The following is a 57,029-nucleotide window of genomic DNA, read 5'->3' on the forward strand; positions in this document are numbered from 1 at the left end:
GTATTTGAACGTCTTTCCGTCATGTTCCCGGACGGACGGCTGTCAGGGCGCCCCATCGCAGCCCTGCTTGAAGCGTCAGGTCTTAAAGAGGCGGCCGAGTCTTATGAACAGGAAGAAGCGTCCCCCGTCTCCATCCGGGAGCACATTCAGAAAAACATCATCGTAAACGCGCTTGAATCGGCGAAGGGGAATGTCACGCTGGCCGCCAAAATGGCTGGAATCCCGCGGAGCACGTTTTACAAACGTCTCAAAAAATTCAAACTCACCGCCGGACAATTGTAAGAAACAAGCATACTTCTCTTGGCTGCCGGACACGTTATGTGTGAGGCCTAAAGGAGGTTTGAGACGTGAATACACAGCGTGCGAAAGACATTTCGGAATCCGCCGCCATGGCGTATGTGACGTATGAAGGAGTTCCGATTTATATTCAGCATGTCAACGAAGACAAGGAAACAGCCAGAATTTTTCCGATCGGAAATCCTCAATTTGAGCAGGAAGTGCTGCTTTCTGATTTACAAGAGCATTTTTGAGAATGGGTCTGCTGATGACAGCAGGCCTCTTTCGTACCTGTGGGAACTTTCCCGCTTTTTGAGAAAAATAACTAAAAATGATTAAATGATCTAACTCCTCCAAACCCGGTACAGATCGGACCTTCTCATGATATAAATAAAATGTAAACGTTATCAGAGGAGGGCTTCACATGACAGACAAATCATTCTCAATCGTTATTGCAGGCGGCGGCAGCACATTTACCCCCGGAATTGTATTAATGCTTTTGAATCACCTGGAAGAGTTTCCGATCAGAAAGCTGAAACTTTATGACAATGATAAAGAAAGGCAGGAGCGGATTGCGGGTGCGTGTGAGGTATTCATAAAAGAAAAAGCGCCGGACATTGAATTTTTGGCGACTGATGACCCAGAGACGGCTTTTACGGATGTTGACTTCGTCATGGCGCATATCCGCGTCGGAAAATATGCGATGCGCGCGCTTGATGAACAAATCCCGCTGAAGTACGGCGTGGTCGGCCAGGAAACATGCGGGCCGGGCGGAATCGCATATGGCATGCGCTCTATCGGCGGTGTTCTGGAGATTCTTGATTATATGGAAACGTACTCGCCTGACGCATGGATGCTGAATTACTCCAATCCGGCGGCGATTGTGGCCGAAGCTACACGGCGCCTCAGACCGAATTCAAAAATATTGAACATCTGCGACATGCCGGTCGGAATTGAGGATCGCATGGCGAACATCCTCGGATTATCTTCACGAAAAGAAATGAACGTCCGTTACTACGGCTTAAACCACTTTGGCTGGTGGACGTCCATCACAGACCGGCATGGCAATGATTTAATGCCGAAGCTGAAAGAGCATGTCCGTGAATACGGCTACGTTCCGAAGACGGAGGCCGAACAGACTGAAGCAAGCTGGAATGACACATTCAAAAAAGCGCGCGACGTACAGGCGGCTGATCCGGATACGCTCCCGAACACATATCTGCAATATTACTTATTCCCGGATGATATGGTGAAAAAATCAAACCCGAACCATACGAGAGCCAATGAAGTTATGGAAGGGCGCGAAGCTTTCATTTTCAGCCAATGCGATATGATTACGCGCGAACAATCATCGGAGAACAGTGAAATTAAAATTGATGATCATGCTTCATATATCGTCGACCTTGCCCGGGCCATCGCTTACAACACCGGGGAGAGAATGCTGTTAATCGTTGAAAATAACGGCGCGATCGCAAACTTTGATCCATCAGCCATGGTTGAGATTCCTTGTCTCGTAGGCTCAAACGGACCGGAACCCCTCTCAGTCGGGAAAATACCGCAATTTCAAAAAGGCCTGATGGAACAGCAGGTGTCTGTCGAAAAACTGACGGCTGAAGCGTGGGAAGAGCGGTCATTTCAAAAGCTGTGGCAGGCGCTGATCCTATCAAAAACAGTGCCGAATGCCCGTGTGGCAAGACTGATTCTTGAAGATCTGATGGAGGCTAATAAGGACTACTGGCCTGAGCTTGATGTGAGTCCGTCTCCTATTTCCTGATGAAAATCTTCCCCGTTTTCTTTATCTGTTATTCTATATAATAGAAAGAAAACGGGGGGATTTTTGGGATGAGTCTTGAAGAACTGGTTAACCAGCATTACGCGAAATTAAATGACAACGATTTTTATATTTTAAAATATATATTGAATCATAAACATACGTGCTACCATCTCGGGATCAATGACATGGCGAAAGCCTGCAATGTCTCTCGGTCTTCCATCCTGCGGCTCGCCCAAAAACTGGGCTTCAGCGGCTACAGTGAATTCCGGGTTTTTCTGAAATGGGAGGATCAGCCTGAAGAGGGCGAGAATATGACGTTTGAAAAGCTGCTGGATGATATTGAAGCCAATGTAAAATACGTGAAGTCAAAAGATATGACGGAGATGTGCCGGCTGATAGATGAAGCAAAACGGATTTTCGTTTACGGATCGGGGACGGCTCAGAGGGTGTGCGCCCGTGAGCTGCAGCGGATGTTTGTATCCCGGCGGAAGTATCTGATTTTAATTCAGGACATCACAGAGTTTGATATCATGTGTGATGATTTTAAGGTTGATGACGTATTCATCATTATTTCTTTATCAGGCGAAACACCCGAATTAATTCCGCAGGTAAGGACCCTGTCCGCAAAGGGAGTTCCGTTTATTTCAATCACCAATCTGAAAAACAACGTACTGGCGCAAACGACGCCGTATAATCTTTATGCGACCAGCAAGCCGGTGACGTTAAGCGATAAAACGGAAATCGTCGCATTTGCCCCGTTTTTTCTGGTGGGCGAAGCGTTATTCCGTGCATATGTTGATTATAAAGAGCTCGAACATTTTGATAAATAGCGGGAGGTCACGTGAAATGATGCAAAAAGTCCAGCGCTTCGGCAGCGCGATGTTTGTGCCTGTTTTATTATTTGCATTTTCCGGTATAATTGTCGGTCTGAGTACGCTGTTTAAAAATAAAACGCTGATGGGGCCGCTGGCTGATCCTGACGGGCTTTGGTATCAATGCTGGTACGTCATTGAACAGGGCGGCTGGACCGTCTTTAATCAAATGCCGCTCCTGTTTGCGATCGGCATACCTGTCGCCTTAGCAAAAAAAGCGCAGGCACGAGCCTGTTTGGAAGCGCTTACAGTTTATCTGACATTCAATTACTTTATCAATGCGATTCTGACGGTTTGGGGCGGGGCTTTTCACGTCGATATGACTCAGGAAGCCGGCGGAACGAGCGGGCTGACGATGATTGCCGGCATCAAAACGCTTGATACGAATATTATCGGCGCCATCTTTATTTCATCTATTGTCGTGTATTTGCACAATCGTTATTTTGATAAAAAACTGCCGGATTTCCTGGGGATTTTTCAAGGATCTTCATACATCGTTATCATTTCTTTCTTCATTATGATACCGATTTCACTTGCGGTGGCATACGTATGGCCGATGGTTCAGTCCGGAATCGGCTCGCTGCAAAGTTTTCTCGTTTCTTCCGGGGCGATCGGCGTGTGGATTTACACATTCCTGGAGCGGATTTTAATTCCGACCGGCCTGCATCATTTTATTTACTCGCCGTTTATTTACGGTCCGGCTGTGGCTGAAGGCGGTATCGTCACCTATTGGGCCCAGCATCTCGGGGAATACTCTCAAAGCGTCAAACCGCTGAAAGAATTGTTCCCGCAGGGGGGCTTCGCGCTTCACGGCAACTCGAAAATCTTCGGCATTCCGGGAATCGCGCTCGCTTTTTACGCCACGGCTTCAAAGGAAAAGAAAAAAATCGTCGCCGGCCTATTGATCCCGGTCACCTTGACGTCCATTGTCGCAGGAATTACAGAGCCGATTGAATTTACATTCCTTTTTATCTCGCCGTTTTTATTTGCGGTTCATGCTTTGCTTGCCGCTTCCATGGCAACCGTCATGTATATGGCCGGCGTCGTCGGAAATATGGGAGGCGGTTTGATCGAAGCTGCGACCTTGAACTGGATCCCGCTGGCGTCAAGCCACGGCTTGACGTATGTATACCAGATCATCATCGGGTTGTGTTTTACCGCTGTTTACTTTTTCGTCTTCCGTTTCCTCATTCTCAAATTCAACATCGCCACACCGGGCAGAGAAAAAGAGGAAGGGCAGGAAACAAAGCTCTATTCGAAAAAGGAGTACAGAGAACGGAAGCAGGCTTCAAAAGAAACAGCGGCGGCAGACGAAACACGGCGGGATACAGCCGCTTTGTATATTGAAGCGCTGGGCGGAAAGGACAATATTACGGAGGTCACCAACTGCGCCACCCGTCTCCGCGTCACTGTCGCTGATGAATCAAAGGTCAAAAGTGACGCCGATTTCAGAGAGCTGGGAGCCCACGGGGTTGTCAGAAAAGGCAGGGCGCTTCAGGTCATTGTCGGATTAGGCGTTCCGCAAATGCGGGAGCGTGTCGAGAAAATATTGAACGGTTAAAATACTGCAGCAGCAGACTATGTACAGAGCGCTTGTTAATCCGGCGCTCTTTTTATGTTTTGAAGAAATGTATGAATTTGTCATACCTTTGCCACCTGTACATGCAGGAGTGAAAACGAAAGACTTCTGTGGTGTTCGGTGTTTTAAACAGCAATTCAAAAATAGGAGGCAAGGCAATGACAAACTATACGACTTTCTTAGGACTTTACAAACCCGATAAAACGGAGGGGATTGAGGTTGAAAGCATTGCTCAAAACTTTGAAGCGATTGACAGCAAAATCGGTGCTGCGCTTAGCAACGGCACGTCAACTTATGAAAATTTAAATGAAAGACTTAACATGTATGAAAACAGATTTGAACATGTGACAGAGCGGAACGTTATGGATTTTGGAGCTAAAGGTGACGGCGTAACGGATGATACGCAGGCATTTCATGATGCCATGGCCGACGGAGGTTATGTCGTAACAGTTCCCGCGGGTGTATTCAGAACATCGGGATTGTTTGTTCCGTCAAATACAATGCTTGTCGGAGCAGGCAAGAAAAGAACGGTCATTAAATTATTAGACGAAACACCGGTCGGCCATTCTGTTCTGACCAACAGTGATTATACGAACGGTAATGAAAATATTTATGTCGGCCATCTCACTTTGGATTGGAACAAGGATACGCGTCCTGCCGGCTGGAAGATTCCGAAAGGTCCCACTTCAAGCTGTTTGCTTTTTGCGAATGTTGACTATTCTTTTGTTGAGCATGTGTTTGCGAAGAACGCCGGCCTGCACGGCTTTGATTCTACAAGCCCGAACTATAACCGACATGGAGAAAAAGATGATCCAACTTATTATCAGCCCAACGGCTGTAACTTTGTAACGTTTTCACATTGTGAAGCAACAGGGTCCGGCGATGATAACTTTACTTGTCACTTTGGGAAACACACGACTTTCAGTCATTGCCTCTCTTATCATCCTATGGGGCTAAACGATGGAACTTCTAACACAAACTGTTTTGAAATTGATGACGGCTCTCAAGACGTAATGATTGATAGTTGTATCTCAATTGGAGGAGTCCGAGGCTTTGAGATTAAGGCACACGGTTATGCACCGGCTGCGAGAGAGTGCAGCTTGTTAACTGTCGCGCATACGAAAATGCCATTGGATATAGCATTCGCCATATCGGTCACCACACAGCAAGCGATCCTCAGTCAGCGACAGCCCACGATGTGCAGCTTGCGAATTGTATCGCATATAACCCTAAGCCGAATGATCTTTACAAAGGGGCGGGTCCAAACGCGTTGCAAATCTCCGGATATGATGGGGTGAGTGTTGTGAATTTCCATGCTGTTTGTGATGATAGTTCAATTGATTATAAGGGTAATTCGGTAGTCAGCGTATTTTATAAAGGACGCTTAATTAGCTTAAAGAATATAACCATTCGCGGATTTAAGACTGCAGACAATGACTTATATATTGTCGGCGGGGATAACTCAGTAGGGAAAGTAATGGTGGATGGTGTCACCTTGATTGACTCCGGAAAAAAAGGAGTTGCATTTGGCAGCGGAATGTACGAGTCTGTTGTTAGTAATGTTTGGGGACAGAGATCTCCAAAAAATAATAGCGGGACAGTTGGAATTTATTCCTCAGATCCAGATCTTAATGTATCCAATTGTGATTTTTCAGGTTATGAAACTGACTTTAACATTGGAGGAGCAGTCACTCCTTATTTCTTATTCAAACATAAAGGAAGCGGAGTCATTGGCTCCCGTGAATCTCACGCTACAGGCAATAATAATTTTGTGGCTGGTTCTGTTCGGGGAAGAGCAACCGGAGCGGCTCAATCTTCAGTGCTTTCTTCGTACAATACAATTAATCCGAATTCAGATTCTGTAGCACTTGGCTGGGGTGCCGGCAGCACTCCGTCATCAGCCAACAGAAAGATTGAGCTTCACGCAAAAGAAGGAACAATTAAGGCTGCGGGAGGCGTAACAGGTTCCTCGACATTCTCTGACTACGCCGAGTATTTTGAAAGCCTGAGAGGGGAAAAGATTCCGACGGGAACACTTGTCACACTTGAAGGTGATAAGATCAGACCGGCTGAAAAAGGTGACCTCATGCTTGGGGTCATTTCCGAGACCGCCGGAGTGATTCTTGGCGAGTCGAGTTTTCACTGGTCGGGACGATACGTAAAGAATGAATTTGGCGGCTATGTTTATGAAGAACAGAAAGATGCGAACGGCCATACGGTCATGGCGCCAAAGGAAAATCCGGACTTTCGGCCTGAAGAAGACTACGCTTCAAGAGAAGAGAGAGACGAATGGAACATTGTCGGGCTCATCGGCCAGGTATATGTCAGATGCGATGAGACTGTGAAACCGGGAGATTTTATTCACGCTCATAACGGGATTGCAACAAAATCTGATGCTTCAAACCAGCGCTGGCAGGTCATGAAAGTGATCAATGAGTTTGATGCTGGTAAAGGATTCGGGGTCGCTCTCGTTTTCATTCGTTAAATGAAATGACAAAGCATAATTGACCATCCTGAATAGCGGACGCCTTTTTAAAGGCTCCGCTAATTCATTTTAAAATCAAGGCTCCGATTCAAAAGCTGGTAATAAGAAAAGATAAGACAGCCTCCATATATCTGCACGCCTCATCCCTTCATTTTTATCTTCAATCATTTTACACAAAGTACATAATAAAAGTGCGAGTTCAAGGGTTAATCCTTTATTCATTTAAGACAAACAAATAAAATAAATATACATACATATTGAACAAAGGATTTGGAGGCTTACACATGTCAAAGGCTTTATCATATGTAAAACCGTATTCTCTTTTGGCGGGAATCGCTCTGTTTTTCATGCTCATCGAGCTTGCGGTAGAGCTGATACAGCCCCTGCTGATCGGGAAAATCATTGACGAAGGAATTTTAAAGCAGGATCTCGGTACGGTTTGGCTGTGGGGCGGCGTGATGATCGGACTGACCGCTGTTTCATTCGCATCGGGAATTATAAATTCATTCTACTCCGCCCACATCAGCCAGAGCTATGCGTATGATACGCGAAAGGGGATTTTTCAAAAAATTCAATCCTTCTCTTATTCGACGTTTGCGCAATTCTCATCCACATCGTTTATCACCCGGCTGACAAACGATGTGACACAGGTCCAAAATATGCTTTTCATGAGTCTCCGGTTTATGCTTCGTGCGCCGTTAATGATCGCAGGCGGCATTATTCTCTCGCTGACCGTCAATGCGAAACTCGGTTTTTTTCTGCTGATCACGGTCCCGATTTTGCTTTTGTTTTTGCTGTGGGTGCTGAAAAGAGGCGGCGCGCTGTTTCGGTCTGTGCAAAAGCGGCTTGATCAGGTCAACACGATCATGCAGGAAAACCTGACGGCGATCAAACTGATTAAAGCGCTCCTCCGTGCAAACCACGAAGTGAAACGTTTTTTGAAATCGAATACGAAGCTGATGGAAAAAACGGTCTCCGCTTTTCGTCTCGTGGAAGCGGCGATGCCGATTTTAATGCTGCTGATGAACATTTGCATTTTGTTTATCTTATGGTTCGGCGCCAAAAGCATTGCTCAGGGCGGAGCGCAGGTCGGCGATGTCGTTTCCGTCATTAACTATGCGACGCGGATTACAGGCGCGCTGTCCGTCCTTCCTTTTCTCATCATGGTATTTTCCCGGGCGAAGGCTTCCGGGGAAAGAATCGGCGAGGTGCTGGAAACAGAAGGCGGCGAGGGAACGGGGCAGGACCCGGCACGGGCGCTTGCAGGCGGGATTGAGTTTCGCGAAGTGTCCTTCCGCTATCCGGGCATGGAAAAAGACGCGCTGCATCACGTGTCCTTTTCTGCCAGCCCAAAAGAGACGGTTGCCATTATGGGCGCGACAGGCTCAGGAAAATCAACGCTTTTTCAGCTGATTCCGCGCCTGTACACGGCTGATTCGGGCAGTATTTTCATAGACGGCAAACCGATCGGTGAATTCTCCGCTTGCGGGCTGCGCAGGGAAATCGGCTATGTTCCGCAGGAAGTGCTTCTGTTTTCGGGAACAATCCGTGAAAATATCGCCTGGGGGCGGGAGGATGCTTCACTAGATGAAGTAATGGAAGCGGCCAAAGACGCGCAAATCCATGACACAATTATGAAGCTGTCAAACGGATACGACACCGTGCTGGGACAGCGGGGCGTCAATTTGTCAGGCGGGCAGAAACAGCGGATTTCCATCGCACGCGCTTTTATCAGAAAGCCGTCCCTCCTGCTGTTAGATGACAGTACGAGCGCGCTCGATCTTCAGACGGAAGCGAAGCTTTTACAAGCGATCAGATCCTATGAATGCACGACACTGATTATTACGCAGAAAATAACGACTGCAATGAAGGCTGACACCATCTTATTGCTTGAAGACGGCGAACTGCTGGCCAAAGGCACGCACAAAGAGCTGATGGCACAGTCTCATCTGTACCGGCAGATTTATGAATCACAATTCGGAAAGGAGGGAGCTGACAATGCAAAAAGACATTCGTAAACCTTTCCGATATCCGAAAATACCGCTCAAATCAAATGAAGGCGGCAGAAAACGCGCGAAAGCAAAAGATACAAAAGGCACGCTGCGCAGAATCTGGTCTTATGTAGCCGAGAAAAAAGGGCTTTTAACCCTTGTGATCATCATGGTAGTCATAAGCGCCATATTCGGCCTGCTCGGACCGTTCGTCATCGGGAAAGCGATTGATCATTTTATCGTCGGACAGACGACAGACGGATTGGCGGGGGTGCTGTTCATCCTGTTTGGGATTTACCTCGTGCAATCATTGTCCTTATGGTTTCAAAACTATTGGATGATCAATATCTCGCAAAGCACCGTGTTTAAAATGCGGAGCGAGCTGTTTACCCATCTCCATGAGCTGCCGATTCCGTTTTTTGATAAACAGCGGCTCGGGGACTTAATGAGCCGGGTCACCAATGATATCGAAAATGTCAGCTCCACTTTAAATACATCCGTCATTCAAGTGCTGTCGAGCGTCATTACATTCATCGGCACAATCTCCGTCATGCTGTACATGAGTCCGCTTTTAACATTGATCACGCTTTTGATTATTCCGATCATGCTTTTGAGCATTAAATGGATCACCAACCGGACGGGACTGCTGTTTAAACAGCAGCAGAAAAACCTCGGCGAGCTGAACGGTTTTATTGAAGAGTCGATATCAGGGGCGAAGGTCATTAAAGCCTATTCGAGGGAAGACCGCGTCATGGAACAATTTTTAGAAAAAAACGCGGCGTTACAATCATCGGGGTTTTGGGCGCAGACAATTTCGGGATTCATTCCGAAAGTCATGAACTCTTTAAACAATTTAAGCTTTACGATTATAGCGGCGGTCGGCGGGCTGTTTGCGCTGAAGGGATGGATCTCAATCGGATCTATCGTCGTATTCGCCGAATACTCGCGGCAGTTCACGCGCCCTTTAAATGATTTAGCCAATCAGTTCAATACGATGTTATCGGCCATCGCCGGGGCTGAGCGGGTGTTTGACGTGCTGGATGAAAAAGAGGAGCGGGAAGATGAAGAGCATGCGCTGTACCAGCCGATCAAAACGGGAGAGATTGAATTCCGAGATGTCTCCTTCGGCTATCAGGAAGACAGCCCGATCTTAAAACACCTGTCCTTCAGCGTTCCGAAAGGACAATCAATCGCCTTCGTCGGACCGACCGGAGCGGGTAAAACAACCGTTACGAGCCTGATCGCCCGTTTTTACGAGCCGAATAACGGAAAAATCCTCATTGACGGAACGGACATCAAAAAACTGACGAGATCCAGTTTGAGAAAAAACATGGGGTTTGTCCTGCAGGATTCCTTTCTCTTTCAGGGCACCATCAGGGAAAATATCCGTTACGGCCGTCTGGACGCATCTGATCAAGAGGTGGAGGCAGCCGCAAAAGCCGCCAATGCCCACGGATTCATCGAACGGCTCCCGAAAGGCTACGATACCGTCCTTACCCAAAACGGCGCGGGCATCAGCCAAGGACAAAAACAGCTTATTTCCATCGCGAGAGCTGTGCTGGCGGACCCGGTGCTGCTCATTTTGGATGAAGCGACGAGCAACATTGATACGGTGACGGAAGTGAAAATACAAGAAGCGCTCGGCCGTTTAATGGCGGGCAGAACAAGCGTCATCATCGCTCACAGGCTGAACACGATTCAAAAAGCCGATCAGATTCTTGTGCTGAAGGACGGCGAAATGGCTGAAAAAGGAACCCATGCCGAACTTCTCAGGCAGAACGGGTTTTACCGGGAATTATATGAAAGCCAGTTCCGGGAATCATAGATAGGGAAAAAGACCTCCGACAGAGTGCGGAGGTCTTTTTTTGCGAAGGCAAATAGTACTTTTAAGTTATTTTCGTTAAATGTAACAAAATTACTTGACGTAAATAAGTTATGTATATATACTAGCTTACATAAAGTAAGTGATAATAATTTTCAAGGAGGATTTTATGAATAAATCATTCGAAACAGGAACACTGCTTTTAAGGGTTGTAACAGGTATTATCTTTTTTGTTCACGGTTTATCCAAGTTTCAAGGGTTGGAAGGAACTACGCAATTTTTCCAGAGCATCGGGATTCCGGCATTTATGGTCTATGTCATCGCTACGATTGAGCTTGTCGGCGGGGTTCTGATCTTTTTCGGTTTGGCAACGCGCATTATCGGCGTTCTGTTTGCCGTCACATTAGTCGGCGCCATCTTCACGGCGAAGCTTTCCTCACCATTTATGGGCGGATCGGAATTTGATTTCATCTTACTGGTTGCGTCAATTCACTTAGCGCTTTCAGGAAGCCGTCTGCTTTCATTGGATCAGCTCCTTTTCAAATCAAAAAAGGGAGAAACTTTTTCAGCATAAGAAAGAAGGCGTTCAAATGACCGGTATTCATCAAGATACGGCAATCGGCTATGTCAAAATGACCATTAAAAATATGGAACGCTCGCTCGGCTTTTACCGGAATGTAATCGGCCTTCAAGTCATCTCGCAGACAGATCGTTCAGCAAGACTGTCAGCAGACGGAAAACGCGTACTGCTGGTGCTTGAAGAAAATCCAGGCGCCGTCGTTCTGCCGGAGCGGTCTGTCACCGGCCTTTACCATTTCGCGATACTTCTGCCTGACCGGAAAGAACTCGGTATCGCATTGGCCAGGCTGATTGAAAACGGCATCGCGCTCGGTCAGGGGGATCACGCGGTCAGTGAGGCTCTTTACCTGTCTGATCCGGACGGCAACGGCATTGAAATATACGCCGATCGTCCCCGCAGCACGTGGCGCCGGGATGCAGAGGGCAATTATGTTATGCAAACGGCGCCCGTCGATGTGGACGGGCTTTTGGAAGAAGCCGGAGCTGAACGGAAAAGCCGTCTCCCAGAAGGAACTGTTATCGGCCACATCCATCTTCATGTGACGGACTTACAGGAAGCCAAAGCGTTTTACACCGATATTCTTGGTTTTGACATTGTCGGCAATTACGCGGGCATGTCTGCTCTGTTTGTTTCGGCGGGAGGGTATCACCATCACATCGGTCTGAATATATGGGCCGGAGAACATGCGTCGCCGAAACCGGGAAATGCAAGCGGGCTGGATTATTACACCATCGCGCTGCCGCATCAAAAAGAGCTGTCACGTGTGACAAAAGCGCTGACCGATGCCGGCTTTGAGATCGAAGAAAAAGAAGAGGGCGTATTCGTCAAAGACCCTGTATCAGGGGCGGATATCGCATTTACACTGTAAGAAACAACCCTTGCCGTCTAACCGGCAAGGGTTTTTATTTTTCTGAAGTTTTTCTTGAAAAGGCTCGGGAAAGAACGTCTGTGACTGAAGAGAGCGAACATCTCAGTGAGGCGCAAAAATGACGCATGGAGCCCGCCATCGCCGGCCGGAGCTCAGGGCATCCGCTGGATTGAAAACTGTGTCCGTTCGGCGGATCAGGGTGTTGTATGGGCAGAATTTGAATAGAAAAAGGCAAAAGCCGCATCCGGTCACAAGATGCGGCTTTTCATATACAATTTACAATTGTGTGAAAAATGTCCAAAATAAATTGTTCTTCCTGATTCTTCCTGATATGATAAGCCGAAAAAGGAGAACCTGAACAAATGAATTCAAATGCAGCACAGACGGAACAGCCGATGAAGCATAACGGAAACCGGGTGACGGTTAAGGACTTTATCATTCTAGCCAAGCCGGGGATTATCATCTCAAATTCACTTGCCGCATTGGGCGGATTTTGGATTGCATGGCTTCAGTCGGAAAGGACGGGCGGAGGGCCCGGTATATTTGCCGCCATGGCGGTTGCTATGATCGGAACGGCGTTGGTCATGGCATCAAGCACTGTTTTTAATAACTTCTTTGACCGCGGCATGGACGCAAAGATGGCTCGAACCCGCACCCGCGCAAGCGTCACGGGGAGAATACCGCCGCCGGTCATGATCCTGTACGGCACATGTCTCGGCGCATGCGGATTCATCATGCTTGCTTCGCTTAATGTACTGACCGCCGTTCTTGGCCTGCTTGCATTTTTGCTGTATGCCGTCGTTTATACGCTTTGGTTTAAAAGACAATCCGTCTGGAGCACATTTGTCGGCAGCTTTCCGGGGGCGGCTCCGCCTTTAATCGGTTATTGCGCGCTGACTGGGTACATTGATATGCCCGCGATTTTGTTATACGCAATTATGTTTTTGTGGCAGCCGCCGCATTTCTGGGCGATCGGAATCAGGCGAAAGGAAGAGTATCGTGCCGCCGGCATTCCGCTTTTGCCGATTATAAAAGGCAATCGCGTCACAAAAATAAAAATGCTGCGCTATATTGCCGTTCTGACTGCGGTTTCGCTGCTCGTTCCTCTTTATATAGACGTCAGCCCGTTTTATACCGCGTCCGCTCTCCTGCTCGGAGCCATCTGGCTGTACCGGAGCGTCAAAGGCTTTCAGGCGGCGGATGACACGCAATGGTCGAAGGGGATGTTTTTTTATTCGATTGTGTATTTCAGTCTGCTTTTCCTTATTTTAATGGCTGATTCGTTTATCAATGCGGTTCTCAGAACGTAAACAGGCGGCTTGCAGATACAGAGCCGCCCCGTTTTGTTTATGCTTTTTTGATGAGAGCCAAAATATCTTCAAGCCAGGAAATATAATTCCGTTCCCGCTCAAGCGCTTTTGTCAGCACGAGATAATGGCCGAAATCAGGAGAAGAAAATGAATCCGCCTCCGCGGACGATGTCATCAGTTCTTGATAACTGTTTTCCAGATCGGACAATTTCTCCTTCCGCTTTACGAGCTGATCGGTGAATAGCTCATCCGCTTCTTCCTGCGTCAAAGCTGAGATGAAATAAGCCTTCAGCATAAATTCATCCTTCACCGTTTCCGGAATCGGGTCTTTTTTCGTCAGCCAGGCAGCAAGCTCCAGCTCTCCCTTGTCAGTCAGCGTGTACATTTTTTTCTCAAGCTTTGTTCCTTGAATCGCAGTGCGAAACGTAATAAATCCCTCAGCCGTCAGTTTTTTTAATTCCGGATAAATCTGGCTGTGCTTTGCGCTCCAAAACTGGCCGAGCTCTTCCTTAAAATAGCTCGATATATCATATCCGCTCAATTCGCCTTTTCGCAAAAGCCCTAAAATCGCGTACTTTAAAATTCTCATGTTGTCCTCCAAGCCCATTCATTTGACAGCTAGTATACCATACGGCCGCTCAAAAACGGAGAAGTGCCGGATGCTTGTAATTGAATCTGCGGCGGCAAAATCAGCGAAAATATGCAGAAAGGGGTTATCAAAAAGCCTTTCTCATGTCTTTGCCTCATTCATATGACATCATGATATAATCATTGTAAAAATTAAGAAATACTGGGAGGGACATATGAAGACGGTGATTGTGTATGCAAACCCGGATGAGAACAGTTTCAATGCGGCTCTCGTAAAATACGTCGTCATGGCTTTAAAGGACAGCGGCCGAAGCTATACGGTCATTGACTTATACGCCGACCAATTTGATCCCGTGCTGAAGTACGGCGGCGAAAAAAAGCGCTCTGACATGAACCGGGACGCTGAAACGAAGAAATACCGGAAACTGATGAAAGAAGCGGATCATCTCATTTTCATCTACCCGCTGTGGTGGGGAGGCGTTCCGGCGATTATGAAAGGCTTTTTTGACAGAGTGCTTGTCGCCGGAGAAGCCTACACATATGAAAACGGCCGCGTAAAAGGACTGCTCCGGGCAGAGACGGCACAAGTCTTTTATACGGCGGATTCCCCGGGCTGGTACTTAAAGTGGTTCCGGAAAAACTCGGACTGGATTACGCTGAAAAAAGGCATTCTGCAATTTTGCGGCATTCAAAAAGCCGAGCGGAACCTTTTTTCTGTCGTCAAAACGAGCACACCCGAGCTGCGGGAAAAATGGCTGCGCCAAGCATACGCTAAAGTCCGGCGCGCTTGTGAAAAAGGAGCGGCCGCATGCAGATAAAAGAAATTTTCGTGATTCGCTGCCTGTCCTGTTTAAGTGTGGTTCTGCTTCATGCAGTTTCAATGGTGCTGATGATTCAGGAAGAGTCCTTAGCCAGTGCCGCCCATACGGTTGATGCTTTTCGGACCCTGTTGATGTTCAGCACGCCGGCGTTTATCTTTATTTCGGAATTTCTGCTTGCCAGGTCATACCCGGGAGGCGTTCCCGCGGGTTTTTTAAAGAAAAGGGGCAAAGTCATTTTCGTGCCGTTTCTGTTTATTGCCGCGGTGGATGCCATTTTAATGAAAAGCGTGGCGGAAGAAGGAGCCGGATTCGTTTCAGTGATCGGTAAATTTTTAGAAAATGTGTTTTTAGGAAACTTCATCGGCTACTTCATTCTTGTGATCTTTCAATTTTACATTCTCCATATGCTGCTGCACCGCTGGCTGAACAACACATCTCCCGTGTGGGTGCTGTCTGTTTCGTTTATCATCAACGCCGTCTATCTGGCTTACTTTTCCATCGTTCATCCGCCCGTATCATCGGGGCTTGATTCTATTTTTCCGTTCTTTTGGGTTCCGTTTCCGGGCTGGGTATTTTATTTCTGTCTGGCATTTTATTGCGGAAAGGAATATCCGCGTTTTTTATCGCTCATCAATCAGTACCGTTATGCGGTTTACTTCAGTGCAGCCGTATCGGCAATATTGATTGTGGCCGTTTCATATATCAGCGGCGGCTCCATTTCCTCTAAGCGTCCGGATATTATGATTTACGCGGTCAGTATGATCTTTCTGTGTTTTCATCTGTTTTCAAAGCTCAAAAAAGTGCCCGCGATTGTGATGATGATCAGCAACTATTCGTTTTCAATCTATCTGCTGCACTCCTACTTTTTAATCAGCGGATATCTTCTGGAAGGCTATTTGCGGTCAATGCCTTTGCCGGCTGCCATCCTTCTTTTATTTTTGATCTGCACGCTCGGTCCCATTTTCGTATCTTGGGTGTGCAACCATTTCAGATACGGATACCTGTTTGTCGGGAAAGTGTATCAGCCGAAGCAGACCAAAAGAAATACGGCGGCGCATCAAGGCCGCACAGTCTGAAAAAAAGGCGGCGTTTCGGCCGCCTTTTTGATATGGGTCCGCCTTATCCGGCACGAGGACGGATAGTTGTACATCCTGCAAACAAAGCCCCCGCCTGCGGCCGTTTTGACGGATGCATTTATGACAACATAACGCCATCGATTTTCTCCCTTGTGAAGACCGATATATTGTATACTTATAGGAAATACTTTCAAAAAAAGTGAAAAAGAGAAAAACTGTGAGCTTGGATGAACGACTAAAAAGGAGCGGGGACATTATGAATGACTGTGTCAAAACATTCGGAGAACTTCCGGCCGAACTTTATTCCTTTGCGGGAGGAAAAGGAAGCATTCTCTCTAAAATGTATCAAAGCGGGTATCCTGTGCCTGAAGGGTTTGTGATTTTGCCGTCTGCCTTTCAGGACGGACAGCTCCGCCATCAGGCGAGAGAGGCTGTTGATCAATATGTGAATTCCATCCGCAGCCGCCATGCATCTGCGTTGTTTGCCGTACGCTCATCCGCGCTGAGCGAGGATTCCGCTCAGGCTTCCTTTGCCGGAGAATTCGATACGGTGTTGAATGTCAAAACAGATCAAGACATGTTCAGGGCGATTGATGAAGTCCGCCGATCGACACAGTCAGAAAGAGTAAAAGCGTACAGCGCCGTTCAGGGAATGGAAGATGAGCATGAAATCGCAATCGTCATCCAGCTGATGATACCGTCTGACATATCCGGAGTGCTGTTTACCGCAGATCCGATTACGGGGAGCAGGCGGGAGATGACAGGCAATTACGTTTACGGTCTCGGGGAGCAGCTTGTTTCCGGGGAAGCCGATGCCTATTCTTTTAAACTGGCACGGCCCAAGAAAAAATATGACGGCCCCGGGGAATTTCGCAAATATGCGTCAAAGCTCTATAAACTGGCGAAAAAGCTGGAAAAAGATCTTGGAGGGCCGCAGGATATTGAATGGGCTGCCGCGGGCGGGACATTGTATATTCTTCAATCCCGCCCGATTACGACCTTACAAGCCGGAAATCTGGAAACCTATGAATGGAATGATTCTTTCAGCGGTGATTTTTTATGGACAAACACCAATATAGGAGAAGCGATTCCCGATGTGATGACGCCGCTGACATGGTCGCTCCTCCGGAATCTGGATGAAGAGTCGGGCATTATTCCGGGCTATTATGTCTGGTCCGGCAATATTTGCGGCAGAGCCTATAACAATATGAGCCAGCCTCTTTCCGTTCTTGCCGCTTTCGGTCTGAATCCGAAAGGCGGAAAAATAGGAAAAATGATGAGCGATACATTGGGTGAAATCCCGGCGGAAATGAAGATTCCTTTATATCCGTTCTCAAAGTATGAACTTTTGAAGATCATCCCGAAAAAACTGAAACCGTATCTGTCGAAAATGAAGCAAGCGAAAAAAAACATGTCCTCCTACTTGGACGAATCGCCGGAGTGGTGCCGGAATATTGAGGAAAAGCTGAAACGTGCCGAAACGGAGCGGGCATTATTAGCGATATGGAACAATGAGATCTATCCGTATTTATGCAACGCGTGGTTTGCGTTAATATCCGGCGGGCGTGATTCTGCGCAATCCTCTTCGTCGTTAACCTCTCAATTAACAAAACTCGCAGGGATAGAAGATGCGAATCTCCTGCTGTCCAATCTGAGGGGAAAAGGCGGACTGGCCAGCCTGGAGCCGATTATCGGCATTGATCAAGTCATGAAAGGCCGTATGAGCGAGGAAGAATATCTCAGGAACCAAGGCCACCGTGGCCCGCATGAATACGAACTTTCCATACCGCATCCGGGAGAAAACCGGGATTGGCTGACGAAGCAGATCAAAGAACACAAGGAGTCGGGTATTGATGCCGAACAACTGCTTTTGAAACAGCAGCGGGCGCATGAACAGGCCTTCCGAAGATTTGAAGAAAAGTATCCTCATAAGGTCAAATGGCTCAAAGCCAAAATGGAAAAAGCGTCAGAATACGCGAATATTAGAGAAACAACCAGATCCGAATTTGTCAGGGTGTACCGGACAGCCAGAGCATTCGCGCTCAGAGCGACGGAAATGACCGGCATGAAGGACGATATTTTCTTCCTGTATCTGCATGAAATAACCGATCTGCTCGCGGGGAAAGAGCCGGCGGTTGCGTCGATTCAAGCGAGAAAGCAAAACTATGAAACCTATAAAAAACTGCCGCCGTTCCCATCCGTTATTAACGGAAGGTTCAATCCGTTTAAATGGGCTGAGGATCCTGACAGAAGAGCGGATTATTACGATGCTTTTATGCCTGCGGAAACTGATGATGCGCATACTTTAAAAGGTTTCGCGGGAGCGGCCGGGAGAGTGGAGGGCATTGTCCGTGTCCTTGATGCTCCGGAAGACGGGGATTCTTTTGCGGCGGGGGAAATTTTAGTGACGTCGACAACCAATGTAGGCTGGACCCCGCTTTTTCCAAGAGCGGCTGCTATCATAACGGATGTCGGCGCCCCTTTGTCCCACGCGGCGATCGTTGCCCGGGAACTGGGGATTCCTGCCGTTGTCGGATGCGGAAATGCAACGTCAAAACTGAAAACGGGGGACAGGGTGGCCGTTGACGGCGGGCAAGGCATCGTCCAGCTGGAACCGCGGCAGACTCCGGCCACTTCTGAAGAGGAAAATGGTAAACTGATAGAATAAAAACATGGGAAAGGAGCAGCGCATGAATAAAGCAGTTATTAACGGGGAGCAAATCAGAAGTATGAGCGACCTGCACCAGACATTGAAAAAGGAACTTGCCCTTCCTGAATACTACGGTGAAAACCTTGACGCTTTATGGGATTGTCTGACCGGCTGGGTGGAATACCCCCTCGTTTTAGAATGGAGCCAGTTTGAACAAAGCAAGCAGCTTACAGAAAATGGCGCCGAGAGTGTGCTTCAGGTCTTTCGTGAAGCGAAAGCGGAAGGCTGCGACATCACCATCATACTTTCATAATACGATCAGCGGGAGAGAGACAAAAATGGAAAAACAAACCCTCAGCTATCCGATTGGAGAATATCAGCCGGCTGAATCGATTTCGGCCGGACAGAAACAAGAATGGATCAATGCGCTGGAACACGCTCCGGCCAAACTGAAACAAGCTGTCAGAGCGATGTCGGACAGTCAGCTTGATACGCCTTACCGCGAAGGGGGATGGACTGTCCGCCAAGTGGTTCACCATCTGGCGGACAGCCACATGAACGGCTATACCCGGTTTAAATTGAGCTTAACGGAGAATGAACCGGAAATCCGTCCTTATGATGAAAAAGGCTGGGCCGATCTTCATGATTCCAAAACCGCCGCTTGCGGGGATGCGCTTGAGCTGTTAACGATCCTGCACAGAAGATGGGCCGCTCTTTTGCGCTCCATGACGGAAGCCCAATTCAAACGGACATACTTCCATCCTGTATCTAAAGAGACGGTTACGCTGGAACAAGCGCTCGGGCTATATGTCTGGCACTCTGAACATCACATCGCCCATATTACTGAGCTTTCCCGGCGGATGGGCTGGCATCTGTCTTAGAGGATGCCGGCTTCCGGAAATACGCCAAAACAGCCGCAGACACAATCGTGCATAATGAAATGACGGCGGCTGCCGTATAAAGATGGTGGTAGCCGCTGGAAATGCCCGCTTCAATTGCATCAGAAACCGCTTTTTTGACGGCGGGAACAGGGATTCGGCTCACTTGCTCCTGCAACGAAGAAAGTCCGCCGCCGATATCGGGCATTTGCGCCTGATCAGCGGGAATGCCGCTTTTCGCTAAACGGTTTTTGATGTCATCTCCGATCCGGTCAAAGCCCGCTGTAATGAAGCCGGCATATAAAGCCGGAGCGAGCGTCAGCCCGACCTGCCTTACGAGTGACAGCGTGCCGAGCGCTGTTCCTTTGTTTTGGCCCGAAGTTTCTGATACAAGCACATTCAGCGGAGCCCCGAGCAGAAATCCGAAACCGACCCCCGCAATGACACTCGCTGTGACAAATTCCCATTTATCCGTCACCCATAACGGAAACAGGCTGAAGCCTGCAAATGCGATGGCGCCTGATACAACCGCGGAGAAGACCGGCCCTTTTTTATCCGTGATCGCCCCGCCGAGCCACGCTCCGATTCCTGACGCCAACGCGAGCGGCGTCATCCAATAACCCGCTTTCTCCGCCGATACGTGCAAATATTGCTCCGCATAAGAAGGAATAAAAATGACCGCAGCGAGCAGCCCTCCCGATAAAAATCCGATGACGAGCGTCCATTGAAACACTTTATTTTGCAGCAGCGAGTAGGCGAGAATCGGATCGCCCCCTCGGTTTTCAACCCGCTTTTCGACTTTAAGCAGCACCAGAAAGAGAAGTGCCGCTCCCAAAAGATACCCGTACACCTTTACGTTCATTATGCTTTCTGACAGCTTCGCCCCATCGAGATTCGTGATACCGATCATGCAAGATAAGATCGCAAGAGACAGCAGCATTGTGCCGGCGAGGTCAAGCCGTTTCGCCTCAGGCTCTTTCGTTTCAGCGATAAACAAACCGCCGCACACAACCAAAGCGGCGGCAATCGGCAGATTAATCAAGAACAGCCAATGCCACGACCCGGTTACATCAAGCAAAAAGCTCCCGATATTCGGTCCGAGGACGGCCGCCATACCGTTCATCGCCCCTAAAAGCCCGAGAGCTTTCCCCTGTTTCTCCTTCGGAAGCACGGCCAGTACATGCGAACTCCCGATAATAAAAATTCCGCCGCCGCCAAGGGCCTGAATGAGCCGTGCCGCCAAAAACATCGGGAAGCTCTGACTGAGTGCGACAAGCAAAGAGCCGAGTCCGAACAACCCGACTTCAATCATAAACAGCTTTTTCCGCCCGTATCGGTCCGACAGCTTGCCGACAATCGGCACACTGACACTGAGTCCCAATGTGTAAAGGGTCACTCCCCACGATCCCCATGAAGGAGAAACATCAAAAGAGCTGTTAATCGTCGTCAGAGCAGCGGAAATAATTCCGTTGTCCAGCGCCGCCATGAACACACCGATCGTAAAGAGAGTGATGGCCCAGCTCTGGTTTTTTTCTGTTTGCAATGGCTCCGGCATACTGATCAATCCTTCCGTTTTTAATTCACTTCGAATATATTATTCACTTCAAATGAATTAAATGTCAAACAAAAAAAGGCCGCCGATACCGGCAGGCCTTTTTCATCTCTATCCCTGTTTGGAAGAATCAAGCGCTCTTGCCAAAATGGAAAGCCCTTGATTGACCGTTTGTTTTTCTTCAGCGGTCAGCGTTTCCAATGAACGCTTCAATTTTACATGTCCTTTTTGATAAAGGCTGCGGAAAATATCTTTCGCGTTTTCCGTTAATTGAACGACGACTGAACGGCGGTCTTCTTCTGACGGAGCGCGTGTAATGAAACATGATTTTTCTAAACGGTCAAGGAGCCCCGTCGTATTTGAAAGAGAAGCGCCCATTTTCTCCGCTATGTCACTCACCTTAAGCGTCCCGTGGTTGTTCAGAAGCATCAGCACCTTCATTTGCGGCATGCTCATATCAAGCTTCATCCACTCCGACACATCGCCGAGCCCCGCCGATGTCATCACTTTCATGTACAGCACCCAAATATCCCGTTCCTCAGGAGAAAAAATATCGCCGCCTAATACTGTTGTATCATGCAGATTATAATCCATCGTCTCACTTCCTCATTCATACTCCTGCATACCATATTACTGATTTTAATCAGAGAAAGAAAGTTGCAGACGAGTTTTGTTTGAATGTGAGGTGGTAGTGTATAATATGTTGGAGATTATTGGGGGAATTATGATAAATAAGCTATTTTATGATGATTGGAGAGAACATTGCTGACTAAAAAGAATGCCTTATCGATATTAAAAGTATTATTTCCTATTGCAGTTTTGCTTTTAGTCATTTATCAGTCCAAAAAGGAATTGACAGACCTTTCTTTTAAAAGAACGCTGTACATTATTAACGGGATTGAGCGTTACGATTTATTTATTCTCGTTCTGCTCGGCCTTCTTGCCGTCAGCGCGATGTCCTTTTATGACTTTGTGCTGAAACGGACGCTTCGCCTCAACATTCCGAATTGGAAAGTATTCAGGGTCTCCTTTATCGCCAATTCCTTTAACAATGTCCTTGGATTCGGCGGTCTGGCGGGCATCGGGCTGCGGACGATGCTTTACAAAGAACATACGAATGACGTAAAACGCCTCGTCGCAGGCATCGCCTGGCTTACGTCCTCAGCGCTGCTCGGGCTGTCCGTCTTCAGTATCCTGACCATCGCCCGGGTTCTGCCGGTTGGAGAGATTACAGGTGAGAAACCGTGGCTGTGGGCTGTTATCGCCGGAGTGGCGCTTATTGTGCCGGCAGCCTTAATCGCCGCTGGGATCAACAATAAAAAAGCTGGCGCAGAAGACGGTGAAGCAAAACCGAGGCATCCGGTTTTTTCTTACATCGGGGCATCGTTTGCCGAATGGTTTGCGGCGGCCGTCGTCATGTATTATTCCCTGTATGTCATGGGGATTCAAGCGGATGTCCGCCATGTATTCGGTGTATTTGCCATTGCCGCTATCGGGGGAATCATCAGCCTTGTGCCGGGAGGATTCGGTTCGTTTGACCTTCTGTTTCTGCTCGGCATGCAGAATATGGGCTTTCCCCAGGAGGCGGTTGTGACATCCATCGTCATCTATCGGATTGTGTATTCATTTATTCCGTTTGTGTTCGGGCTGTTCTTTGCGGCCGGCGACTTAACGGAAAATACGCTTAAACGGCTGGAATCAAATCCGAAGATGGCGCCTGCCGTGGAAACGACGAACGTGCTTCTCGTATTCCAGCGCGCTATCTTAATCAGGGTGCTTTACGGTTCGCTGTCGCTTTTGGTTTTCATGGCGGGAGTCGTCGTGCTTGCGTCCGTCGCCCTGCCGATCGACAGGGAGACGGTCATCCCGCACATTCCGCGCCCGGCGCTCCTTGCGTTTAACGCGTTATCGCTAAGCGCGGCTTTGATTCTATTAATTTTGCCGATTGAATTATACAAACGGACGAAACGTTCTTATTCAATGGCGGTTGCCGCGCTGGTCGGCGGTTTTGTGTTCAGTTTCTTAAAAGGAATGAACATCAGCGCGATCTTTATTCTGCCTGTCGTCATCGTATTGCTTGTGCTGTTAAAGCGGCAGTTTATCAGAGAGCAGGCATCGTATACGCTCGGCCAGATGATTTTTGCGGCCGCTCTGTTTATTATCGCCTTGTTTAACTACAATCTCATTGCCGGCTTTATTTGGGATAAAATGAATCGGCTCCTGCGCCACGACTATTTCGTCCATAACAATTCGCACATTACATATGCCACGATGACGGCCATTATTGTTGTGCCGCTGTTTTTCCTTTTGTTTACGTTCTTTTATCATAAAAGATCGAAGCCGATCGGAGAAGAGGCCGATCCTGAACGGCTGAAGTCCTTTTTGGCGGAAGAAGGAGGAAACGCGCTCAGCCATCTCGGCTTTCTCGGGGATAAGCGGTTTTATTTCTCAAGCGACGGCAAAGCGCTTTTATTGTTCAGCCAGATTTCCAGAAGGCTTGTCGTGCTCGGTGATCCGTCAGGACAGAGAGACTCTTTTCCGCTTGTGATTGAGGAATTTCTGAATGAAGCGCATAAGCAGGGGCTGAGTGTCATGTTTTATCAGATCGAACGTGAAGATCTGGCGCTGTACCATGACTTCGGCTATAACTTCTTCAAGCTTGGAGAAGAAGCATTCGTGGATATGGAGGCCTTTACGCTCTCAGGTAAGAAAAAAGCGGGGCTGCGGGCGATTAACAACAAATTTGACCGCGAAGGCTACACATTTCATGTCGGGGAACCGCCGTTTTCCTCCGAGTTTATCGCCAAGCTGAAAGACATTTCGGACGAATGGCTCGGACCGAAAAAAGAGAAAGGTTTTTCCCTCGGTTTCTTCGACCGGGATTATCTGGAACAGGCGCCGATTGCTTACGTGAAAGACGCGGAAGGGGAGATCATCGCTTTTGCCAACCTGATGCCGATGTATCAGGAAGGCGAGATATCCGTCGACTTGATGCGTTATCGGAAAAGCGCGCCGAACGGTATTATGGACGCGCTTTTCATCCGTCTGTTTCTCTGGGCGCAGGAAAAAGGCTATACCACCTTCAATATGGGCATGGCGCCTTTGTCAAACGTAGGAACGGCTTTTACATCTTTCTGGTCGGAAAGAATCGCGGCCGTCATCTTCAACAACGTCCGGTATATGTACAGCTTCAGCGGGCTGCGGGCCTTTAAAGAAAAATACAAACCGGAGTGGCGCGGGAAATACTTGGCGTACCGCAAAAACAGATCGCTGTCCGTCACGATGATCCTCGTCACCCGCCTGATCGGAAAAACCAAAAAAAGACGCCGTTAAAAGGCGTCTTTTTTTAAAAATAATTGACTAAAAATTCTAATTTCACTCTGTTATACTGAATAACATGATCATAAGGTGAAAGGAAGGCTGATGAATGAAACAGGCAACCGTGTTTAAATATGAAGCGTTTTCCGATATTCCGGATTTGGGAAATCCCGCGGGAATCGTCTTTAACGGAGATGATTATTCAGATGAAGAGATGCAGATGATCGCCGAAATGGCAGGGTACAATGAAACCTCATTTCTCTGTAAAAGCGGAGAAGCCGATCTGCGCATCCGCTATTTTACACCCGGCCACGAAATGAATTTATGCGGACATGCTACCGTCGCCTCTCTTTACGCATTAATTGAAAAGGGAAGGCTTCAGGCTGATCAGACATATCAAATTGAAACAAAAGCCGGCATTCTTCCCGCAAAAGCCGCTGAACGAAACGGCCGGGTATACATCACACTCGAACAGGCTCCCCCGCAATTTCTGCCGTTTACGGGCGACAAAGAAAAGCTTGCGGCCTCGCTCGGAATTACGGCTGAGGATTTTCACAGCGAGCTGCCGATTGTTTACGGATCAACGGGGATCTGGACACTGATTGTTCCGCTGAGATCACTTAAAGCATCACGGAATATGGTGCCGGACAACGCACAATTCCCCGCTATTTTGCGCGATCTTCCGAAAGCGAGCGTTCATCCGTTTTCTCTTGAAACCGTTCATCCGGAAAGTGATCTGCACGGACGCCATTTTTCTTCCCCTTTCTCCGGTACGACCGAAGATCCCGTCACGGGAACCGCTTCAGGCGTCATGGCGGCCTATATGCGGCAATACGGAGGCTCCGAAGCCGAATGCCTCACGATTGAACAAGGCCAGGAAATCGGGAAAGACGGAAAAGTGGAAATCAGGATTACAGAAGATAACGAAAAGATGAACATCAAGATGACGGGAACGGCCGTGTATGCCGAAACAATCAATTTTCAGCTTCCGTAACGGTTTACAAAAGCCGGTCGTATCCGTTATATTATAAATGATAATCATTTTCATTTGGATAGGAAGGTGAATCGGCATGCCGAAAACCGAACAATTACAGCAAAACGAAAGTCTTGCACATACAATCAGAAACAGAAGATCCATCCGGTCGTTTAAACCGGAAACCGTACCTTCTGAAGTCATATTAGAGATGCTTGAAACGGCCGTTTACGCACCGAACCACAGACTGACGGAGCCATGGCGTTTTATCTACGCAGCAAGCGAAGCGGGAAAAGCAAAGCTTGCGGACAGCTACGTCTCATTTTTCAAAAAGATAAAAGATGATTTCAACGAGGAAAAAGAGCGGAACATGAGAAAAAACCTCAGCGCCGTTCCGGGATTTTTACTGGTCGTCTTAAAAGAAGATGAAAATGAATTTACGAGAAACGATGATTTCGCGGCGCTGAGCGGCATGATTCAAAACCTTCAGCTTCTCGCACATTCAAACGGCATCGGCATGGTCTGGAAAAGCGGCCGCATCATGTATGACAAACAGGTGCACCAAGACTTCGGTCTTGCTGATAATGAGCGCTTTGCCGCCATCATTCAAACGGGCTATCCGGACGAACAGCCTAAGGCGAAAGAACGGACGCCGGCAAAAAGCCTGTTTACCGAACTGTAAAAAAAATCCCCGTCTCTATACAGAGGCGGGGATTTCGTATTAGCGGGTTTTGCTTTTAGCTCTGTTGTCAGCGGCTTTCATCCGCGCCTGCGCTTCGCGGTCAGCGGAATCAGCAAGCTCGCTTGAATATTCCTCGTACGTGCCGTCTGTTTCGCGTTTCAAAGCATCCGGAACTTGAGGAAGTTTTTGTTTGTTTTTATCACGGTTTTTGTGAGTATGATTTCTGCCCATATCAATCGCCCCCTGAAAAAAGTGATATCAAACAAACATAGTATCTGCCCGGTCCTGATCTTTATTCAGTTTATTTCCGTTTGGCTGCTCTTTCCGCTTTTTTGAATTCACCGGAATAAAGGACTTCCTGCATTTTTTTCAGATTGGCTCCCTGCTGATGTTTTTCGCGCTTCTTTTCCATAAAAGAAGACCCTCCTTCAAAACAGAATACCAATAGGATTGGCTTTTATTTCCGTTTTTATGCAGATAAGAGATCCTTTAAAGCCAAATCAAGTTCTTCATATGTAAATTGAAAACCGGATGTCAGCGCCTGCTTAGGCAGGGCGCGCTGGCCTTTTACGATCAGCAGGCTCATTTCTCCCAAGGTCTTCTCCAGAAAAAGTTCCGGTACGGGAATCCAATGGGGGCGGTGCAGGACGCTTGCGATCGTCTTTCCGAATTGCTTCATTTCTACGGGGTTCGGCGATGTCACATTCATGGGACCGGACAAGTCATCATGCTCCGCCGCATAAGCGATGAGTCCCGCGGCGTCATCCACATGAACCCATGACAGCCATTGCCGTCCAGAGCCGATGGTGCCGCCGGCTAACAGCTTATAAGGGAGAACCATGAGCGGCAGGGCGCCTTTTTCACCGAGCATCACCCCGAATCTGGCATATACCGTCCGGATGCCGAGCGCTTCAATTTTCTGGCCTTCACGCTCCCACATACGAGCCGTATGACTGAGAAAGTCTTCATTTGACGTATCGGACTGTTCGGTGAACGTTTTTTCTGTGCTTGTGCCGTAAATGCCGACGGCGCTGGCCTGAATCAAAGCCCGGGGTTTTTTCGGCTGCTGCTTCATAATCCGTCTGACTTCTCTCGTCGCTTCTATTCTGCTTGAGATGATTTGTTCCTTCGTTGTGTCCGTCCAGCGGTCAAAGATGGATTTGCCGGCGAGGTTCACCCATACATCAATAGGGGGAAGCTCGCGCTCAGGCGCCGCATTTTCGGCCAGCCATTGAACATATGTCACATTTTTTTGTTCGGTTTCTCTCTGTTTTCTTGATAAAATATAGACATGATGTCCCCGGCGGGTAAACACACCTGTCAGATGCCGGCCCAGAAAACCAGTGCCGCCTGTCATCGCGATATTCATATCCATCTCTCCTTACACGTTGATATATATACTGTACCTCATTTGCCAAAAAGAAAAACGCCTGAACATCGGGGCGGGGAAGGAGACCGGGATGCCGTTTATTACAAAAATATCGACCCAAAAGAAAAATACCGAGCGCTTCAACATCTTTCTTGATGAGAAATATGCATTCAGCGTCGACGCCGACGTGCTTGTGCGTTATGACCTGAAAAAAGGGAAAGAACTGGACGAGCTTGACATTCTTGAAATCCAGTACGGCGATGACGTGAAAAAAGCCTTTAACCGCGCCGTAGAATTTTTATCATACCGGATGCGCTCTGAAAAAGAAGTCCGCGATCATCTGAAGAAAAAAGAAACACCGGACATGGTCATTTCTGAAGTCATCCATAAACTGTACGATTACCGCTACTTAAATGACAAAGAATTTGCCGAAGCCTATGCGAGCACCCACAAAAAAACAAACGGCAAAGGCCCTGACGTCCTGTTCCGCGAGCTGAAAGCGAAAGGAATAGACGACGATACCATCAAGGAGACGCTCAGTGCGTTTACATTTGATGAGCAGATACAAGAAGCGCTGAAACATATCAGCAAAATCCTGAAAAAGGACAAAAAGCTGTCCACAAAAGAGATCAGACAGCGGGCGCAGATGCAGCTTCAGCGAAAAGGTTTCCCTTTCGACGTCATCAATGCCGCTCTGGAGCAGACGGAGTATGAAAATGATGATGAAGCCGAGATGGAAGCTCTGAAGGCTCATGCGGAAAAAGCGATCAGGAAATACCGCTATGACGGCAGCTATGAAAGCGGAATGAAGGTTAAACAGTACTTATTCAGAAAAGGATTCTCGATTGACGATATTGATCAATTCTTGCAGGAAGAGGAGTAAACTGAAATGGACAAACGATACAGTCAAATGACGCCTCATGAACTTCAGACAGAAATTGCGGGACTGACGGAAAAAGCGCGAAAAGCGGAACAGATGGGCATTGTAAATGAACTGGCCGTGCTTGAACGGAAAATTACGATGGCCAAAGCTTACATGCTGAACCCGGAAGACTTTCGGCCCGGCGGGGTGTATCAGATAGAAGGTTCTGATGACACTTTCCGCATTGATTACATCAACGGCGTATTCGCCTGGGGACACAGATCTTCCCCGTCAGACGGGGAAGAAGCACTGCCGATTTCCGTTTTAAAAGAAAAAAAATAACAAAAGAGGCCGGTTCCGGCCTCTTTTTCTTTTCGGGCACATTCGTTTCAACCTTTCAGTAAAAAATGATTGAATTCATTTTTGATATCTTTTAAGATGGAATTCGTTGTTTTTTAAATAAAAAGGAGGCGATTTGCGTTGAATATCAAAATGAAACAGCCATCTGTGAAATTAATGATTTTTGTTTTAATGATCTGCACATTTTCCATCGGGTATACGGAATATGCTGTCATGGGTATTCTGACGTCGATTGCCGATGACTTTCATATACATGTATCTTCAGCGGGCATGCTTGTTACGGCGTACGCGGCAAGCGTCTGCCTGACGGGCCCGATCGTAACCATTATCGCGGTTAAGCTGCCGAGAAAGCCGGTGCTGCTGGGGTTGATGGGCATCTTCGTCCTTGCCAACCTGATGAGCGTCTTTGCGCCGAACTTCGCCGTGCTGGCGATTTCCAGAATTTTATCCGCATCCATCCACGGAGCTTTTTTTGCGATCGCCATGGTATTTGCGAGTGAAATGGTGCCGCCTGAAAAACGTTCCGCCGCCGCGGCTTCCATGAACGGCGGATTAACCGTGGCGCTGATGCTCGGCGTCCCGTTCGGCTCATATTTAGGAGATGCCCTTAACTGGCGGGCCGTCTTTTTCATTATTTCCGTTTTAGGCATGATCGGGCTGATCGGACTGATGCTGGTCGTACCGAACCGGAAACCGAAAGTGATTCCGATGCTGATGAATGAATGGAGTGTCTTTAAGCATAAACAAGTGATTTTTTCCTTTGCGATCACCATTCTCGGCTACTCAGGCGTATTTATCGCTTACACGTTTATTGAGCCGATTTTAAGAGATTCAGCGGGGTTCGGCACAGTCGGCATTACAGGCGCATTATTTGCCTACGGTCTCGGCGGAGTGGCGGGGAATTTCTTCGCGGGGAAAGTGCCGCTCAAACTGCTGACGCGCACGATGATCGGTGTGATGATCGGCTTGATCGGCGTCTTGGCGATTTTTCCTTATATCGCCGTTTTTCCAGCCGCCGCGGTTTCAGCGACATTTTTATTCGGCGCATGTGCGTTCGGCACGCCGCCGCTTTTGCAGACCAAGGTTATTTCTTCTTCTGAAAACGGCACGACAATCGCCGCTGCGGTGAGCGTTTCCGCCTTTAACCTGGCAAACGCGCTCGGCGCCTGGATCGGCGGATTGATTCTCGGCGGAACGGGATCTTACTCATGGCTGTTTGCCGGCGGTGCGCTGATGACAGCTCTCGGCCTTGTGCTTTCCACGTTCGCTCATCTGTCTGAGAAGAAAGATGTTTATGAATATCAAGTGCATAAAGGATAACAAAAAGCTTGCAGGGGATATTCCGCCTGCAAGCTTTTTTCAGTGTTTCAATGTAATGCTGATCACCGTATGTTTATCACTCTCAGCTAAGGAAATATTCCGGGTTTCCGGTACTCCGTCTTTTTCAAAAACGACGGCATAGGTTCCTTTTGCGCCGCTTTTCCATGCAATCTCGCCGTGGTGATCAGTCTTGCCTATTATCTCTCCGCGGTCTATATTCGGCTGATGATCTGACTCCGCCGCTTTCATCACGGTGACCGTCACACCGGCCGCCGGTGAACCGTCTGCATCCTCAACACGGAGCGTAACGGGCAGTGCTTTTTTGGCGGCGGAATCATCCGCTTTGCCGCATCCGCATAAAACGGCCGCCGCGAGAAAGAAAACAAAAGCTTTATTGATTTGACCAATATTGAATGTTGTCGAATACACTGTTTGTCACCCTTGTTCCCAGATTGTAAGACGACCCGCCGTTTGTATGAATGGCAATGGCGGTCTGGCCGGTGTCGCTGTAATTGCGGTAAACGGGCGATCCGCTCTGACAGCCGAACGTATCTGTCGTGTAGGTGAGTTTATATGTCTCGGCAGAACGAATCGGTTTGCTGTCCGACCACATGGAACCGGACACTTTGTCGCACGGATATCCTGTCACGGTTGAGGAAAGCCCGGTCGGACTGGAACTGTTGGTCGTCCGGTAGCCGTACCAGCCGACAGTATTCCCGGGCGACCCGTTTACTTTGATTGCGCCGTAGTCATAGTTTGTGTCACCGTTTTCTGTCCACCCTTTGACACTGTAGAATGTCTTTCCTGAATAAGAGCCGTACGGGTACGATGACCCGTTGCGGCCGGGAGCTGCCGTAATTTTCGATGCCCAGCCGTTTTTCTGGTCATACACGCAATGTCCCGCCGTAACGATCGTGTCGGCATTGACAAAAAAACCGGTGCATCCGTAGGTGCTTGTGCTGCCGCTGTATGTGACGGTCAGCTGTGCTGTCGCGCGATATGGAAATGATGTTGTAGGAGAAATTCTGATTCGTTCGTCTGTCCCAATAATACTGGAAGGCTTTAATGACTTGATGTCAGCTTTGCTGTTTTGTGCAAGCTGTCTTTTGGTGAGGCCCGTTCCTTCATAAGCGGGGGATGTCTGTGTTGTTTGTACAGGCTGATTCAGATTGGCGTCAAACTCCTCACCGCTGTTTGATACAGATGTCTGCGGGCTGCCCGCTGCTTCAGCTGAAACAGCAAATAATGAAACTGACAGTAAGAATGCGGTAAGGCTCAGCAATCGTTTGGAAACTGTCTTCATTTTATAAAACCCCTCCTTTTTTGTCTACCGGCTTTCGGTTGAACATTTAACATATTATGGAATTTATTTAGCGTTATGACCGCAAAAGGATGTTTTTTTCTGCAAAAAAAGAGACCGGCTCATTCCCGGTCTCTTACGGTGTGTGTTATCGTCTGCCTGAAGCTCTCATGCGCTCTTGCGGGTGCGAATTAATTGAACCGTCCGCCCGTTTAGAAGCGTAGTCATCCTTTGCCCGCGGTTCGCCTTCAAACTTATTATTGTTCTGATTAGGAAATCCTTTTGCCTTGTTCCGGACCATTTGTTTTCCCCCTCGGCCAATATCAAAAGGTTGCGCCTTCTGGATTGAAGACGTAAAGTTAGTATATGCCTGTGACAAGCTGCGTAAAAGCAGCAGGTTTTCCCAAGGAAAGGAGACAGAGACATGAATACATATATCGACAAACTGACGAATTTGCTGCTTGAGAAAAATGACATGCTCAGCTATTTGCAAGCGCGAACTTGGGTTGAGCTTTTATGGGGAGATTTCGAAGCGACTTACGCAAAAGCCGGCCGCCCGTATCAAGGAGAGCAAATGACAGAACGCGTCGTCAAGGAATGGATCGAATCATACGGCAGCAAGCTCCATATGTTCCAGAGCGTTCGGGAAGACGTTTCTCATTATTTGGATCAAAGCAGGGGTCTCCTGCATTAACATAGCAGTGCGCCCGCCGGATACCGTCCGGCGGTTTTTTCTTTTTATAAAAGAAATGGGAAAATCATGTTTGACGACCCGCGGAATGTGGAAATGTGTAATAACTCATAAAATAGCGGGGAGGAACCACAATGAACATGAAGAAGGGGTTAACCGCATTTATTCCGGCCGCAGGACTTTGCTTATTTTTAGCCGCAGGCACCGTGTTTTTTGATCCGGCAGCGAATGCCGCAGCAGTGCACCAGACAAAAATAGACACCGCAGCAGATACATATATCGTGAAAGCAGGAGAACTTAACGTCCGCAAAGAACCAAATAAACAAGGGTCGATTATCGGCACGCTTCGTTCAGAGGATTCCGTAAAGGTTAAACGGCTTCAAGGAGCAGATTGGGCTGAAATTGACTACAAAGGTCACAAAGCCTATATCTCCACACATTTTCTGATGAAGCAGCCGGTGAAGGCGGTGACGGCGAAACAAACCGCTTTTTATACGCCGACTTTGGAAACCGGCAAAAAAGGGTTCGTTAAAGCGGGTGAAACCGTCAATGTGCTCGGCTGGGGGTTCAGCCATGACGGAGGGTTTGACCGTAAATGGGCGTACGTCATATACGGCGGGAAAGCAGGTTATGTGAAAACGGCCGACTTAAATCGAAAATAAAGATTCAGGCAGGCGAATGAGCCTGCTTTTTTTCTGAAACCTTTCGCCTTTCCTTTCGTAAAAGATGAAAAGGAGAGTGACGGATATGATAATGGCAATCGGCGGCCTTCTGATGGCTGCGGCCGGCATTTTAGTCACATTTTTTCCGCCGAAGTCGATCAACAGCCTGTACGGATATCGGACGAAGCGCTCTATGGCGGATGAGTCGCAGTGGAAAGAAGGCAATCGATTCAGTGCGCTCCTCATGATTTTGTTCGGCCTTATATCGGCGGCAGCTGGATTTGCGGGCAGCCTGCTTATCCGGCTGACTCAGCCGTTCGCCCTGATCGTTCAGGCCGTATTGTTGATTGCGATCAGCGTACTGATCATCGTCTTAACAGAAAGAAGATTGAAACAAACGGGGAGGAGAATCGATGAATGACATTACGTTTCACATGATCGAAACAAACGGAGTGACGCTGCACACGGCTTCAGCCGGTCCGAAAGACGGTCCTTTGGCGGTGCTGCTGCACGGGTTTCCGGAATTCTGGTACGGCTGGAAGAGCCAGATCAAACCGCTGGCGGATGCCGGATACCATGTTGTCGTGCCTGATCAGCGCGGCTATAATCTCAGTGACAAACCGGAGGGCATTGAAAACTATACCATTGATACGCTCAGAGACGACATTATCGGGCTGATCACTCATTTTACAGATGACAAAGCCGTCGTCATCGGACACGATTGGGGAGGAGCCGTGGCCTGGCATCTGGCATCCACGCGGCCGCAATACGTTGAAAAATTGATCACGGTCAATATCCCGCACCCGGCGGTTATGCGGAAGGTCACACCGTTCTACCCGCCGCAGTGGAAGAAAAGCTCTTATATCGCTTTCTTTCAGCTTCCGGAAAAGCCGGAACGGAGATTGTCTGAAGACAATTACCGCGTATTGGATCACGCGATCGGCTTATCCGAACGCCCGGCGCTTTTTTCACGGGAAGATGTCGACAGCTACAAACAGGCATGGGGCAGAAAAGGAGCGCTCACGGCGATGCTGAACTGGTACCGGGCGATCAGAGCCGGCGGTTTAGGCCCTGCCGTTCCGCTAAAAATGCCCGTTCCGTACCGATTAATATGGGGCGTCAATGACCGCGCGCTGAGCAAAAAGCTCGCCAAGGAAACAAAACGGATGATTCCAAACGGCGACTTAATCTTTATAGACGATGCCTCACATTGGGTCATTCACGAAAAACCGCGCATCGTCAGCCATTTGATTCATGAATACCTTCAGCAATAAAGTCTGTCCCGCGTACAGACTTTTTCTTTTTTTTTCTCATATCTGCCGAAAAACATGACAAAATATAAACCATATGCAGAAAAAATTTTCTGCCCGTGTAACAAAAAAAGGGTTTAAACGTCATTAAAAAAAGGAAAAGCCTTACTGAAGTTTTGCGGACAATTCCTTTAAGGCCGTCCTAAAAAAAGAATAATACAAAGAAGGTGCCTTCATGAAACAAAGGTTAATCTCAATTATTATTCCGTCTTACAATGAAGGGAACAATGTCAAGCTCATCCATGAATCTTTAAAAAAAGAGTTTCAGACGATTCATTATGACTATGAAATTTTCTACATCAATGACGGAAGCGCGGATGACACCCTTCAGCAGATTAAAGAACTGGCCGCCAGAAACCATCGCGTCAAATACATATCTTTTTCCCGCAACTTCGGGAAAGAAGCGGCCATTCTGGCAGGATTTGAACACGTGCAGGGCGAAGCGGTAATCGTGATGGACGCCGATCTGCAGCATCCGACCCATCTGCTGAAAGACTTCATTCAAGGCTATGAAGAAGGGTATGACCAAGTCATCGCGCAGCGCAACCGAAAAGGGGACAGCCCTGTGCGTTCCGTGCTTTCTTCCCTGTATTATAAATTTATCAACAAAGCCGTCGAAGTGGATCTGCGTGACGGGGTCGGAGATTTCCGCCTGCTGAGCCGGCAGGCCGTTGATGCCCTTTTGAAGCTGAGTGAAGGGAACCGTTTCTCGAAAGGGCTGTTCTGCTGGATCGGGTTTGACCAGAAAATCGTGTTTTATGAAAATGTCGAAAGGAAGAACGGCACGTCCAAATGGTCATTCAGTAATCTGTTCAACTACGGAATGGACGGTGTCGTCTCCTTCAACAACAAGCCCCTGAGGGTATGCTTTTTCACCGGTATTCTGATACTTCTTCTGTCGATGGTTTATATTGTAACGACCTTTGTTCAGATTCTGACACACGGCGTGTCCGTACCCGGATACTTCACCATTATTTCCGCCGTGCTGTTCTTAGGGGGCATCCAGCTTTTGAGTCTCGGCATCATCGGAGAATACATCGGCCGGATTTACTATGAAACAAAAAAACGCCCGCACTATTTAATTAAAGAAGCGAATATAACATACGGAGAACAAAATGAAACGAATTATACAAAAAAGCGCAAGTGGAACCATTAAACAGCCGCCGCTGTGCGCAGGGTCTGGGGACGTTGTATGAAAAAAAATAAATGGATCTTGCCGGCAGCCTGTGTGCTGGCTGCGGCAGCCGCTCATATTTTTTTCTTAAAAGAGTGGTCGGCAGGCCGCTATATGACGGGGTCTGGAGACGGGATCGCCCAAATGGCGGTCTTCAAAAAGCTGCTGTTTGATCAATATATGAACGGCAGGCTGTTTTACAGCTATTCGTTCGGACTGGGCGGGGGAGTGTACAGTCAGCTCGGCTATTATTTCTCTACTTCTTTTCTATTCCTGTTTATCTCCGCCGCTGTCCGCTTTTTGCAGCTTATTCAGCTGACGGGCGAGGCTGATGCGCTGTTCTGGGCGCAGGCCTCCGTTTTTATCAGCATTGCCAAGCAGAGTTTTATCATATTCACGGCGGCGTGTGTATTCCGTTATTTCGTCAAACGGACGGTGCCTGCTTTTGCCGGCGCCGTGTTGTACGGGGTCTCGATTATCTACTTCCGGCATGAGGTATATTGGGACTTTTTCACTGACAGTATGGTGTGGCTGCCGCTGCTTGTGTTGGGCGCGGAAAAAATCATCAGGGAAAAAAAGCCGGCGTGGTTTATCTTCGCCTGTGCGCTGACATTGATCAACAACTTTTATTTTGCGTATATTAATCTGATTTTCATCGGCATTTATATCTTATTCAGGTGGGTGATCCCCCTTGAAGGCAATGAGGCGAAAAGGCTCACTCAATGCAGGATATTTATTCTGTCGGGTCTTCTCGGGTTCGGCATAAGCGCAGTTTCCTTTATTCCTGTCGTATACGGATACCTTCATAATCTGCGGCCGCCGTATTCAGAGCATATTGCTTGGCTTGATTTTTCCGACAACATTTTATTTTCAAGCCGGATTATCATCCTGCCGGCGGCTTTTTTGCTTTTTCTATTTACATTTACTTTATACAAAAACCGCTTGTTCCGGCTGTTTGCGGGAATCAGTCTGCTGTATATTCTGTTTCACTTCAGTCCGTTTGCGGCAAGTGCCTTTAACGGTTTTTCAGCTCCGCAGAACAGGTTTGAATACGTCCTCTGCTTCACGATTGCCGGAACGGTTTCAGCCGGGCTTTCTAAGCTTTCAGACATCAGCATGAAGAGTATGCTGATGTCCGCCGTACTCGTCGTTCTGCTCTATTGGAGCCAGGTGAGGCGGTACAGTCTGGATATTTCTGATCACGCCAACCTGCCCGTCATCCTTCTTCTGGTGCTGAGCATAGCCGCTTTCTTTGCAGCAAAGACAAGACTGAAAGGCGCGGTGCCCGCCGTCTATGCCGTCATTTTGCTTACGGCTGTGCTTACGGCTAATACATATGAAAAATATGCTTTATCAGAAGGCGGGAAGATTTATACGGTATCGCATACATTTATGACGGGTGCTGGCTATAAAGGCAAAGAACAATCGGAGCTCATTCAGCGTCTGAAAGAAAAAGACCCTGATCCGTTTGCCCGTTTAGATTGGATGAACGGTGTTTTCAATAACACCCCGATCATATACGGGTTCAACGGATTCAGCGTATACTCAAGCATACTGAACCGTAATCTGCTGTCCTTTTACTGGAACGACCTCCAGATTGACATGGGCAGAGAAAGCGTCAGCCGCTATGCGACATTAGGAAACAGGGCTAATTTATACAGCCTGCTTTACGGAAAATATTATATGACGGAAAAAACAAACGAGGCCGGCGTGCCGTACGGGTTCAAAAAAATCATGGAATCAAACCATTATGCGGTTTATCAAAATCAATATGTGCTTCCGTTCGTACGGACAGCCGATCGCGTATATAACGAGGGCGGCCTGAAAAAAGCTCCCGCCCTTGCCAGGGAACGGGCAATGCTTGACGGGATCGTCATGAAATCAAGCACAATCAACACGAAAAAAGCGCCTGAGGCGAAAAATATGATCCGCCATGCAGAGGTAGCGGCCGAACATGGCGATTATCATAACGGCATCCTGACGGTAAACGAAGACGGCGGCGGCCTGATCATTACGCCGCAAGCCGCTAAGATGGACGGCGGCGATTATTACGTCAGCTTTTATTTGAAGAATAAAGCGAAGGACCAGGGCTTTACATTAAAAGTGAACGATTACACGACAACGAGAAAATCGAATCAATCCATTTACAAAACAGGTGTCAACGATCTTACTGTGAGAGTGCCGAAAACAAAAAACATCCAAATCCGTCTGCCGAAAGGGTCGTATCAGCTTGACAGACTGGCGCTTTATGAAGAACGGTACGATACGCTGAAAAGCGTATACCGAAAAGCGGAAAAAGAACCGCCGGCCGATCTCAGCTGGCGCGGAAATACGCTTCATATCTCGTATGAAAACAAAACCCGCGCGCCGTATATCATGCTTCCGATTCCATATGAAAAAGGCTGGGAGCTGAAGATAAACGGCAGACAGGAGCAGATTGAAAAAGCGGATTATTCCTTCATCGGATTTAAAGCGCAAAAAGGAAAAAACGATATTCAATTAACGTATTACCCGCCGTTTTTTAAACCCGCGGCCGCTCTATCGGTGATCAGCCTCGTGTTTGCGGCTCTATATGTGAGAAGACAAAAAAAGCCCGGCTCTTAAACAGAGCCGAGCTTTAATTTTTTCTGCAGTTTTTCCTCGCTGAAAATCCAGCCCGTGTAAGAAGAGAGAAGCTCTAAATCATGACTGAGGTGGACGATGGCGACAAAAGGATAGTGGCCTTTGCTCCGGTAGCGCAAATCAATAAAGCGCACCTCATAATGATCTTTAAAGGTATCGACCTCCCACCTGTAAACGGGGGAAAATGAAAGAAAGGCTGCAATATTTTCGTCCTGTTTCGCGGCCTTCATCACATCGGTTTCCGGAACGGGCACGCGGTTGAATGTATCCAATATCACGACATGGCCGTCAAGGCTTCTGCCGACATAAAAGGCATGCGCCGTCGTCACGGCGATACGCCACTGCCTGAATTTCATCGTCGGCGAAATAATGATGGTTTCAATCTCCTCTTCAATCATTTCGCGCAGCCTTCGCTTTATCCGCAGCTGCATCAAAAACCGGACGGCGTAATATCCTGCGAGGATGATATAAAGCATCAGAAATGTCACGCCCGGATGACCTCCGATATACCACACAGCAATCGCGGCCAAATGGCTGACGAAAATAAACGGATCAAAGGTATTGATTAAACCGAGAGCGATCCATTTTCTCGAAAACGGGCGGATGGCCTGTGTGCCGTACGCGTTAAAAATGTCAACAAACACATGCAACACGACAGCGAGGAGCGTCCACAGCCACAGGTGCAAAAAGTTCGCTTCCGGATAAAACATAAACAAAATACCCGGAATCAGAACGGACCAAAATAAAACGGCGGGAATGGAGTGCGTGAACCCTCTATGATTTCGAATATAAACGGCATTATTTTTCAGCTTCAATATGGTATCAATATCAGGTGCCTGAGAGCCGGCAAGAGCGGCGATCATAACTGCCTGAGACATGGGGGTGTGCATGCCGACGGCAGGATCAAGAGTTGCGATTCCGCCAAGCGCGATACCCATGACAACGTGAGTGCCAGTATCCATTGTTGACCTCCTAGCAGGCGTTAACAATCAGTCGCCCGCATATTTCGCATTATAAGATATTCCCCATTTTCTGTTTGCCCAATCATGGCGTTTATCCGCCGTTCTCATATGTTTCCGCTTTTTCTTTATCACTATTTAATGTAACATATTATCGTAACGTGCCCTAAGTTTACACCAAAATACGGTGTCAAGAAAAGCGGAACCCGAAACATCTGAGGAGAAGATATGAACGCACTTGAAGAAAAAATGAAACAAAAAGATATAGACAAATTTCGCGAGGACTTAATTACATGGTTCGAAAGAGAACAGAGAATTCTGCCGTGGAGAGAAAATCAGGACCCGTATCGGGTGTGGGTGTCAGAGGTGATGCTGCAGCAGACGCGCGTAGATACCGTCATCCCTTATTTCCGGCGGTTTGTTGAGCAATTTCCGACCGTTTCGGCGCTCGCTGAAGCCGATGAGGAAAAAGTGCTCAAAGCCTGGGAAGGGCTGGGTTATTACTCCCGTGTAAGAAATCTGCAAAGCGCTGTAAAAGAAGTGCATGAGCGATACGGGGGAGTCGTCCCTGCCGAGGAAAAGGAATTTGGCGGACTGAAAGGCGTCGGCCCTTATACAAAAGGCGCCGTGCTCAGCATCGCATACAACAAACCGATTCCCGCCGTAGACGGCAATGTGATGCGTGTCATGTCGAGAATTCTTTCCATATGGGACGATATCGCAAAACCTAAAACCAGAACCATTTTCGAACAGGCGGTATCCGCTTTCATTTCTCATGAAAAACCATCTGAATTCAATCAGGGTTTAATGGAGCTCGGCGCGATCATCTGCACCCCGAAATCGCCGTCCTGCCTGCTTTGCCCCGTACAAAAGCACTGCTCGGCATTTGCGGAAGGGACAGAGCGGGAGCTGCCCGTTAAAAGCAAAAAGAAAAAGCCCGGAATAAAAACAATGGCAGCCGTTGTGCTGACAGACGATCAAGGCGATGTCTATATTCATAAACGGCCGCCAAAAGGCTTGCTCGCCAACTTGTGGGAGTTTCCGAATACCGAAACCCAGAAAGGAATCAAAACCGAAAGAGAGCAGCTTGAAGCCTATTTAGAAAAAGAGATGGGAACAACCGCTGAAATTGGGGAGCTGGAAGGCATCGTAGAACATGTTTTCACCCATCTCGTCTGGAATATTTCGGTCTTTTTCGGTAAAGTAAAACAAGTGTCGGATACAACGGAATTCATACGGGTCACAAAAGAGGAGCTCGAGGAATACGCATTTCCCGTATCCCATCAAAAGATATGGAAAATGGCGGAAGAAAGCGGCCGCCTGTAAAAAGCGTCAGTCATAGCTGACGCGAGTGCCGTGGCCGTAATCCGCTTCATTCCGTTTCAGTCCGCCGCGGGCTTCGATTTCCTGAATCAGTTCCCGGTATTTGGACTGGCCTTCTTCGTTTAAATACGGCATAATTTGCTGGAAGGCATGATGGAAATAGGCGAGCTCTGAATCTCTCCAATCTTTTTTGGGCATCATGGCCAATTCGCCCATATCACGTCCGACATACATATAAAAGACCCCTTTCAACACATATTGCTTTTATTGTTTGTTGAATGAAAAGAACTATACACAGCAAGGAGCTGAGGAAAAATGGAACAAAATAAATGCGCACTGATCACGGGAAGCAGCCGCGGCGTCGGGAAAGCAGCGGCCATCAGACTCGCGGAAAAAGGATACAACATCGTCATCAATTACGCCCGCAGTAAAAAAGCGGCATTAGAAACCGCCGAAGAAATTGAAAAACTCGGCGTGAAAACGCTCGTCATTAAAGCCAATGTCGGCCAGCCGGCAAAAATCAAAGACATGTTCCGCCAGATTGACGAAACATTCGGCAGACTGGACGTGTTCGTCAATAATGCGGCTTCAGGCGTGCTGAGACCGGTTATGGAACTTGAAGAAACACACTGGGACTGGACGATGAATATCAATGCGAAAGCATTGCTTTTCTGCGCCCAGGAAGCGGCAAGGATGATGGAGAAAAACGGAGGCGGCCACATCGTCAGCATCAGCTCGCTCGGCAGCATCCGCTATCTTGAAAACTATACGACGGTCGGTGTCTCAAAAGCCGCTTTAGAAGCGTTAACCCGTTATCTGGCGGTTGAGCTGTCTCCGAAAAATATCATCGTAAACGCGGTGTCAGGCGGAGCGATTGATACGGACGCGCTGAAGCATTTCCCTAACAGAGATGAACTGCTGGAAGATGCCCGCCAAAATACGCCGGCCGGCAGAATGGTCGAAATTAAAGATATGATCGATACGGTGGAGTTTTTAGTTTCTTCAAAAGCGGACATGATCCGCGGTCAGACCATCATAATTGACGGCGGACGCTCTCTGCTCGTATAAGTTTTAAAAAAGATGAATAGCCTTATCGTCTCCTGCGCATTCTAAAGTGCGTGGAGGTGATAACAATGGCAAACTCAAAATTCAGCAAAACAGACGTTCAGCAGGTGAAAAGACAAAACCAGCAATCAGCTTCCGGTCAGGGTCAATTCGGCACTGAATTCGGCAGTGAAACTGATGTGCAGCAGGTAAGAAAGCAAAACCAATCTGCTGAACAAAACAAACAACAAAACAGCTAATCACTGAAACGAAAAAGCACTTCATCTTCGGATGAAGTGCTTTTTTTTGTTGCCAAAACGACAAAACTTGTGATTCCTCTACAGAATGAGTCAAAGGGTTTTCCGGCGGAAAATCGAAATGGTAAGGAGTATCAACCTAAAAGCCTAAGGAGGAACCCGATGTCAGAGTTTGAAAAGCTTGTAAGTGAACAGATGAAAATCATGGATCAGCTTCTCGAGCTGCAGTCAGAACTTGACCGCTGCCGGCAGGTGGAAGCGGAACTCATCAGTCTGGAAAGAGATGCAAAGCTGGACAATGTACAGGACGAAATTGCGACAAAGCGAAAAGACCTGGCCGGCATACAGGAGTTATTCCAAAGGCAGACAGAGCAAGTCATCCAGTCTTATCGCAGCACGGAAAAGCCGTCTTCCTATGTGCAGAAATGAATGTGCCATTCCGGAAGCGGAGTGGTTCTTTTATTTTCATTTTTTAATTCGTAACGTTATAATAGTGAAAAGACTTGTCGGAAAGCAATTGCGGCTGCATTGACTGCAGGGCTTTACAGAAAGTAGGGGAGAAATATGGGGTATCCCAAGGAAGGAGAAACCATTCAAATTCACAGCTATAAGCATAACGGGCTGCTTCATCGAATTTGGAATGAAACGACGATTTTAAAAAGTACGGAATTGTGTATCATCGGAGCCAACGACCGGACAATGGTGACGGAATCCGACGGACGGACGTGGGTGACGAGAGAACCGGCGATCTGCTACTTTCATGCCCGTCAGTGGTTTAACGTCATCGGAATGCTGAGAGATGACGGGGTGCACTATTATTGCAACATCAGCTCGCCGTTCGCTTATGACGGAGAGGCCATCAAATATATTGATTACGATTTGGATGTCAAGGTGTTTCCGGATATGACGTATAACATTCTTGACGAGGATGAATACGATGACCACCGCAAATCAATGAATTACCCTAAAGAGATCGACAGCATTCTGAAGGAGTATCTGAATACGCTGCTGCACTGGATTCATCAGCGGAAAGGACCGTTTGCTCCGGAATTTGTTGATATGTGGTATGAACGGTATCTGCGCTATACAAAATAAAGATACAATAAAAAACCTGTTGGGGTGTCAACAGGTTTTTCACATGGGCTCACACGCCTTAAAGAGAGAGGGGGATAAAGTGTGGGCGTAATCAGACGCTATATGCAATTTGTAAAACCTTATAAAAAACAAATTTTTATCACAGTGTTAATCGGCATCATAAAATTCTCCATCCCGCTGGCTCTCCCGCTTCTGTTAAAATACGTGGTCGATGACATTATTCAAGGGAGCGGAACGGCAAGCGCTAAAACATCATCGCTATTCACGATAATGGGCATCATGTTCGTGCTGTTTTTAATTCTGCGTCCCCCGGTAGAGTACTATCGGCAATACTTCGCGCAATGGACGGGCAGCCGGGTGCTCTACGATATCAGGGGGGTATTGTTTGATCATATTCAAAAATTGAGCCTGAGGTTTTATGCCAACACGAGAACGGGCGAAGTCATTTCCCGGGTGATAAATGATGTCGAACAGACAAAAGACTTTGTCATAACGGGACTGATGAATATCTGGCTTGATATGATGACGGTGCTGATCGTCATCTGCATTATGTTTACACTCGATGTTAAGCTGACATTGATATCTGTCATTTTGTTTCCGTTATACGGAATTTCAGTGAAATACTTTTACGGCCGTCTCCGAAAACTGACACGTGAGCGTTCTCAGGCACTTGCCCAAGTTCAAGGACATTTGCACGAAAGAGTTCAGGGGATGCCCGTTATCAGAAGTTTCGCCATTGAAGATTATGAACAAGCCAATTTTGATGAAAAAAACGGACATTTTCTGGACAGGGCGATCCGTCATACGAATTGGAACGCAAAAACGTTTGCAGTCGTGAATACCATTACGGATTTGGCGCCGCTGCTTGTTATCGCGTTTGCGGGTTATTTTGTCATAAACGGTCCGCTGACGGTAGGGACGATGGTTGCGTTCGTCGGCTATATTGACAGAATGTACAACCCGGTCAGAAGATTGATCAACTCATCGACGACGCTGACCCAGTCGATCGCTTCAATGGATCGCATATTTGAATTTATCGACGAGCCGTATGAACTGACTGATAAACCGAATGCACTAAAAGCTGACGACATTAAGGGCGAAGTCGAATTCCGAAATGTCTCGTTCCGTTATGAGGAAGGAAAAGAAACGATTTTGCAGGACGTTTCCTTAAAGGTGACAAAAGGGGAAACCGTCGCGCTCGTCGGGATGAGCGGCGGCGGAAAATCGACGCTTGTCAGCCTCATACCGCGTTTTTATGATGTATCCGGCGGCAGCCTGCTGATTGACGGAACGGATATTCGCGAGTATGAAGCGAGGAGCCTCCGCAATCAAGTCGGAATGGTGCTTCAGGATACGTTTCTGTTCAGTGAGACGATTCGTGAAAATATCGCCATCGGTAAACCGGGAGCGTCTCTGGATGAGGTGGTTGCGGCTGCGAAAGCGGCAAATGCCCATGAATTTATTATGAATTTCCCCGAAGGCTACGAAACCAAAGTCGGCGAACGGGGCGTCAAATTGTCAGGCGGGCAGAAACAGCGGATTTCCATCGCGCGTGTATTCTTAAAAAATCCGCCGCTGTTAATCTTGGATGAAGCGACATCGGCTCTTGATCTTGAAAGTGAACACTACATTCAGGAAGCGATGGAAAAGCTTGCGAAAAACCGGACGACATTTATCGTCGCCCACAGGCTGTCCACGATTACGCACGCGGATAAAATTGTCGTCATGGAAAACGGCGCCGTCGTCGAAACCGGCACGCACGAGGAATTAATGGCCCAAGGCGGCCAGTACAGACACTTATTTACGATTCAGAATTTGAACTGATACAAAAACTTATGCCGTCCGAATGGGCGGCATAAGTTTTTTTGAATGCAAAAAAACCCGGTTTTACGGAAGCACCGGGTTACTCTTCGTCTGTTTCTAATTCGCTGTCTTCCGGGTGGTATGTCTGAAAACTCGTAATTAATGTATCGAGATGCTCCAGCTGCTCGCGGTATTCCGCAACCGCAGCCATAATGCTGAGCATATTGTAATCAAGCAGTTCATCCTCGCAGTTCTGCTGATTTTTCAAGAAAGACTTCGTCAAAAGCTGTTTATATCTTATGCTTTCTTCAGCATCGTCATCATGCGGTTTGATCTTGCCGACCGTCCGCATCAGAATCCTTTCGTGCCAATGAAGCAGATAATCAATTTCTTCTGTCAGCGTCTCCTGAAATTCCTCCGGCATATGATAAATCTCGTTTTCATAGCGGTGCAGCTTTTTCAGCGTATCAAGCGCCCGATTCGCCGTAATAATCGCCTGTCTGAATAAAACAAGCTTGCGCGACTTTACATACGTCGTTTTCTTAAAGTAGCTTCTCTCCTCTTTATAAAGAAGGTACGTATGATCAAGCTTCATCATCTTTTCCTTCAGCTTCTCAATATCCTCTTTCAATATCGAGTGTTCCGTGGACTGGCGCATCGTCAGCCTGATCCATTTCATGATCTCATCGGTATATTCAACCGTATGATGAGTCAGCTTCGTTTCGTATTTCGGCGGAAGAAACACAAGGTTCACAATAAAAGAAGACAGCACGCCTAAAATAACGGTGCTTGTTCGTATCAGAGCGAACGTCAGGAAGCTGTTTCCCGGTGTTTCTAAAATTGCGATAACCGTCACGAGCGCAATCGAAATGGTGTGTTCAATTTTCAGTTTTAACATGATCGTGATGACAATCACTGCGGTCAATCCGATCATAATCGGACTCGGTCCGAAAATCAGTCCGAATGCCGTAGCGATGACAGCGCCGATGATATTTGCCTGAACCTGATCAATAATAATAAGAAAAGACCTGTAAATAGAGGGCTGTATGGCAAATATAGCTGCAATCCCGGCAAAGATCGGCGACGGAAGTCCGATCCATGATGCTAAGTAGAGCGCGAGCGTAATCGCAATCCCTGTTTTAAAAATGCGGGCACCAAGTTTCATTGGTTTGTGCGTGCATTCCTTTCTCTAATAAATTATGTGCCGAACGAACGGCTGACACTTACATTTCCCTGTCGGCTGATTTGCTAAACAATAAAGTAATATACAGGGATCATACCAATTATTCAAGGTCTTTTTTTTGAAAAAACCATTATCTCACAAATCGGACAAAAAGAACAAGCGGAAGCCCTGGGCTCCCGCTTGTTTCAGCAGTTATTTTTTCATATGTCTGAACGCATCTTCAACGGCTTGTAAAGTGGCGTCGATATCCTCTTCAGTATGTGCGGTTGTGATAAACCAAGCTTCATACTTCGATGGAGCGAGATTGATGCCGCGCTCAAGCATCAGTTTGAAGAACTTGGCGAATGCTTCTCCGTCCGTATTTTCCGCCTGCTCGTAATTGACGATCTTTTCATCAGTGAAGTAAACCGTGAGCGCGCCTTTTAAACGGTTGACGGTGATGGTAATGCCATGTGTCTCCGCATGGGTGAGAATGCCTTGCTCAAGTCTGGCGCCGAGCTCATCAAGCCGCTCATAAACGCCTTCTTCCTTCAGCACTTCCAGGCAGGCGATGCCTGATAGGATAGATGCCGGGTTTCCGGCCATCGTGCCGGCTTGATATGCCGGGCCGAGCGGAGCAACCTGCTCCATGATCTCTTTTTTGCCTCCGTAAGCGCCGATCGGCAAGCCGCCCCCGATAATTTTACCGAGCGCCGTTAAATCAGGCTTCACTTGAAGAAGATCCTGCGCGCCTCCGTACATAAAACGGAACGCCGTGATCACTTCATCATAAATGACGAGCGCACCCGCTTTATGGGTCAATTCATTTACCTGTTCTAAAAATCCTTCTTCAGGTTCAACGATGCCGAAGTTGCCGACGATCGGCTCGACGAGAACCGCTGCAATTTCCGAACCCCATTTATCCAGCGCGGCTTTGTAGCTTTCAATGTCATTGAAAGGAACGGTAATCACCTCATTGGCGATGCTTTTCGGCACGCCGGCGGAATCAGGGGTGCCGAGCGTAGACGGACCGGAACCCGCAGCGACAAGTACGAGATCAGAATGGCCGTGATAGCAGCCTGCGAATTTAATGATTTTTGTCCGGCCTGTATAAGCGCGTGCAACCCGGATCGTTGTCATTACCGCTTCAGTGCCTGAGTTTACGAATCGTACTTTATCAAGTGAAGGAATGGCCTCCTTCAGCATTTTGGCGAAAGTGACCTCATGTTTGGTCGGCGTCCCGTACAGCACACCGTTTTCCGCCGCTGTTTTAATCGCTTCAGTAATATGCGGGTGGGCATGTCCGGTAATAATCGGGCCGTAAGCCGCTAAATAATCGATATACTGATTCCCGTCTACATCCCAGAAATAAGCGCCGTTCGCTTTTTCCATCGCAACGGGTGAACCGCCGCCTACCGCTTTATAGGATCTGGACGGGCTGTTCACGCCTCCGACGATATGCTCTAACGCTTCCTTATGAAGTTCAACTGATTTTGTATACAAAAAATGACCCTCCTAATATCTCCTTACATCATGTTCTATTGTAGCATGCTTCATTGCGAGCACAACGGGTTCATGCTTCCAGAAAAGAGCGGGGGGGGTAACGGTTGTAATCTTAACGTCAATTGGATACGCTTAATAAAAAACCCGGAGGTATAAGAAATGACGATTGAAATCGGACAAACAGCACCGGATATGAAATTAGTGAATGACAGCGGGGAAGAAGTAGCATTGACGGATTTTAAAGGGAAGTACGTCGTTCTCTATTTTTATCCGAAAGACATGACATCCGGATGCACGACGGAAGCATGTGATTTCCGTGATCAGCACGAAAGTTTCGCGGGACTTGATGCCGTTATCATCGGAGTAAGCCCTGACAGCCGTGACAAACATGAAAAATTTAAGCAAAAACACGATCTTCCTTTCCAGCTCCTCGTTGATGATGAGCACAAACTGGCGGAAGCTTTTGATGTGTGGAAGCTGAAGAAGAATTTTGGGAAAGAATATATGGGTATCGAGCGATCCACTTTTTTGTTAGACAAAGAAGGCCGTCTTGTGAAGGAGTGGAGAAAGGTAAAAGTGAAAGATCACGTTGCCGAGGCGCTTCGAGAATTGGAACAAATTGCGTCTAATTAATGGACAAATGCTGAACTCACGGGGTTTTCTTCAGATTACATTTGACAGGAGACCGGAAAAAGATGTACACTAATTATAAACATTATAAAGTAAGAATCTTTTTTAGAAGAGAGGTGCATGACGGATGGCTGCACATGAATTAAAAGAAGCCTTAGACACGTTGAAGGATACGGGAGTCCGGATTACTCCTCAACGTCATGCCATTCTGGAATATCTCGTGGATTCTATGGCACATCCGACAGCGGACGATATATATAAAGCTTTGGAAGGGAAATTCCCTAATATGAGTGTTGCGACAGTGTATAACAATTTGCGTGTATTCCGGGAAGCGGGGCTTGTAAAGGAACTGACGTACGGAGATGCGTCCAGCAGATTTGACTTTGTCACCTCTGACCATTATCACGCCATTTGTGAAAGCTGCGGAAAAATCGTAGACTTCCATTATCCCGGGCTTGACGAAGTGGAACAGCTTGCGGCTCATGTCACGGGGTTTAAGGTAAGCCACCACCGTTTGGAGATTTACGGCGTATGCCAAGAATGTTCCAAAAAAGAAAACCACTAAACGAAGCTGACCGCTTTGATACGGTCAGCTTCGTTTATTTTACACTGTTTTTTCTGTTATAAGACTCATCGAACGCTTTGCCTTCCAATCCTTTATCCAATGTGAGCGGCTCTCTGCAATGCATGCACATATCCACTCTGCCCAGAATCTTCGTTTCTTTCTCGCAAGCGGGGCACATCACCCGGACCGCTTTTGTGGACAGCATGCCGATCCAAAAATAAACGGCGGTGCTGAGTCCGATCGACAGCAGGCCGAGAATCATAAACAAGCTGGCAAGCAAAACAGACTGCTTAAAGAACAGCCCGATGTACATAATGATAAACCCAACGAAAACCAAACTTAACGCAAACGTTCTGATCTTATTAATTTTGCTTGAGTATTTCGCCATGGCCATCCCCCTCTCGTTTAACTATAGCACAAAACAGATGGCATATTCTTCATGTTTTCGTAAGAAAAGGGAAGAATAAATATGGCACCTGAAAGGAAATTTGTTATAATAGTGCAATGTGTTTAGAAAAAAGGACTTTCATGTTTTATCATAGAAATGTAGAAACAATAGCTAGTGAAACAATCGCATTGGAGGAATCGTAATGGACAATCTTCTCCGTCCAATTTACCAAGAAAGAGCAAGTCATCCCGATACGCTGGCCGTCCTTATGATTGAGAGAAGGAGTAAAGCATCATCCATCACGGATAACTTTGATGCGGTCATGCTTGTCATTGTCAAACAGGCTGATGAACCTCTTTTTATAAAGCATTATGAATTCGAACAAAAAACCGCTTCTTTACATATTGTAACGGATGCTCTGCTTCAGGAATGGATTCTGCTTGGGACCAATAGAAGAGTCATAGATTGGATCATCAACGGCAAAGTGCTGTTTGACCGCAATGAATATATATCTGAACTCAATGACCGGCTCAGCACTTTTCCTTTCGCCGAGCGGAAATTAAAGATTGGAATGGAATACGGCAAGCTGATCAGAAGATTTGTAGAAGGAAAAGCGTTTTTTGAAGCTGATCATTTTCTGGATGCATATTATGCGGTAGTGCATGCTCTTCACCACTTGGCCCGCATAGAAGTGATTGACCGGGGATTTTATCCCGAAACGACAGTCTGGAACCAGGTCCGTCACATTGAGCCGCAGGTATATAAGCTATATTCCGAACTTGTCGAGAGTCACGAAAGTTTGGAGAAAAGGCTCGAATTATTATTCTTAGCAAATGATTTTCTCATCCATTCAAAAGCTGAAATCGGTTCTGCGCATCTTTTTCAAGTGATGAAAGAAAAAGAAATGTGGCAGTTTGGAGAATTGCTTCAGCACCCTGAACTGGTGCACTTCACCCAAGATCTCGGTGTCATGCTTGATTACCTGACGGAAAAAGGCTTTGTTGAAGTATCTCAAATAGAGACCAAAGGGCAGGAAGTATATCATCGAGGATATTCTTTCAAAAAAAGTGTTGACGCTGAATTATAGGCATGGTATATTATTAAACGTCGCTGATGCGCTTCAACAAAAAGCTCACAGCGGCGGAGAAATAAAAACAAAAAAACATTTGACAGCAACTCGCTGAAATGTTATACTGAAAAAGTCGCCTCGAGATGAGGTTGAAATGATCTTTGAAAACTAAACAAGACAAAACGTACCTGTTAATTCAAAGTTTTAAATAAATCGCACAGCGATGTGCGTAGTCAGTCAAACACTTTATCGGAGAGTTTGATCCTGGCTCAGGACGAACGCTGGCGGCGTGCCTAATACATGCAAGTCGAGCGGACAGATGGGAGCTTGCTCCCTGATGTTAGCGGCGGACGGGTGAGTAACACGTGGGTAACCTGCCTGTAAGACTGGGATAACTCCGGGAAACCGGGGCTAATACCGGATGGTTGTTTGAACCGCATGGTTCAGACATAAAAGGTGGCTTCGGCTACCACTTACAGATGGACCCGCGGCGCATTAGCTAGTTGGTGAGGTAACGGCTCACCAAGGCGACGATGCGTAGCCGACCTGAGAGGGTGATCGGCCACACTGGGACTGAGACACGGCCCAGACTCCTACGGGAGGCAGCAGTAGGGAATCTTCCGCAATGGACGAAAGTCTGACGGAGCAACGCCGCGTGAGTGATGAAGGTTTTCGGATCGTAAAGCTCTGTTGTTAGGGAAGAACAAGTGCCGTTCAAATAGGGCGGCACCTTGACGGTACCTAACCAGAAAGCCACGGCTAACTACGTGCCAGCAGCCGCGGTAATACGTAGGTGGCAAGCGTTGTCCGGAATTATTGGGCGTAAAGGGCTCGCAGGCGGTTTCTTAAGTCTGATGTGAAAGCCCCCGGCTCAACCGGGGAGGGTCATTGGAAACTGGGGAACTTGAGTGCAGAAGAGGAGAGTGGAATTCCACGTGTAGCGGTGAAATGCGTAGAGATGTGGAGGAACACCAGTGGCGAAGGCGACTCTCTGGTCTGTAACTGACGCTGAGGAGCGAAAGCGTGGGGAGCGAACAGGATTAGATACCCTGGTAGTCCACGCCGTAAACGATGAGTGCTAAGTGTTAGGGGGTTTCCGCCCCTTAGTGCTGCAGCTAACGCATTAAGCACTCCGCCTGGGGAGTACGGTCGCAAGACTGAAACTCAAAGGAATTGACGGGGGCCCGCACAAGCGGTGGAGCATGTGGTTTAATTCGAAGCAACGCGAAGAACCTTACCAGGTCTTGACATCCTCTGACAATCCTGGAGATAGGACGTCCCCTTCGGGGGCAGAGTGACAGGTGGTGCATGGTTGTCGTCAGCTCGTGTCGTGAGATGTTGGGTTAAGTCCCGCAACGAGCGCAACCCTTGATCTTAGTTGCCAGCATTCAGTTGGGCACTCTAAGGTGACTGCCGGTGACAAACCGGAGGAAGGTGGGGATGACGTCAAATCATCATGCCCCTTATGACCTGGGCTACACACGTGCTACAATGGACAGAACAAAGGGCAGCGAAACCGCGAGGTTAAGCCAATCCCACAAATCTGTTCTCAGTTCGGATCGCAGTCTGCAACTCGACTGCGTGAAGCTGGAATCGCTAGTAATCGCGGATCAGCATGCCGCGGTGAATACGTTCCCGGGCCTTGTACACACCGCCCGTCACACCACGAGAGTTTGTAACACCCGAAGTCGGTGAGGTAACCTTTTAGGAGCCAGCCGCCGAAGGTGGGACAGATGATTGGGGTGAAGTCGTAACAAGGTAGCCGTATCGGAAGGTGCGGCTGGATCACCTCCTTTCTAAGGATTTTAACGGAATATAAGACCTTGGGTCTTATAAACAGAACGTTCCCTGTCTTGTTTAGTTTTGAAGGATCATTCCTTCAAAACATAGGAACACCTGCTAAATGCGCCACTTCCTGTGGCAACGCATGTGTTAGCATGTCCTATGCGTTGTTCTTTGAAAACTAGATAACAGAAGTAATTCACATTCAATTAGTAATGCAAGATATCACGTAGTGATTCTTTTTAACGGTTAAGTTAGAAAGGGCGCACGGTGGATGCCTTGGCACTAGGAGCCGATGAAGGACGGGACGAACACCGATATGCTTCGGGGAGCTGTAAGCAAGCTTTGATCCGGAGATTTCCGAATGGGGAAACCCACCACTCGTAATGGAGTGGTATCCATATCTGAATACATAGGATATGAGAAGGCAGACCCGGGGAACTGAAACATCTAAGTACCCGGAGGAAGAGAAAGCAAATGCGATTCCCTGAGTAGCGGCGAGCGAAACGGGACCAGCCCAAACCAAGAGGCTTGCCTCTTGGGGTTGTAGGACACTCTGTACGGAGTTACAAAGGAACGAGGTAGATGAAGAGGTCTGGAAAGGCCCGCCATAGAAGGTAACAGCCCTGTAGTCAAAACTTCGTTCTCTCCTGAGTGGATCCTGAGTACGGCGGAACACGTGAAATTCCGTCGGAATCCGGGAGGACCATCTCCCAAGGCTAAATACTCCCTAGTGACCGATAGTGAACCAGTACCGTGAGGGAAAGGTGAAAAGCACCCCGGAAGGGGAGTGAAAGAGATCCTGAAACCGTGTGCCTACAAGTAGTCAGAGCCCGTTAACGGGTGATGGCGTGCCTTTTGTAGAATGAACCGGCGAGTTACGATCCCGTGCAAGGTTAAGCAGAAGATGCGGAGCCGCAGCGAAAGCGAGTCTGAATAGGGCGAATTGAGTACGTGGTCGTAGACCCGAAACCAGGTGATCTACCCATGTCCAGGGTGAAGTTCAGGTAACACTGAATGGAGGCCCGAACCCACGCACGTTGAAAAGTGCGGGGATGAGGTGTGGGTAGGGGTGAAATGCCAATCGAACCTGGAGATAGCTGGTTCTCTCCGAAATAGCTTTAGGGCTAGCCTCAAGGTAAGAGTCTCGGAGGTAGAGCACTGATTGGACTAGGGGCCCCTACCGGGTTACCGAATTCAGTCAAACTCCGAATGCCGATGACTTATCCTTGGGAGTCAGACTGCGAGTGATAAGATCCGTAGTCGAAAGGGAAACAGCCCAGACCGCCAGCTAAGGTCCCAAAGTATACGTTAAGTGGAAAAGGATGTGGAGTTGCTTAGACAACCAGGATGTTGGCTTAGAAGCAGCCACCATTTAAAGAGTGCGTAATAGCTCACTGGTCGAGTGACTCTGCGCCGAAAATGTACCGGGGCTAAACGTATCACCGAAGCTGCGGACTGTTCTTCGAACAGTGGTAGGAGAGCGTTCTAAGGGCTGTGAAGCAAGACCGGAAGGACTTGTGGAGCGCTTAGAAGTGAGAATGCCGGTATGAGTAGCGAAAGAGGGGTGAGAATCCCCTCCACCGAATGCCTAAGGTTTCCTGAGGAAGGCTCGTCCGCTCAGGGTTAGTCGGGACCTAAGCCGAGGCCGAAAGGCGTAGGCGATGGATAACAGGTTGATATTCCTGTACCACCTCCTCACCATTTGAGCAATGGGGGGACGCAGGAGGATAGGGTAAGCGCGGTATTGGATATCCGCGTCCAAGCAGTTAGGCTGGGAAATAGGCAAATCCGTTTCCCGTGAAGGCTGAGCTGTGATGGCGAGCGAATTATAGTAGCGAAGTTCCTGATTCCACACTGCCAAGAAAAGCCTCTAGCGAGGTGAGAGGTGCCCGTACCGCAAACCGACACAGGTAGGCGAGGAGAGAATCCTAAGGTGATCGAGAGAACTCTCGTTAAGGAACTCGGCAAAATGACCCCGTAACTTCGGGAGAAGGGGTGCTCTGTTAGGGTGCAAGCCCGAGAGAGCCGCAGTGAATAGGCCCAGGCGACTGTTTAGCAAAAACACAGGTCTCTGCGAAGCCGTAAGGCGAAGTATAGGGGCTGACGCCTGCCCGGTGCTGGAAGGTTAAGAGGAGCGCTTAGCGTAAGCGAAGGTGCGAATTGAAGCCCCAGTAAACGGCGGCCGTAACTATAACGGTCCTAAGGTAGCGAAATTCCTTGTCGGGTAAGTTCCGACCCGCACGAAAGGCGCAACGATCTGGGCACTGTCTCAACGAGAGACTCGGTGAAATTATAGTACCTGTGAAGATGCAGGTTACCCGCGACAGGACGGAAAGACCCCGTGGAGCTTTACTGCAGCCTGATATTGAATGTTGGTACAGCTTGTACAGGATAGGTAGGAGCCTTGGAAACCGGAGCGCCAGCTTCGGTGGAGGCATCGGTGGGATACTACCCTGGCTGTATTGACCTTCTAACCCGCCGCCCTTATCGGGCGGGGAGACAGTGTCAGGTGGGCAGTTTGACTGGGGCGGTCGCCTCCTAAAAGGTAACGGAGGCGCCCAAAGGTTCCCTCAGAATGGTTGGAAATCATTCGCAGAGTGTAAAGGCACAAGGGAGCTTGACTGCGAGACCTACAAGTCGAGCAGGGACGAAAGTCGGGCTTAGTGATCCGGTGGTTCCGCATGGAAGGGCCATCGCTCAACGGATAAAAGCTACCCCGGGGATAACAGGCTTATCTCCCCCAAGAGTCCACATCGACGGGGAGGTTTGGCACCTCGATGTCGGCTCATCGCATCCTGGGGCTGTAGTCGGTCCCAAGGGTTGGGCTGTTCGCCCATTAAAGCGGTACGCGAGCTGGGTTCAGAACGTCGTGAGACAGTTCGGTCCCTATCCGTCGCGGGCGCAGGAAATTTGAGAGGAGCTGTCCTTAGTACGAGAGGACCGGGATGGACGCACCGCTGGTGTACCAGTTGTTCTGCCAAGGGCATCGCTGGGTAGCTATGTGCGGACGGGATAAGTGCTGAAAGCATCTAAGCATGAAGCCCCCCTCAAGATGAGATTTCCCATTCCGCAAGGAAGTAAGATCCCTGAAAGATGATCAGGTTGATAGGTCTGAGGTGGAAGTGTGGCGACACATGGAGCTGACAGATACTAATCGATCGAGGACTTAACCAATTTGAATGTATGCTTACTGTTATCTAGTTTTGAGAGAATTTTTTTCAAAAAAACTCTTGCTTTTTCTGAAATACATAGTATAATAATACATGTCACTAAAACGTCTGGTGATGATGGCGAAGAGGTCACACCCGTTCCCATGCCGAACACGGAAGTTAAGCTCTTCAGCGCCGATGGTAGTCGGGGGTTTCCCCCTGTGAGAGTAGGACATCGCCAGGCAGACTTCATTCCGCAGTAGCTCAGTGGTAGAGCTATCGGCTGTTAACCGATCGGTCGTAGGTTCGAATCCTACCTGCGGAGCCATTTATGGAGAGCTGTCCGAGTGGCCGAAGGAGCACGATTGGAAATCGTGTAGGCGGTAACCCCGTCTCAAGGGTTCGAATCCCTTGCTCTCCGCCACTAATTATCAATACATAACAAACGAAAAAATACCAGGGCCCGTTGGTCAAGCGGTTAAGACACCGCCCTTTCACGGCGGTAACACGGGTTCGAATCCCGTACGGGTCACTTATATGATGGAGGATTAGCTCAGCTGGGAGAGCATCTGCCTTACAAGCAGAGGGTCGGCGGTTCGAGCCCGTCATCCTCCACCATTATCATCGCGGGGTGGAGCAGTTCGGTAGCTCGTCGGGCTCATAACCCGAAGGTCGCAGGTTCAAATCCTGCCCCCGCAACCAAAAAAAATGGTCCGGTAGTTCAGTTGGTTAGAATGCCTGCCTGTCACGCAGGAGGTCGCGGGTTCGAGTCCCGTCCGGACCGCCATTTATAAAAAGGCTCGGTAGCTCAGTTGGTAGAGCAACGGACTGAAAATCCGTGTGTCGGCGGTTCGATTCCGTCCCGAGCCACCATTTGCCGGTCTAGCTCAATTGGTAGAGCAACTGACTTGTAATCAGTAGGTTGGGGGTTCAAGTCCTCTGGCCGGCACTCTAAATGATGGAGGGGTAGCGAAGTGGCTAAACGCGGCGGACTGTAAATCCGCTCCCTCAGGGTTCGGCAGTTCGAATCTGCCCCCCTCCACCATTTTATAAATAGGGGCATAGTTTAACGGTAGAACAGAGGTCTCCAAAACCTCCGGTGTGGGTTCGATTCCTACTGCCCCTGCCACTATTTTATTTATTCATCTTCAGATTATGGCGGTTGTGGCGAAGTGGTTAACGCACCAGATTGTGGCTCTGGCACTCGTGGGTTCGATTCCCATCAATCGCCCCATTTTATCATTGGGCTATAGCCAAGCGGTAAGGCAACGGACTTTGACTCCGTCATGCGTTGGTTCGAATCCAGCTAGCCCAGTTGCATTTTTTTAAAACAACAGCATAAGATGTATTAAGTTCTTTTACATGTTGCGGAAGTAGTTCAGTGGTAGAACATCACCTTGCCAAGGTGGGGGTCGCGGGTTCGAATCCCGTCTTCCGCTCCAAATTACGGCGGCATAGCCAAGTGGTAAGGCAGAGGTCTGCAAAACCTTTATCCCCGGTTCGAATCCGGGTGTCGCCTTTCTATTGCCGGGGTGGTGGAATTGGCAGACACACAGGACTTAAAATCCTGCGGTAGGTGACTACCGTGCCGGTTCAAGTCCGGCCCTCGGCACCAATTTAACTTTGAACGAACTATGTTAAATTGGTCATCAATTTTCACATTATAAAATATATATGAGAGTGATTTGCATATTGCAGATCACTTTTTTTATATAATAAAAACGTAATGACTATCAATATAAGTTTCTTGTTTGTATCGTATATACTGCATTACCATTTAAAAAACTTTGCTAAAACCGTTGACGTTTTATGAAATACATGTTATATTTATATACGTCGGTTGAACACGACGCATTACATGCCGGTGTGGCGGAATTGGCAGACGCGCACGACTCAAAATCGTGTTCCTTCTGGAGTGCCGGTTCGACCCCGGCCACCGGTATACAAAGGCTTCTACAATATGTAGAAGCCTTTTTTGTTGTATGAAAATATCCTCCAAAGCTTGTGAAAACATGATACCTGCTTATTGTATAAATCCGCTTTTTTCAAAGATACTAACAGCAAGTTCTTTGAAAGAGGTGTTTTTTATGGAAGGGACTTGGGCTTGTCTTATCCCATTTATTCTGGTCATTCCCATTTCAATCATTACAAAGCAAGTGCAATCCGGTCTGTTTGTCGGTTTGCTGGTCGGAAGCTATCTTTTGCATCCCAGCTTGCTTGGCGGGATTGAACATATGGTTCAATATATAATCAGTAATATTGTCGTCACCAATAATATTAGAATCATTGTGTTTCTATATTCATTTGCCGGTCTTGTAGGGATTATAAAGCTGACCGGCGGGATAAAAGGATTCGTCCATTTGATCAGTAAAAAAGTTAAAACCAAAAAAGGTGCGATGCTGCTTGCATGGCTGTCGACATTTGGCACGTTCAGTGAACCGGACTTTCGCATCGTCACAATTGCACCGATCATGAAAGCTTTAAGCAAGCGTCTGGACCTGTCGAAACAGAAAATTGCGTATGCCATTGAGT

Annotated in this window: 50 protein-coding genes, 16 tRNA genes, 3 rRNA genes and 3 pseudogenes (2 of these 72 only partly in view); 58 read left to right on the forward strand and 14 right to left on the reverse strand. The window is 47.9% G+C overall.

Annotated elements, in window-relative coordinates; all coding sequences use genetic code 11:
* From G4O42_RS04100 to cyoE, 12 genes and pseudogenes are all read left to right on the forward strand, one after another.
* Nucleotides 1-282, forward strand: the end of a protein-coding gene (locus G4O42_RS04100) for a sigma-54-dependent Fis family transcriptional regulator (protein WP_032872354.1). 1,527 nt of this gene lie to the left of the window's left edge; the window shows 282 of its 1,809 coding nt (coding positions 1,528-1,809); its start codon lies beyond the left edge, outside the window; its stop codon occupies nt 280-282.
* 65 nt (nt 283-347) lie between these two features.
* On the forward strand, nt 348-530 hold the full coding sequence (locus G4O42_RS04105; RefSeq protein ID WP_003155535.1) for an H-type small acid-soluble spore protein: 183 nt from the start codon (nt 348-350) through the stop codon (nt 528-530).
* A gap of 170 nt (nt 531-700) precedes the next feature.
* Complete coding sequence (glvA, locus tag G4O42_RS04110) at nt 701-2,050, forward strand: maltose-6'-phosphate glucosidase (RefSeq protein WP_032872356.1); 1,350 nt, start codon at nt 701-703, stop codon at nt 2,048-2,050.
* A gap of 68 nt (nt 2,051-2,118) precedes the next feature.
* The gene (locus tag G4O42_RS04115; RefSeq protein ID WP_032872358.1) at nt 2,119-2,880 is read left to right on the forward strand and encodes a MurR/RpiR family transcriptional regulator; all 762 of its coding nucleotides are present in this window, start codon (nt 2,119-2,121) and stop codon (nt 2,878-2,880) included.
* Between the two features lie 16 nt (nt 2,881-2,896).
* Entirely contained in the window at nt 2,897-4,483 is a 1,587-nt protein-coding gene (locus tag G4O42_RS04120) for an alpha-glucoside-specific PTS transporter subunit IIBC (protein ID WP_032872361.1), read from the forward strand.
* A gap of 176 nt (nt 4,484-4,659) precedes the next feature.
* Nucleotides 4,660-6,986, forward strand: a pseudogene (locus G4O42_RS20155) (peptidase G2 autoproteolytic cleavage domain-containing protein).
* Nucleotides 6,987-7,270: 284 nt separating this feature from the next.
* Nucleotides 7,271-9,004, forward strand: coding sequence for an ABC transporter ATP-binding protein (locus tag G4O42_RS04130; protein ID WP_032872363.1), 1,734 nt, complete (start codon nt 7,271-7,273; stop codon nt 9,002-9,004).
* The gene (locus G4O42_RS04135) at nt 8,985-10,802 is read left to right on the forward strand and encodes an ABC transporter ATP-binding protein (protein WP_032872366.1); all 1,818 of its coding nucleotides are present in this window, start codon (nt 8,985-8,987) and stop codon (nt 10,800-10,802) included. The genes G4O42_RS04130 and G4O42_RS04135 overlap by 20 nt, the downstream gene beginning before the upstream one ends.
* Before the next feature lie 166 nt (nt 10,803-10,968).
* A complete protein-coding gene (locus tag G4O42_RS04140; RefSeq protein WP_007408534.1) occupies nt 10,969-11,373 on the forward strand; it encodes a DoxX family oxidoreductase CatD in 405 nt (134 codons plus the stop codon).
* A 16-nt stretch (nt 11,374-11,389) separates the two neighbouring features.
* Nucleotides 11,390-12,247, forward strand: a complete 858-nt coding sequence (catE, locus tag G4O42_RS04145; RefSeq protein ID WP_032872368.1) for a catechol 2,3-dioxygenase — start codon at nt 11,390-11,392, stop codon at nt 12,245-12,247.
* Nucleotides 12,248-12,391: 144 nt separating this feature from the next.
* Nucleotides 12,392-12,472: pseudogene (locus G4O42_RS19915) on the forward strand (hypothetical protein); the annotation flags it as partial.
* A 137-nt stretch (nt 12,473-12,609) separates the two neighbouring features.
* A complete protein-coding gene (gene cyoE, locus G4O42_RS04150) occupies nt 12,610-13,557 on the forward strand; it encodes a heme o synthase (protein ID WP_032872371.1) in 948 nt (315 codons plus the stop codon).
* Nucleotides 13,558-13,594: 37 nt separating this feature from the next.
* Here the strand turns inward: cyoE and G4O42_RS04155 are convergent, their stop codons facing one another.
* On the reverse strand, nt 13,595-14,146 hold the full coding sequence (locus G4O42_RS04155; RefSeq protein WP_012117104.1) for a PadR family transcriptional regulator: 552 nt from the start codon (nt 14,144-14,146) through the stop codon (nt 13,595-13,597).
* A gap of 214 nt (nt 14,147-14,360) precedes the next feature.
* On the opposite strand from G4O42_RS04155, the gene G4O42_RS04160 reads away from it, so the two are divergent.
* The 5 genes from G4O42_RS04160 to bstA all read left to right on the forward strand — a co-directional run bounded on the left by G4O42_RS04160 (nt 14,361) and on the right by bstA (nt 19,573).
* Nucleotides 14,361-14,963 (forward strand): NAD(P)H-dependent oxidoreductase, encoded by a 603-nt coding sequence (locus tag G4O42_RS04160; protein ID WP_032872373.1) that lies wholly within the window; start codon nt 14,361-14,363, stop codon nt 14,961-14,963.
* The gene (locus tag G4O42_RS04165; RefSeq protein WP_032872375.1) at nt 14,954-16,042 is read left to right on the forward strand and encodes an acyltransferase family protein; all 1,089 of its coding nucleotides are present in this window, start codon (nt 14,954-14,956) and stop codon (nt 16,040-16,042) included. The genes G4O42_RS04160 and G4O42_RS04165 overlap by 10 nt, the downstream gene beginning before the upstream one ends.
* Before the next feature lie 256 nt (nt 16,043-16,298).
* On the forward strand, nt 16,299-18,710 hold the full coding sequence (locus G4O42_RS04170) for a PEP/pyruvate-binding domain-containing protein (RefSeq protein WP_032872377.1): 2,412 nt from the start codon (nt 16,299-16,301) through the stop codon (nt 18,708-18,710).
* 22 nt (nt 18,711-18,732) lie between these two features.
* Nucleotides 18,733-19,005, forward strand: coding sequence for a ribonuclease inhibitor Barstar (locus tag G4O42_RS04175; RefSeq protein WP_029973990.1), 273 nt, complete (start codon nt 18,733-18,735; stop codon nt 19,003-19,005).
* Between the two features lie 25 nt (nt 19,006-19,030).
* Nucleotides 19,031-19,573 carry a bacillithiol transferase BstA gene (gene bstA / locus G4O42_RS04180; protein WP_007610139.1) on the forward strand — a complete coding sequence of 181 codons (543 nt, stop codon included), beginning with the start codon at nt 19,031-19,033 and terminating at the stop codon, nt 19,571-19,573.
* Here bstA and G4O42_RS04185 read toward each other — a convergent pair.
* Nucleotides 19,533-21,125 (reverse strand): MFS transporter, encoded by a 1,593-nt coding sequence (locus tag G4O42_RS04185; RefSeq protein ID WP_032872380.1) that lies wholly within the window; start codon nt 21,123-21,125, stop codon nt 19,533-19,535. The two genes, bstA and G4O42_RS04185, sit on opposite strands and share 41 nt — an antisense overlap.
* 108 nt (nt 21,126-21,233) lie before the next feature.
* A complete protein-coding gene (locus G4O42_RS04190) occupies nt 21,234-21,716 on the reverse strand; it encodes a MarR family transcriptional regulator (protein WP_007610142.1) in 483 nt (160 codons plus the stop codon).
* Nucleotides 21,717-21,884: 168 nt separating this feature from the next.
* Between G4O42_RS04190 and mprF the strand changes: the two genes are divergently transcribed.
* From mprF to G4O42_RS04205, 3 genes are all read left to right on the forward strand, one after another.
* Nucleotides 21,885-24,455, forward strand: coding sequence for a bifunctional lysylphosphatidylglycerol flippase/synthetase MprF (gene mprF / locus G4O42_RS04195; RefSeq protein ID WP_032872384.1), 2,571 nt, complete (start codon nt 21,885-21,887; stop codon nt 24,453-24,455).
* A 94-nt stretch (nt 24,456-24,549) separates the two neighbouring features.
* Nucleotides 24,550-25,434 carry a PhzF family phenazine biosynthesis isomerase gene (locus tag G4O42_RS04200; protein ID WP_032872386.1) on the forward strand — a complete coding sequence of 295 codons (885 nt, stop codon included), beginning with the start codon at nt 24,550-24,552 and terminating at the stop codon, nt 25,432-25,434.
* Between the two features lie 76 nt (nt 25,435-25,510).
* Nucleotides 25,511-26,095: a nitroreductase family protein gene (locus G4O42_RS04205; protein WP_032872389.1), complete on the forward strand. Its 585-nt coding sequence runs from the start codon at nt 25,511-25,513 to the stop codon at nt 26,093-26,095.
* A 39-nt stretch (nt 26,096-26,134) separates the two neighbouring features.
* Here G4O42_RS04205 and G4O42_RS04210 read toward each other — a convergent pair whose 3' ends face one another.
* From G4O42_RS04210 to G4O42_RS04220, 3 genes are all read right to left on the reverse strand, one after another.
* Nucleotides 26,135-26,326, reverse strand: coding sequence for a YfhD family protein (locus G4O42_RS04210; protein ID WP_003155508.1), 192 nt, complete (start codon nt 26,324-26,326; stop codon nt 26,135-26,137).
* Nucleotides 26,327-26,396: 70 nt separating this feature from the next.
* Entirely contained in the window at nt 26,397-26,507 is a 111-nt protein-coding gene (locus tag G4O42_RS04215) for a YfhE family protein (RefSeq protein ID WP_003155504.1), read from the reverse strand.
* Nucleotides 26,508-26,564: 57 nt separating this feature from the next.
* The gene (locus tag G4O42_RS04220; RefSeq protein ID WP_032872392.1) at nt 26,565-27,464 is read right to left on the reverse strand and encodes a TIGR01777 family oxidoreductase; all 900 of its coding nucleotides are present in this window, start codon (nt 27,462-27,464) and stop codon (nt 26,565-26,567) included.
* 91 nt (nt 27,465-27,555) lie between these two features.
* Between G4O42_RS04220 and recX the strand changes: the two genes are divergently transcribed.
* The 3 genes from recX to G4O42_RS04235 all read left to right on the forward strand — a co-directional run bounded on the left by recX (nt 27,556) and on the right by G4O42_RS04235 (nt 30,006).
* The gene (gene recX, locus G4O42_RS04225; RefSeq protein ID WP_032872395.1) at nt 27,556-28,347 is read left to right on the forward strand and encodes a recombination regulator RecX; all 792 of its coding nucleotides are present in this window, start codon (nt 27,556-27,558) and stop codon (nt 28,345-28,347) included.
* A gap of 6 nt (nt 28,348-28,353) precedes the next feature.
* Entirely contained in the window at nt 28,354-28,668 is a 315-nt protein-coding gene (locus G4O42_RS04230; protein WP_007408553.1) for a YfhH family protein, read from the forward strand.
* 144 nt (nt 28,669-28,812) lie between these two features.
* Nucleotides 28,813-30,006: an MFS transporter gene (locus tag G4O42_RS04235; protein WP_025284446.1), complete on the forward strand. Its 1,194-nt coding sequence runs from the start codon at nt 28,813-28,815 to the stop codon at nt 30,004-30,006.
* Nucleotides 30,007-30,045: 39 nt separating this feature from the next.
* Here the strand turns inward: G4O42_RS04235 and G4O42_RS04240 are convergent, their stop codons facing one another.
* The 3 genes from G4O42_RS04240 to G4O42_RS04250 form a co-directional block, all read right to left on the reverse strand.
* The gene (locus G4O42_RS04240; protein ID WP_032872398.1) at nt 30,046-30,435 is read right to left on the reverse strand and encodes a DUF2606 family protein; all 390 of its coding nucleotides are present in this window, start codon (nt 30,433-30,435) and stop codon (nt 30,046-30,048) included.
* The gene (locus G4O42_RS04245) at nt 30,398-31,309 is read right to left on the reverse strand and encodes a trypsin-like serine peptidase (RefSeq protein WP_032872401.1); all 912 of its coding nucleotides are present in this window, start codon (nt 31,307-31,309) and stop codon (nt 30,398-30,400) included. The genes G4O42_RS04240 and G4O42_RS04245 overlap by 38 nt, the downstream gene beginning before the upstream one ends.
* A 145-nt stretch (nt 31,310-31,454) precedes the next feature.
* Nucleotides 31,455-31,607: a small, acid-soluble spore protein K gene (locus G4O42_RS04250; RefSeq protein ID WP_003155495.1), complete on the reverse strand. Its 153-nt coding sequence runs from the start codon at nt 31,605-31,607 to the stop codon at nt 31,455-31,457.
* 123 nt (nt 31,608-31,730) lie between these two features.
* Here G4O42_RS04250 and G4O42_RS04255 point away from each other — a divergent pair, with 123 nt between their 5' ends.
* From G4O42_RS04255 to G4O42_RS04280, 6 genes are all read left to right on the forward strand, one after another.
* Nucleotides 31,731-32,000, forward strand: a complete 270-nt coding sequence (locus tag G4O42_RS04255) for a YfhJ family protein (protein WP_003155492.1) — start codon at nt 31,731-31,733, stop codon at nt 31,998-32,000.
* Nucleotides 32,001-32,131: 131 nt separating this feature from the next.
* A complete protein-coding gene (locus tag G4O42_RS04260) occupies nt 32,132-32,659 on the forward strand; it encodes an SH3 domain-containing protein (protein WP_032872403.1) in 528 nt (175 codons plus the stop codon).
* A gap of 85 nt (nt 32,660-32,744) precedes the next feature.
* The gene (locus tag G4O42_RS04265) at nt 32,745-33,080 is read left to right on the forward strand and encodes an SdpI family protein (protein WP_032872405.1); all 336 of its coding nucleotides are present in this window, start codon (nt 32,745-32,747) and stop codon (nt 33,078-33,080) included.
* Nucleotides 33,073-33,933, forward strand: a complete 861-nt coding sequence (locus G4O42_RS04270) for an alpha/beta fold hydrolase (protein WP_032872407.1) — start codon at nt 33,073-33,075, stop codon at nt 33,931-33,933. Before G4O42_RS04265 ends, G4O42_RS04270 begins: the two co-directional genes overlap by 8 nt.
* 211 nt (nt 33,934-34,144) lie before the next feature.
* Complete coding sequence (locus G4O42_RS04275) at nt 34,145-35,125, forward strand: glycosyltransferase family 2 protein (protein WP_032872409.1); 981 nt, start codon at nt 34,145-34,147, stop codon at nt 35,123-35,125.
* A gap of 36 nt (nt 35,126-35,161) precedes the next feature.
* Nucleotides 35,162-37,747, forward strand: coding sequence for a YfhO family protein (locus G4O42_RS04280; protein ID WP_032872411.1), 2,586 nt, complete (start codon nt 35,162-35,164; stop codon nt 37,745-37,747).
* Here the strand turns inward: G4O42_RS04280 and G4O42_RS04285 are convergent.
* Nucleotides 37,744-38,727, reverse strand: coding sequence for a metal-dependent hydrolase (locus tag G4O42_RS04285; RefSeq protein WP_003155481.1), 984 nt, complete (start codon nt 38,725-38,727; stop codon nt 37,744-37,746). The two genes, G4O42_RS04280 and G4O42_RS04285, sit on opposite strands and share 4 nt — an antisense overlap.
* Before the next feature lie 225 nt (nt 38,728-38,952).
* Between G4O42_RS04285 and mutY the strand changes: the two genes are divergently transcribed.
* Nucleotides 38,953-40,050 carry an A/G-specific adenine glycosylase gene (gene mutY / locus G4O42_RS04290; RefSeq protein WP_007408562.1) on the forward strand — a complete coding sequence of 366 codons (1,098 nt, stop codon included), beginning with the start codon at nt 38,953-38,955 and terminating at the stop codon, nt 40,048-40,050.
* Between the two features lie 6 nt (nt 40,051-40,056).
* On the opposite strand, the gene G4O42_RS04295 is transcribed toward mutY, so the two are convergent.
* Nucleotides 40,057-40,281: a hypothetical protein gene (locus G4O42_RS04295; protein ID WP_007408563.1), complete on the reverse strand. Its 225-nt coding sequence runs from the start codon at nt 40,279-40,281 to the stop codon at nt 40,057-40,059.
* Between the two features lie 81 nt (nt 40,282-40,362).
* Here G4O42_RS04295 and fabL point away from each other — a divergent pair, with 81 nt between their 5' ends.
* From fabL to G4O42_RS04320, 5 genes and pseudogenes are all read left to right on the forward strand, one after another.
* Nucleotides 40,363-41,115: an enoyl-[acyl-carrier-protein] reductase FabL gene (gene fabL / locus G4O42_RS04300; protein WP_032872413.1), complete on the forward strand. Its 753-nt coding sequence runs from the start codon at nt 40,363-40,365 to the stop codon at nt 41,113-41,115.
* Nucleotides 41,116-41,198: 83 nt separating this feature from the next.
* Nucleotides 41,199-41,351 (forward strand): annotated as a pseudogene (locus G4O42_RS04305) (gamma-type small acid-soluble spore protein); the annotation flags it as partial.
* A 159-nt stretch (nt 41,352-41,510) separates the two neighbouring features.
* Nucleotides 41,511-41,777 carry a YgaB family protein gene (locus G4O42_RS04310; RefSeq protein ID WP_003155476.1) on the forward strand — a complete coding sequence of 89 codons (267 nt, stop codon included), beginning with the start codon at nt 41,511-41,513 and terminating at the stop codon, nt 41,775-41,777.
* Nucleotides 41,778-41,912: 135 nt separating this feature from the next.
* On the forward strand, nt 41,913-42,443 hold the full coding sequence (gene ntdP, locus G4O42_RS04315) for a nucleoside tri-diphosphate phosphatase (RefSeq protein ID WP_003155475.1): 531 nt from the start codon (nt 41,913-41,915) through the stop codon (nt 42,441-42,443).
* 81 nt (nt 42,444-42,524) lie between these two features.
* On the forward strand, nt 42,525-44,267 hold the full coding sequence (locus G4O42_RS04320; RefSeq protein WP_032872417.1) for an ABC transporter ATP-binding protein: 1,743 nt from the start codon (nt 42,525-42,527) through the stop codon (nt 44,265-44,267).
* A 79-nt stretch (nt 44,268-44,346) separates the two neighbouring features.
* Here the strand turns inward: G4O42_RS04320 and G4O42_RS04325 are convergent, their stop codons facing one another.
* Together G4O42_RS04325 and G4O42_RS04330 are read right to left on the reverse strand one after the other, a co-directional pair.
* Nucleotides 44,347-45,411, reverse strand: a complete 1,065-nt coding sequence (locus G4O42_RS04325; RefSeq protein WP_032872419.1) for an aromatic acid exporter family protein — start codon at nt 45,409-45,411, stop codon at nt 44,347-44,349.
* 210 nt (nt 45,412-45,621) lie between these two features.
* On the reverse strand, nt 45,622-46,911 hold the full coding sequence (locus tag G4O42_RS04330) for a glutamate-1-semialdehyde 2,1-aminomutase (protein WP_032872421.1): 1,290 nt from the start codon (nt 46,909-46,911) through the stop codon (nt 45,622-45,624).
* Nucleotides 46,912-47,070: 159 nt separating this feature from the next.
* Between G4O42_RS04330 and bcp the strand changes: the two genes are divergently transcribed.
* Both bcp and perR read left to right on the forward strand, forming a co-directional pair.
* Complete coding sequence (gene bcp / locus G4O42_RS04335; RefSeq protein WP_032872423.1) at nt 47,071-47,544, forward strand: thioredoxin-dependent thiol peroxidase; 474 nt, start codon at nt 47,071-47,073, stop codon at nt 47,542-47,544.
* 124 nt (nt 47,545-47,668) lie between these two features.
* Nucleotides 47,669-48,106: a peroxide-responsive transcriptional repressor PerR gene (gene perR / locus G4O42_RS04340; RefSeq protein ID WP_003155465.1), complete on the forward strand. Its 438-nt coding sequence runs from the start codon at nt 47,669-47,671 to the stop codon at nt 48,104-48,106.
* A 34-nt stretch (nt 48,107-48,140) separates the two neighbouring features.
* On the opposite strand, the gene G4O42_RS04345 is transcribed toward perR, so the two are convergent.
* A complete protein-coding gene (locus G4O42_RS04345; protein WP_007408568.1) occupies nt 48,141-48,494 on the reverse strand; it encodes a YgzB family protein in 354 nt (117 codons plus the stop codon).
* A gap of 202 nt (nt 48,495-48,696) precedes the next feature.
* On the opposite strand from G4O42_RS04345, the gene G4O42_RS04350 reads away from it, so the two are divergent.
* The 21 genes from G4O42_RS04350 to G4O42_RS19920 all read left to right on the forward strand — a co-directional run.
* Nucleotides 48,697-49,581 (forward strand): nucleotidyltransferase-like protein, encoded by an 885-nt coding sequence (locus G4O42_RS04350; protein ID WP_007610197.1) that lies wholly within the window; start codon nt 48,697-48,699, stop codon nt 49,579-49,581.
* Nucleotides 49,582-49,809: 228 nt separating this feature from the next.
* Nucleotides 49,810-51,359, forward strand: a 16S ribosomal RNA gene (locus G4O42_RS04355).
* A gap of 233 nt (nt 51,360-51,592) precedes the next feature.
* Nucleotides 51,593-54,522, forward strand: a 23S ribosomal RNA gene (locus G4O42_RS04360).
* 103 nt (nt 54,523-54,625) lie between these two features.
* Nucleotides 54,626-54,741, forward strand: a 5S ribosomal RNA gene (rrf, locus tag G4O42_RS04365).
* The 16S, 23S and 5S rRNA genes sit together here with 16 tRNA genes alongside, the layout of an rRNA operon.
* Nucleotides 54,742-54,750: 9 nt before the next feature.
* Nucleotides 54,751-54,825, forward strand: a tRNA-Asn gene (locus tag G4O42_RS04370).
* A gap of 5 nt (nt 54,826-54,830) precedes the next feature.
* Nucleotides 54,831-54,921, forward strand: a tRNA-Ser gene (locus G4O42_RS04375).
* Nucleotides 54,922-54,957: 36 nt separating this feature from the next.
* Nucleotides 54,958-55,029, forward strand: a tRNA-Glu gene (locus G4O42_RS04380).
* Nucleotides 55,030-55,039: 10 nt separating this feature from the next.
* A tRNA-Val gene (locus G4O42_RS04385) sits at nt 55,040-55,115 on the forward strand.
* 7 nt (nt 55,116-55,122) lie between these two features.
* Nucleotides 55,123-55,199, forward strand: a tRNA-Met gene (locus tag G4O42_RS04390).
* 8 nt (nt 55,200-55,207) lie between these two features.
* Nucleotides 55,208-55,284: transfer RNA gene (locus G4O42_RS04395), tRNA-Asp, on the forward strand.
* 10 nt (nt 55,285-55,294) lie between these two features.
* Nucleotides 55,295-55,370, forward strand: a tRNA-Phe gene (locus G4O42_RS04400).
* Nucleotides 55,371-55,373: 3 nt separating this feature from the next.
* Nucleotides 55,374-55,446, forward strand: a tRNA-Thr gene (locus G4O42_RS04405).
* A gap of 11 nt (nt 55,447-55,457) precedes the next feature.
* Nucleotides 55,458-55,542 (forward strand) — tRNA-Tyr (locus tag G4O42_RS04410).
* Between the two features lie 10 nt (nt 55,543-55,552).
* Nucleotides 55,553-55,626 (forward strand) — tRNA-Trp (locus G4O42_RS04415).
* A 29-nt stretch (nt 55,627-55,655) separates the two neighbouring features.
* Nucleotides 55,656-55,731, forward strand: a tRNA-His gene (locus G4O42_RS04420).
* Nucleotides 55,732-55,740: 9 nt separating this feature from the next.
* Nucleotides 55,741-55,812, forward strand: a tRNA-Gln gene (locus tag G4O42_RS04425).
* A gap of 52 nt (nt 55,813-55,864) precedes the next feature.
* A tRNA-Gly gene (locus G4O42_RS04430) sits at nt 55,865-55,939 on the forward strand.
* Between the two features lie 6 nt (nt 55,940-55,945).
* Nucleotides 55,946-56,016, forward strand: a tRNA-Cys gene (locus tag G4O42_RS04435).
* Nucleotides 56,017-56,023: 7 nt separating this feature from the next.
* Nucleotides 56,024-56,112, forward strand: a tRNA-Leu gene (locus tag G4O42_RS04440).
* Between the two features lie 245 nt (nt 56,113-56,357).
* Nucleotides 56,358-56,439: transfer RNA gene (locus tag G4O42_RS04445), tRNA-Leu, on the forward strand.
* A gap of 145 nt (nt 56,440-56,584) precedes the next feature.
* Nucleotides 56,585-57,029 carry the 5' portion of a Na+/H+ antiporter NhaC family protein gene (locus G4O42_RS19920; protein ID WP_074534200.1) on the forward strand. 767 nt of this gene lie beyond the right edge of the window, so the window shows 445 of its 1,212 coding nt (coding positions 1-445); it begins with the start codon at nt 56,585-56,587; its stop codon lies off the right edge, out of view.

The organism is Bacillus sp. LUNF1 (assembly GCF_011008975.1).
Taxonomy (GTDB): Bacteria; Bacillota; Bacilli; order Bacillales; family Bacillaceae; genus Bacillus; species Bacillus velezensis.

Excerpts from the sequence above, each read along its gene's own strand:
- glvA (WP_032872356.1), top strand. The coding sequence starts at position 701 with ATGACAGACAAATCATTCTCAATCGTTATTGCAGGCGGCGGCAGCACA.
- G4O42_RS04115 (WP_032872358.1), top strand. The coding sequence starts at position 2,119 with ATGAGTCTTGAAGAACTGGTTAACCAGCATTACGCGAAATTAAATGAC.
- G4O42_RS04120 (WP_032872361.1), top strand. The coding sequence starts at position 2,897 with ATGATGCAAAAAGTCCAGCGCTTCGGCAGCGCGATGTTTGTGCCTGTT.
- G4O42_RS04130 (WP_032872363.1), top strand. The coding sequence starts at position 7,271 with ATGTCAAAGGCTTTATCATATGTAAAACCGTATTCTCTTTTGGCGGGA.
- G4O42_RS04135 (WP_032872366.1), top strand. The coding sequence starts at position 8,985 with ATGCAAAAAGACATTCGTAAACCTTTCCGATATCCGAAAATACCGCTC.
- G4O42_RS04140 (WP_007408534.1), top strand. The coding sequence starts at position 10,969 with ATGAATAAATCATTCGAAACAGGAACACTGCTTTTAAGGGTTGTAACA.
- catE (WP_032872368.1), top strand. The coding sequence starts at position 11,390 with ATGACCGGTATTCATCAAGATACGGCAATCGGCTATGTCAAAATGACC.
- cyoE (WP_032872371.1), top strand. The coding sequence starts at position 12,610 with ATGAATTCAAATGCAGCACAGACGGAACAGCCGATGAAGCATAACGGA.
- G4O42_RS04155 (WP_012117104.1), bottom strand. The coding sequence starts at position 14,146 with ATGAGAATTTTAAAGTACGCGATTTTAGGGCTTTTGCGAAAAGGCGAA.
- G4O42_RS04160 (WP_032872373.1), top strand. The coding sequence starts at position 14,361 with ATGAAGACGGTGATTGTGTATGCAAACCCGGATGAGAACAGTTTCAAT.
- G4O42_RS04165 (WP_032872375.1), top strand. The coding sequence starts at position 14,954 with ATGCAGATAAAAGAAATTTTCGTGATTCGCTGCCTGTCCTGTTTAAGT.
- G4O42_RS04170 (WP_032872377.1), top strand. The coding sequence starts at position 16,299 with ATGAATGACTGTGTCAAAACATTCGGAGAACTTCCGGCCGAACTTTAT.
- G4O42_RS04175 (WP_029973990.1), top strand. The coding sequence starts at position 18,733 with ATGAATAAAGCAGTTATTAACGGGGAGCAAATCAGAAGTATGAGCGAC.
- bstA (WP_007610139.1), top strand. The coding sequence starts at position 19,031 with ATGGAAAAACAAACCCTCAGCTATCCGATTGGAGAATATCAGCCGGCT.
- G4O42_RS04185 (WP_032872380.1), bottom strand. The coding sequence starts at position 21,125 with ATGCCGGAGCCATTGCAAACAGAAAAAAACCAGAGCTGGGCCATCACT.
- G4O42_RS04190 (WP_007610142.1), bottom strand. The coding sequence starts at position 21,716 with ATGGATTATAATCTGCATGATACAACAGTATTAGGCGGCGATATTTTT.
- G4O42_RS04200 (WP_032872386.1), top strand. The coding sequence starts at position 24,550 with ATGAAACAGGCAACCGTGTTTAAATATGAAGCGTTTTCCGATATTCCG.
- G4O42_RS04205 (WP_032872389.1), top strand. The coding sequence starts at position 25,511 with ATGCCGAAAACCGAACAATTACAGCAAAACGAAAGTCTTGCACATACA.
- G4O42_RS04210 (WP_003155508.1), bottom strand. The coding sequence starts at position 26,326 with ATGGGCAGAAATCATACTCACAAAAACCGTGATAAAAACAAACAAAAA.
- G4O42_RS04215 (WP_003155504.1), bottom strand. The coding sequence starts at position 26,507 with ATGGAAAAGAAGCGCGAAAAACATCAGCAGGGAGCCAATCTGAAAAAA.
- G4O42_RS04220 (WP_032872392.1), bottom strand. The coding sequence starts at position 27,464 with ATGAATATCGCGATGACAGGCGGCACTGGTTTTCTGGGCCGGCATCTG.
- recX (WP_032872395.1), top strand. The coding sequence starts at position 27,556 with ATGCCGTTTATTACAAAAATATCGACCCAAAAGAAAAATACCGAGCGC.
- G4O42_RS04230 (WP_007408553.1), top strand. The coding sequence starts at position 28,354 with ATGGACAAACGATACAGTCAAATGACGCCTCATGAACTTCAGACAGAA.
- G4O42_RS04245 (WP_032872401.1), bottom strand. The coding sequence starts at position 31,309 with ATGAAGACAGTTTCCAAACGATTGCTGAGCCTTACCGCATTCTTACTG.
- G4O42_RS04250 (WP_003155495.1), bottom strand. The coding sequence starts at position 31,607 with ATGGTCCGGAACAAGGCAAAAGGATTTCCTAATCAGAACAATAATAAG.
- G4O42_RS04255 (WP_003155492.1), top strand. The coding sequence starts at position 31,731 with ATGAATACATATATCGACAAACTGACGAATTTGCTGCTTGAGAAAAAT.
- G4O42_RS04260 (WP_032872403.1), top strand. The coding sequence starts at position 32,132 with ATGAACATGAAGAAGGGGTTAACCGCATTTATTCCGGCCGCAGGACTT.
- G4O42_RS04265 (WP_032872405.1), top strand. The coding sequence starts at position 32,745 with ATGATAATGGCAATCGGCGGCCTTCTGATGGCTGCGGCCGGCATTTTA.
- G4O42_RS04270 (WP_032872407.1), top strand. The coding sequence starts at position 33,073 with ATGAATGACATTACGTTTCACATGATCGAAACAAACGGAGTGACGCTG.
- G4O42_RS04275 (WP_032872409.1), top strand. The coding sequence starts at position 34,145 with ATGAAACAAAGGTTAATCTCAATTATTATTCCGTCTTACAATGAAGGG.
- G4O42_RS04280 (WP_032872411.1), top strand. The coding sequence starts at position 35,162 with ATGAAAAAAAATAAATGGATCTTGCCGGCAGCCTGTGTGCTGGCTGCG.
- G4O42_RS04285 (WP_003155481.1), bottom strand. The coding sequence starts at position 38,727 with ATGGATACTGGCACTCACGTTGTCATGGGTATCGCGCTTGGCGGAATC.
- mutY (WP_007408562.1), top strand. The coding sequence starts at position 38,953 with ATGAACGCACTTGAAGAAAAAATGAAACAAAAAGATATAGACAAATTT.
- G4O42_RS04295 (WP_007408563.1), bottom strand. The coding sequence starts at position 40,281 with ATGTATGTCGGACGTGATATGGGCGAATTGGCCATGATGCCCAAAAAA.
- fabL (WP_032872413.1), top strand. The coding sequence starts at position 40,363 with ATGGAACAAAATAAATGCGCACTGATCACGGGAAGCAGCCGCGGCGTC.
- G4O42_RS04310 (WP_003155476.1), top strand. The coding sequence starts at position 41,511 with ATGTCAGAGTTTGAAAAGCTTGTAAGTGAACAGATGAAAATCATGGAT.
- ntdP (WP_003155475.1), top strand. The coding sequence starts at position 41,913 with ATGGGGTATCCCAAGGAAGGAGAAACCATTCAAATTCACAGCTATAAG.
- G4O42_RS04325 (WP_032872419.1), bottom strand. The coding sequence starts at position 45,411 with ATGAAACTTGGTGCCCGCATTTTTAAAACAGGGATTGCGATTACGCTC.
- bcp (WP_032872423.1), top strand. The coding sequence starts at position 47,071 with ATGACGATTGAAATCGGACAAACAGCACCGGATATGAAATTAGTGAAT.
- perR (WP_003155465.1), top strand. The coding sequence starts at position 47,669 with ATGGCTGCACATGAATTAAAAGAAGCCTTAGACACGTTGAAGGATACG.
- G4O42_RS04345 (WP_007408568.1), bottom strand. The coding sequence starts at position 48,494 with ATGGCGAAATACTCAAGCAAAATTAATAAGATCAGAACGTTTGCGTTA.
- G4O42_RS04350 (WP_007610197.1), top strand. The coding sequence starts at position 48,697 with ATGGACAATCTTCTCCGTCCAATTTACCAAGAAAGAGCAAGTCATCCC.